Annotated in this window: 44 protein-coding genes, 2 tRNA genes and 2 pseudogenes (1 of these 48 only partly in view); 15 read left to right on the top strand and 33 right to left on the bottom strand. The window is 42.2% G+C overall.

The window, feature by feature from the left end; all coding sequences use genetic code 11:
• Positions 1–242: 242 nt before the first annotated feature.
• Positions 243–485: pseudogene (locus tag PR699_RS16125) on the bottom strand (transposase); the annotation flags it as partial.
• 146 nt (positions 486–631) lie between these two features.
• Positions 632–958 (bottom strand): hypothetical protein, encoded by a 327-nt coding sequence (locus PR699_RS16120; protein WP_014656245.1) that lies wholly within the window; start codon positions 956–958, stop codon positions 632–634.
• A gap of 705 nt (positions 959–1,663) precedes the next feature.
• Between PR699_RS16120 and PR699_RS16115 the strand changes: the two are divergent.
• Positions 1,664–1,912: pseudogene (locus PR699_RS16115) on the top strand (hypothetical protein); the annotation flags it as partial.
• Between the two features lie 58 nt (positions 1,913–1,970).
• Here the strand turns inward: PR699_RS16115 and PR699_RS16110 are convergent.
• Positions 1,971–2,046: transfer RNA gene (locus tag PR699_RS16110), tRNA-Thr, on the bottom strand.
• A 5-nt stretch (positions 2,047–2,051) separates the two neighbouring features.
• Positions 2,052–2,139, bottom strand: a tRNA-Ser gene (locus PR699_RS16105).
• A gap of 215 nt (positions 2,140–2,354) precedes the next feature.
• Between PR699_RS16105 and PR699_RS16100 the strand changes: the two genes are divergently transcribed.
• Genes PR699_RS16100 through rcsB form a run of 3 tightly spaced genes read left to right on the top strand, consistent with a single transcriptional unit; the run spans position 2,355 to position 5,264 of the window.
• A complete protein-coding gene (locus PR699_RS16100; protein ID WP_272577861.1) occupies positions 2,355–2,762 on the top strand; it encodes a hypothetical protein in 408 nt (135 codons plus the stop codon).
• Positions 2,763–2,812: 50 nt separating this feature from the next.
• Positions 2,813–4,612, top strand: a complete 1,800-nt coding sequence (locus PR699_RS16095; protein WP_272577860.1) for an ATP-binding protein — start codon at positions 2,813–2,815, stop codon at positions 4,610–4,612.
• A 1-nt stretch (position 4,613) separates the two neighbouring features.
• Positions 4,614–5,264, top strand: coding sequence for a response regulator transcription factor RcsB (gene rcsB / locus PR699_RS16090; protein WP_004921064.1), 651 nt, complete (start codon positions 4,614–4,616; stop codon positions 5,262–5,264).
• A 78-nt stretch (positions 5,265–5,342) separates the two neighbouring features.
• Here the strand turns inward: rcsB and rcsC are convergent, their stop codons facing one another.
• Positions 5,343–8,180, bottom strand: coding sequence for a two-component system sensor histidine kinase RcsC (rcsC, locus tag PR699_RS16085; protein ID WP_071599654.1), 2,838 nt, complete (start codon positions 8,178–8,180; stop codon positions 5,343–5,345).
• Between the two features lie 135 nt (positions 8,181–8,315).
• Positions 8,316–10,919 carry a DNA topoisomerase (ATP-hydrolyzing) subunit A gene (gene gyrA / locus PR699_RS16080; RefSeq protein WP_014656250.1) on the bottom strand — a complete coding sequence of 868 codons (2,604 nt, stop codon included), beginning with the start codon at positions 10,917–10,919 and terminating at the stop codon, positions 8,316–8,318.
• Between the two features lie 243 nt (positions 10,920–11,162).
• Here gyrA and ubiG point away from each other — a divergent pair, with 243 nt between their 5' ends.
• The 4 genes from ubiG to yfaE all read left to right on the top strand — a co-directional run bounded on the left by ubiG (position 11,163) and on the right by yfaE (position 15,926).
• The gene (gene ubiG, locus PR699_RS16075) at positions 11,163–11,885 is read left to right on the top strand and encodes a bifunctional 2-polyprenyl-6-hydroxyphenol methylase/3-demethylubiquinol 3-O-methyltransferase UbiG (RefSeq protein WP_004921073.1); all 723 of its coding nucleotides are present in this window, start codon (positions 11,163–11,165) and stop codon (positions 11,883–11,885) included.
• A 335-nt stretch (positions 11,886–12,220) separates the two neighbouring features.
• Positions 12,221–14,512, top strand: a complete 2,292-nt coding sequence (gene nrdA, locus PR699_RS16070; protein WP_004921074.1) for a class 1a ribonucleoside-diphosphate reductase subunit alpha — start codon at positions 12,221–12,223, stop codon at positions 14,510–14,512.
• A gap of 11 nt (positions 14,513–14,523) precedes the next feature.
• A complete protein-coding gene (gene nrdB, locus PR699_RS16065) occupies positions 14,524–15,660 on the top strand; it encodes a class Ia ribonucleoside-diphosphate reductase subunit beta (RefSeq protein WP_004921075.1) in 1,137 nt (378 codons plus the stop codon).
• A 2-nt stretch (positions 15,661–15,662) separates the two neighbouring features.
• A complete protein-coding gene (gene yfaE, locus PR699_RS16060; RefSeq protein ID WP_014656251.1) occupies positions 15,663–15,926 on the top strand; it encodes a class I ribonucleotide reductase maintenance protein YfaE in 264 nt (87 codons plus the stop codon).
• A gap of 62 nt (positions 15,927–15,988) precedes the next feature.
• Here yfaE and PR699_RS16055 read toward each other — a convergent pair whose 3' ends face one another.
• On the bottom strand, positions 15,989–17,329 hold the full coding sequence (locus PR699_RS16055; protein ID WP_004921077.1) for an anaerobic C4-dicarboxylate transporter: 1,341 nt from the start codon (positions 17,327–17,329) through the stop codon (positions 15,989–15,991).
• 486 nt (positions 17,330–17,815) lie between these two features.
• Here PR699_RS16055 and tyrP point away from each other — a divergent pair, with 486 nt between their 5' ends.
• Complete coding sequence (gene tyrP / locus PR699_RS16050; protein ID WP_230084765.1) at positions 17,816–18,976, top strand: tyrosine transporter TyrP; 1,161 nt, start codon at positions 17,816–17,818, stop codon at positions 18,974–18,976.
• A 141-nt stretch (positions 18,977–19,117) separates the two neighbouring features.
• On the opposite strand, the gene PR699_RS16045 is transcribed toward tyrP, so the two are convergent.
• Positions 19,118–19,666 carry a YfaZ family outer membrane protein gene (locus PR699_RS16045; RefSeq protein ID WP_004921080.1) on the bottom strand — a complete coding sequence of 183 codons (549 nt, stop codon included), beginning with the start codon at positions 19,664–19,666 and terminating at the stop codon, positions 19,118–19,120.
• 298 nt (positions 19,667–19,964) lie between these two features.
• Between PR699_RS16045 and PR699_RS16040 the strand changes: the two genes are divergently transcribed.
• Positions 19,965–21,404 carry a catalase gene (locus PR699_RS16040; protein WP_004921082.1) on the top strand — a complete coding sequence of 480 codons (1,440 nt, stop codon included), beginning with the start codon at positions 19,965–19,967 and terminating at the stop codon, positions 21,402–21,404.
• Between the two features lie 153 nt (positions 21,405–21,557).
• Here PR699_RS16040 and menE read toward each other — a convergent pair whose 3' ends face one another.
• From menE to PR699_RS16010, 6 genes are all read right to left on the bottom strand, one after another.
• Positions 21,558–22,994: an o-succinylbenzoate--CoA ligase gene (gene menE, locus PR699_RS16035; RefSeq protein WP_014656252.1), complete on the bottom strand. Its 1,437-nt coding sequence runs from the start codon at positions 22,992–22,994 to the stop codon at positions 21,558–21,560.
• Entirely contained in the window at positions 22,982–23,953 is a 972-nt protein-coding gene (gene menC, locus PR699_RS16030; RefSeq protein ID WP_014656253.1) for an o-succinylbenzoate synthase, read from the bottom strand. Before menC ends, menE begins: the two co-directional genes overlap by 13 nt.
• On the bottom strand, positions 23,953–24,810 hold the full coding sequence (gene menB / locus PR699_RS16025; protein ID WP_004921088.1) for a 1,4-dihydroxy-2-naphthoyl-CoA synthase: 858 nt from the start codon (positions 24,808–24,810) through the stop codon (positions 23,953–23,955). The genes menC and menB overlap by 1 nt, the downstream gene beginning before the upstream one ends.
• Positions 24,811–24,822: 12 nt before the next feature.
• Positions 24,823–25,587, bottom strand: coding sequence for a 2-succinyl-6-hydroxy-2,4-cyclohexadiene-1-carboxylate synthase (gene menH / locus PR699_RS16020; RefSeq protein WP_014656254.1), 765 nt, complete (start codon positions 25,585–25,587; stop codon positions 24,823–24,825).
• On the bottom strand, positions 25,587–27,260 hold the full coding sequence (menD, locus tag PR699_RS16015) for a 2-succinyl-5-enolpyruvyl-6-hydroxy-3-cyclohexene-1-carboxylic-acid synthase (protein WP_014656255.1): 1,674 nt from the start codon (positions 27,258–27,260) through the stop codon (positions 25,587–25,589). Before menD ends, menH begins: the two co-directional genes overlap by 1 nt.
• 119 nt (positions 27,261–27,379) lie before the next feature.
• On the bottom strand, positions 27,380–28,711 hold the full coding sequence (locus PR699_RS16010) for an isochorismate synthase (protein ID WP_004921096.1): 1,332 nt from the start codon (positions 28,709–28,711) through the stop codon (positions 27,380–27,382).
• An 803-nt stretch (positions 28,712–29,514) separates the two neighbouring features.
• Here PR699_RS16010 and PR699_RS16005 point away from each other — a divergent pair.
• Entirely contained in the window at positions 29,515–30,717 is a 1,203-nt protein-coding gene (locus PR699_RS16005; protein ID WP_014656256.1) for an alpha-xenorhabdolysin family binary toxin subunit A, read from the top strand.
• Between the two features lie 13 nt (positions 30,718–30,730).
• Positions 30,731–31,738: an alpha-xenorhabdolysin family binary toxin subunit B gene (locus PR699_RS16000; protein ID WP_014656257.1), complete on the top strand. Its 1,008-nt coding sequence runs from the start codon at positions 30,731–30,733 to the stop codon at positions 31,736–31,738.
• Between the two features lie 53 nt (positions 31,739–31,791).
• On the opposite strand, the gene nuoN is transcribed toward PR699_RS16000, so the two are convergent.
• The 14 genes from nuoN to PR699_RS15930 form a co-directional block, all read right to left on the bottom strand.
• Positions 31,792–33,255 carry an NADH-quinone oxidoreductase subunit NuoN gene (nuoN, locus tag PR699_RS15995; protein ID WP_014656258.1) on the bottom strand — a complete coding sequence of 488 codons (1,464 nt, stop codon included), beginning with the start codon at positions 33,253–33,255 and terminating at the stop codon, positions 31,792–31,794.
• Between the two features lie 6 nt (positions 33,256–33,261).
• Complete coding sequence (gene nuoM / locus PR699_RS15990; RefSeq protein ID WP_004921104.1) at positions 33,262–34,782, bottom strand: NADH-quinone oxidoreductase subunit M; 1,521 nt, start codon at positions 34,780–34,782, stop codon at positions 33,262–33,264.
• Positions 34,783–34,801: 19 nt separating this feature from the next.
• Positions 34,802–36,658, bottom strand: coding sequence for an NADH-quinone oxidoreductase subunit L (gene nuoL / locus PR699_RS15985; protein ID WP_014656259.1), 1,857 nt, complete (start codon positions 36,656–36,658; stop codon positions 34,802–34,804).
• The gene (gene nuoK / locus PR699_RS15980; protein WP_004921109.1) at positions 36,655–36,957 is read right to left on the bottom strand and encodes an NADH-quinone oxidoreductase subunit NuoK; all 303 of its coding nucleotides are present in this window, start codon (positions 36,955–36,957) and stop codon (positions 36,655–36,657) included. The genes nuoL and nuoK overlap by 4 nt, the downstream gene beginning before the upstream one ends.
• Complete coding sequence (gene nuoJ / locus PR699_RS15975; protein ID WP_004921110.1) at positions 36,957–37,502, bottom strand: NADH-quinone oxidoreductase subunit J; 546 nt, start codon at positions 37,500–37,502, stop codon at positions 36,957–36,959. The genes nuoK and nuoJ overlap by 1 nt, the downstream gene beginning before the upstream one ends.
• 12 nt (positions 37,503–37,514) lie before the next feature.
• Complete coding sequence (gene nuoI / locus PR699_RS15970; protein WP_004921112.1) at positions 37,515–38,057, bottom strand: NADH-quinone oxidoreductase subunit NuoI; 543 nt, start codon at positions 38,055–38,057, stop codon at positions 37,515–37,517.
• 14 nt (positions 38,058–38,071) lie between these two features.
• Positions 38,072–39,049, bottom strand: coding sequence for an NADH-quinone oxidoreductase subunit NuoH (gene nuoH, locus PR699_RS15965; RefSeq protein ID WP_014656260.1), 978 nt, complete (start codon positions 39,047–39,049; stop codon positions 38,072–38,074).
• Entirely contained in the window at positions 39,049–41,781 is a 2,733-nt protein-coding gene (gene nuoG / locus PR699_RS15960; protein ID WP_071821155.1) for an NADH-quinone oxidoreductase subunit NuoG, read from the bottom strand. Before nuoG ends, nuoH begins: the two co-directional genes overlap by 1 nt.
• Positions 41,782–41,871: 90 nt before the next feature.
• Positions 41,872–43,230 carry an NADH-quinone oxidoreductase subunit NuoF gene (gene nuoF, locus PR699_RS15955; protein ID WP_272577859.1) on the bottom strand — a complete coding sequence of 453 codons (1,359 nt, stop codon included), beginning with the start codon at positions 43,228–43,230 and terminating at the stop codon, positions 41,872–41,874.
• Entirely contained in the window at positions 43,227–43,769 is a 543-nt protein-coding gene (gene nuoE / locus PR699_RS15950; protein WP_004921124.1) for an NADH-quinone oxidoreductase subunit NuoE, read from the bottom strand. The genes nuoF and nuoE overlap by 4 nt, the downstream gene beginning before the upstream one ends.
• A gap of 2 nt (positions 43,770–43,771) precedes the next feature.
• On the bottom strand, positions 43,772–45,571 hold the full coding sequence (nuoC, locus tag PR699_RS15945) for an NADH-quinone oxidoreductase subunit C/D (RefSeq protein ID WP_004921126.1): 1,800 nt from the start codon (positions 45,569–45,571) through the stop codon (positions 43,772–43,774).
• Between the two features lie 73 nt (positions 45,572–45,644).
• On the bottom strand, positions 45,645–46,319 hold the full coding sequence (locus tag PR699_RS15940; RefSeq protein WP_004921127.1) for an NADH-quinone oxidoreductase subunit B family protein: 675 nt from the start codon (positions 46,317–46,319) through the stop codon (positions 45,645–45,647).
• A gap of 18 nt (positions 46,320–46,337) precedes the next feature.
• Positions 46,338–46,781 carry an NADH-quinone oxidoreductase subunit A gene (locus PR699_RS15935; protein WP_014656263.1) on the bottom strand — a complete coding sequence of 148 codons (444 nt, stop codon included), beginning with the start codon at positions 46,779–46,781 and terminating at the stop codon, positions 46,338–46,340.
• A gap of 747 nt (positions 46,782–47,528) precedes the next feature.
• Positions 47,529–48,458 carry a LysR family transcriptional regulator gene (locus tag PR699_RS15930; RefSeq protein WP_014656264.1) on the bottom strand — a complete coding sequence of 310 codons (930 nt, stop codon included), beginning with the start codon at positions 48,456–48,458 and terminating at the stop codon, positions 47,529–47,531.
• 772 nt (positions 48,459–49,230) lie between these two features.
• On the opposite strand from PR699_RS15930, the gene PR699_RS15925 reads away from it, so the two are divergent.
• Positions 49,231–50,445, top strand: coding sequence for a pyridoxal phosphate-dependent aminotransferase (locus PR699_RS15925; RefSeq protein ID WP_014656265.1), 1,215 nt, complete (start codon positions 49,231–49,233; stop codon positions 50,443–50,445).
• Between the two features lie 527 nt (positions 50,446–50,972).
• Here PR699_RS15925 and PR699_RS15920 read toward each other — a convergent pair.
• The gene (locus PR699_RS15920; protein ID WP_004921139.1) at positions 50,973–51,332 is read right to left on the bottom strand and encodes a hypothetical protein; all 360 of its coding nucleotides are present in this window, start codon (positions 51,330–51,332) and stop codon (positions 50,973–50,975) included.
• A gap of 212 nt (positions 51,333–51,544) precedes the next feature.
• On the opposite strand from PR699_RS15920, the gene yfbR reads away from it, so the two are divergent.
• On the top strand, positions 51,545–52,126 hold the full coding sequence (gene yfbR / locus PR699_RS15915; RefSeq protein WP_014656266.1) for a 5'-deoxynucleotidase: 582 nt from the start codon (positions 51,545–51,547) through the stop codon (positions 52,124–52,126).
• 337 nt (positions 52,127–52,463) lie between these two features.
• On the opposite strand, the gene PR699_RS15910 is transcribed toward yfbR, so the two are convergent.
• The 4 genes from PR699_RS15910 to yfbV form a co-directional block, all read right to left on the bottom strand.
• A complete protein-coding gene (locus PR699_RS15910; protein WP_014656267.1) occupies positions 52,464–54,293 on the bottom strand; it encodes an SLC13 family permease in 1,830 nt (609 codons plus the stop codon).
• A gap of 87 nt (positions 54,294–54,380) precedes the next feature.
• Entirely contained in the window at positions 54,381–55,055 is a 675-nt protein-coding gene (locus tag PR699_RS15905) for a sugar phosphatase (protein WP_014656268.1), read from the bottom strand.
• Positions 55,056–55,075: 20 nt separating this feature from the next.
• Positions 55,076–55,570: a YfbU family protein gene (locus tag PR699_RS15900; protein ID WP_014656269.1), complete on the bottom strand. Its 495-nt coding sequence runs from the start codon at positions 55,568–55,570 to the stop codon at positions 55,076–55,078.
• Between the two features lie 127 nt (positions 55,571–55,697).
• Positions 55,698–56,153 (bottom strand): terminus macrodomain insulation protein YfbV, encoded by a 456-nt coding sequence (gene yfbV / locus PR699_RS15895; RefSeq protein ID WP_004921149.1) that lies wholly within the window; start codon positions 56,151–56,153, stop codon positions 55,698–55,700.
• 603 nt (positions 56,154–56,756) lie between these two features.
• Here yfbV and ackA point away from each other — a divergent pair.
• Positions 56,757–57,671, top strand: partial view of an acetate kinase gene (gene ackA / locus PR699_RS15890; RefSeq protein WP_004921151.1) — the 5' portion only. 288 nt of this gene lie beyond the right edge of the window; 915 of the gene's 1,203 nt are visible here — the first part of the coding sequence; its start codon is at positions 56,757–56,759; the stop codon falls past the right edge of the window.

Here is a 57,671-nt window from a genome sequence, read left to right as displayed (position 1 = left end):
TTTTACCATGACAGTGTTTATATTTTATATCCATTATTACAATCGCAAAGGCTGTTTCTATGTGGAGAGAGTTTTTTCTTTTCACCAAAAACGCCATTTTGTGGCTGCCAATTTGGTATTGTAATTTTCTTTACTATCTCACTAAAGCCAAGAATTTCAGATGCGTGTATAACAAACCCTAAATTTAACATTGTACTATTGGTAACTTTTGCATTTTCTTGTGCGGGTATGTCCACGCCACATTAATTGAGACACACTAAATTAAAGTTTTCTAACTGTTTACGATAGGCCTCCGGAGGGAGGTGATTTAAACTTTCGTGCGTTCGGTTTTGGTTATAATCTTGCTGCTAATACCACGCTAATTCTCTAACTTGACTCAATGATTCAAATAAATACGCATTTAAAAATTCACGATGGAACGAGCCATTAAAACGTTCGATAAACCCATTTTATTGCAGTTTGCCCAGTTGAATATGGCACAGTGACGCAGCCATTCAATAATCTAGATACTGTCAAACCTAATAAGATGCGCTTCATTCCTATCCCCACATCAACTTAGAGGAGCCTTTCACCATAGTCTATATGTTATATAGTGCAATGGGGAGCAAATCGTTATTTATTCTTAGTGGAGTTACTCCAGATCTTTATCAAAATAATCATCTAATTTACTCACATGCTCACAGCGACTTTCAAACCCATTAGGGATACCTCCATTTCTCATCCATTCTTCGCATGACGCAGCTACTTTTCCATAGGTATATGCCCCTGTCATTGCTATGTATACAAACCTTTCACATTTTTGTTTATCATTCTGATCGTCACATATCAGCTTTTTCATTTCTTCCATTTCATAAACGCCACCCGCACCTGTACCTTCAGGTGCTAGTACAGTTGCATTTGCAGGAACTGATAGCAATGAACCCAATACAAAAAAACTGCTTAATAAGATTTTATTCACGTTACCCCCTACTTGTTTTAAGCCATGGTAACTAACGTAAAGAACAAAACAAAGCAAAAGACCTCAGTTAAGAGGCGTAATATGTGATCTGGATTGCAAGCCCATCCTTGGGCTATGTGTGGTTAGGCTACGGCTTTGTATTCTTTATCGTGAATAACTAATCCATTCCAATTCTTTTTCATTGGTAACTCACCTGCAAGATAAAGCTCATAAAGACGTTTAGTACCTTTCTTCAATGATACAGGCTGATATTTGATGAATGGCTCATGACCGTGAGGATTAATTTCACTCTGATTTGGTCTCGTGATATAACCAGCTGCGTTCTGCTAGCCACATTTGGACCTGTTGAGTATTTACGCCATTAAGCATTTTACAGAATTGTGTTGGTGTCATGCCTTCTTTGAACAGATTTGACATGCATTCAACTTTGTTGTTCAGTTCTTTATTAGTGTGTTCAAGTACAATAACTTTTTCTGAATACGTGAGTACTCCACACTAAAAAATGGATTAATACTGGACGGATAAGCGGGTCTCGCAAAGACCCAAAAAAGAAAAAGCCACCTTGGCCATTTGCTAGAGCAAACTGTATTAAAGCTTTGAATGACAGCATGCACAATAACACTGAAAGTGTGTAAGAAGAGGAAATAAGATATCAATCTTCCGAAGGGGTAAGATTGGTATGTGAAGTGGCATTGTTAATTTGCTAAAGCCATTGGCGTCGCGTTAAACGATACTGCGTGCAAGGTTCTTCGCAGTTAGATTGGGAACCATCATAGGTATGTGTTTGTGCATAAGGAGGCGAAAAATAGAGCGGATGGAACATTAACGCCAGCAGTGAGAAGGTATGCTCATTTAGCGCCGAATCATCTAACTGAACATGCAATGAAGATAGACGAGCTAATGTCACACGATGACACAAATATGTCCCATCAGTTATTAGAGGTGGTTAAATGACATGAATTACAAGCAAGAAAAAACCCGCTACATCTATGAAATGTAACGGGTTCTTATTTGGTGCCGGCTACCGGAGTCGAACTGGTGACCTACTGATTACAAGTCAGTTGCTCTACCAACTGAGCTAAGCCGGCGAATTTGGCGGAAGGATAGAGATTCGAACTCTAGGATGGTTTCCCATCGGCGGTTTTCAAGACCGCTGCCTTCGACCGCTCGGCCATCCTTCCATGGGGCGCGATTATGGAGGAATCGGCGCAGCTTGTCTACCCCTGAAAGTAAAAAAATTGATTTTTTCGTTCTGTTTGGCTAATCTTCACTCAATTGTTCTCTATTTCATAATAAAAGTGCTAATATCTGTGCAAAATCGGTGTCTCAATTTTTCATAGGCGTATGATTTTTAGTCAATTAATATATTTTTGCCGACAGGACAGTTCACCACAATATGTACAGACAATCTTTGATAAAAACCATTTTACTCTCACGCCTATTTTACGTCTTTATTCTGCTACTTGTCGTGATGCTCTCGCTGTCGCTATATAATTCGTATCACTCGTGGCTACTTAGCCGCCAAGCCTCCTTGAATACCATAGCGAAACAATTGGCCTACCAAATAGAGGATTATCGTTACCAAGCTAACTTGATGTATAAACAGGTTAACGAAAAACCAGCCACTACAAACTTAAATACGACACCGGCCTCCCCTGCCCGTATTACGAAAATTCGTCATGACGTTTATTGGCTAGGCAGTACAAATCAAACCATTGATGCAATTTTATTTGGGAGTGATAGTGAGCGAAATAACTTATTAGCAACAAAATTAGCTAACAAGTTTATTACCGAGTACCGTTAAAAGACCTGATTGTCGGTGTTATTGGCTATAATATATGGCTGCTTACTTGTATGGTTGTCGTGATATTGCTTGTCTTCTTTACAAGCGTCTTTATCCGTAACCGGATCATTTCACCGAACTCAGTCATGCAACACCAATTAGAGCTTCAAGAGACACTGAATAACGATATTATCAATAATATTAGTTATGGCATTCTAGTGTATGATTTTACATCAAATAAAAAATTACTGAGTAATAATGTGGTAAACGCCTTATTGCCTTCGATGGATCTCAACCATATTAAAGAATTGGCGACCCATAACCATGATATGATCCAAATCTCGATTGAGAATAACGTTTATGAAGTTATCCTCGTCAATATCAGTATGCTAGAAGATACTTATCTCTTCATTATTATTGATAAAGATAAAGAGGCATTAACTCAACGCCGACAAGAGATGGCTAATCGCGAATATAAGAAAAATATTCAACTGAGAAAAGTGGTGTTTGAGAACATGCAACATGAAGTTCAACCTTCATTAACCGAGCTGAATAAAGCGGTGGGTGGGCTGATTGAAGCTTCTGAAGATGATAAGCACGAATTTATTGATACGATAGTCGCCCAAACGACCCATATTAATCGTTGGTTTAATAATATTAACTTATTAAACTCCTTAGAATCTTCCTCTGGAAAACTACAAACTGAAAAAATCTCAGTGAGTTTGCTGCTTACTCAATTCTTAAAACAAAACCTTTTCCGCCTTAAAAATAAAGGGTTATCGCTCTACTTCTATAATAATATTAATCCAGATTCTCTATTTTCATTAGAGCCGACCTACTTAAAACATCTATTGCAGTTAATCCTAGAGTATTCCGTTGATACCACTGCATTTGGGAAAATTGCCGTTAGCCTGAATTATCAGGAAGATAAAAAAACCATCATTATTGATATTAAAGATAGCGGTATGGGCCTGACAAACCAGGAGTTAGCCAATATTCAGCATCCATTCTCAGGGCAAGTATTAAACGCATCACGGTTTAACCGCTCAGGGATCACCTTATATTTATGCAAGGCTATCTGTAAAAAGATGAATGGCAGCTTTACCGTTAAAAGCAGCCCTGCAATAGGCTCTCACTATCAATTAACTTTACCTACAAAATCAGCAATCATTGCCGATAGCTATCCTACATTACTCGAAGATATTCATATTCGTTTAGCAATTCACAATATTGATACATCACGAATTGTCAGAAATATCCTATCTAATTATGGTGCAGACTTTTTAGATTTACACGAAAGTTCACCGCATACGGATTGGGATCTATTGATAACAGATAATGATGATAATCAGTTTAAAAACATAATAAAAATTTCTGGAACAACGTCAGGTGTCAACTCAATCACACCACAGCACATAGAAGTTAACTATAACTTTGCAGATGAGCTGATTGATGCTATATCTTTGCTTATTGAAAATGCACAAGCCGATGATGACGAGTTGGCGTCGGTGGTCGGAATTCCACTTTCCCAGCACGATACGACACCAACAACTGATGAATCGATGGAAAGCATACTTCAAACTTATCAAAATATTTTATCAAATAGCGATTATAAGGATTTGTTTATAACAACAGTTCCGATAGATATTAATAAACTGTATACTAGTGAAAGTCTTGAGGATTTGGCCGAATTGAAAAACACAGCACACCGTTTAAAAGGAGTTTTTGCTATGCTAGATTTTAGGTTCCTTCACAAGCTTTGTGAAGATTTGGAACTTTACATAGCAGAAGGAAATAGCTTAAAAATAAGTAATTGCATTAGAGAGCTGGATGTTTCAGTAGAAAAGCTAATGCCAAAAGGTAACCAATAATATGAATAACCTAAATGTCATTGTTGCCGATGATCATCCTATTGTTCTTTTCGGTATCAGAAAGTCACTCGAACAGATTGAATGGGTCAATATCGTTGGTGAATTTGAAGATTCAACGTCTTTAATTAATAACTTAGCGCGTTTAAATGCCGACGTCTTAGTCACTGATTTATCAATGCCTGGTGATAAATACGGCGATGGTATTACGTTAATCAAATATATTAAACGTCACTACCCTGATCTTTCTGTCATTGTTCTCACCATGAACAATAACCCTGCGATTTTAAGTGCAATCCTTGAGCTAGATATTGAAGGTATTGTTTTAAAACAAGGCGCGCCTGCTGATCTACCAAAAGCTTTAGCTGCATTACAAAAAGGGAAAAAATTTACCCCTGAGAGTGTGAGTAAGCTACTTGAGAAAGTGAATGCAAGTGGTTATGGAGATAAGCGCTTATCGCCAAAAGAGAGTGAAGTTTTACGCCTCTTTGCAGAAGGCTTTTTGGTCACAGAAATAGCTAAGAAATTGAATCGTAGTATTAAAACGATTAGTAGCCAAAAGAAATCAGCAATGTTGAAACTCGGTGTCGACAACGATATCGCATTACTTAACTACCTGTCTTCTGTTAGCATCGATAACTCATCTACCGATTAATCGATAAATCACCTTTATGTTATTGCTGAAAAACCCGATACAAACGGGTTTTTCTCTTTAACGCTTTTACCGGGTAGCTTATTTATTACCCACGAATTTCAATAAGGTTTCTTTCAAAGTTGTGATTTTGGTTGGCTTAGATAGACAGCCATTCATACCTGCATCCCGGCAACGTTGCTTCTCCTCCTCCATTGCATTTGCTGTTAATGCAATAATTGGAACTGTTGAACCTAAGTTTCGTAACGCTTTAGACAGCCCATAACCATCCATGTTTGGCATATTCACATCGGTTAAAACGATATCAACCGTATGGTTTTCTAGATATTTCAGTGCATCAATACCATCAACGGCAGTACAAGTGCTAAAACCAATATTGGATATTTGATCGCTTAACATCACCCTATTGATTGGATGATCATCAACAATTAATACTTGGTATGAACTCAGTGAACCATCTATCTCAAGGGAGTTTGCTTTATTGCTCTCTTCTTTTGCAACCTGCTCACCTCGTGATTTCGAAATAAATTTATCGATGATTGATGGTAACTTTTCATTCTGATAAGTGTTATATAACCATTTGTTAGGCGACTCTTCACGCAAATCACCAACATATAGATTACACAGATGAAGTACTTTTTTACTCTTTAACTCATGAGAGTCTTGGTTATCGGTGATCAATAAATCATAACTTTCTGCCTTATCAATTTCTTTATCAACACAGACAACAAAATGGTTATGTCTAAGTAGTCTGGTTAAAAAGCTAGAAAGACATTGGTTCCGGCAAATAATCGCTATCCGATAATGAAAGCGGTATTCCGGAATAGCATGTTCGGTATACTTTTGGCCATAAAGTGGGATACGGATAATAAAGGAGCTACCCAAGCCTATTTGCGAATTAACTTCAATATCTCCATCCATCAAGTTAATCAACTTTTCACAGATTGCTAACCCTAAACCTGTACCTTTATGCCCCAAATTATTTTGGTCATGCACTTGGAAGAAAGGATCAAAAAGTTGTAACACAACCGCTTGCGGCATGCCTATCCCTGAGTCTTTAATTTCAATCTTTAAATAGTTTTCGTCACGCCAAACATAGAAGAAGACAAAACCAGAATCTGTGAATTTAATACTATTATTGATGATATTCGATATCACCTGCTGTAGCCTTACCGCATCACTCAATAGCAAATCAGGCACATTAGGTTCAATAAAGGAATAAAGCGCTATCTGTTTTTTCGCGACTAAAGGCAAGTAGTTAGCTAAGACAAAAGCAAAAACATCACGGCAATTAAATAGTTTATATTCAATGTTTAGTTGATTAGATTCAATTTTTGAAAAATCCAATATATCACTGATAATTTGCAGCAACAGTGAGGATGAATTATCCATCGTGGTTACAAGACGATTCGCTTTATCGGATAACTCAAGCCGCTGTAATAATTCAATATTACCGATAATACCATATAGTGGCGTACGTAATTCATGACTCACCGTTGCCAAGAACATGGATTTAGCATGGTTAGCCTGTTCCGCAGCATCAGCCACATCTTGTAAGGATTTCTCCATCTGAACACGGATACTAATATCAATCAGTACGCATATAGCAACATCTTCGTTTTGATAACGCGAATTGACAAAGCTTATTTGTAGATGTGTACTACTACTAGTCACAACATCAATGTAATTACTCGATTTTTGGCGAATAATTGTCAGTATGCGCTGTTTATCATCTTCACTTAATAAGCGGAAATAATCGTGAGCTAATTCATTACTCAGAATGTTGCCACCATCACTTAACCTTAGAATGATGATGCCGACAGGCGCCGATGCTACAATTTTATGGTTAAACTGTTCATGCTCTTCAAGGCGAATAGCGGTATTCGCTGCTGGCACTAGCATTTTGCGCTCTAACAACCAAATGAGGAAAAAGATCAGGCAGCCAGAGGTGATATTAATAACGATACTATAAAAAATGGACGCTCTATGCTCTGCAAATATCTCGCTGGTGGGAACAGCATACACCACTGTCATTAATGATGGCGATAAGCGCTTTTTAAAAATCAGTTTTGAATAATCGGAGCTAAAGCCAAAAAAACTAGGCTCAGAAATAGAGAGTAAATTGGAATTTTTAGGATTCAAGTCCGTTGGGTAATATAAAACCGGTTGGTTATACGAATTAAGGACGACCACTTCAAAGGATTTATTCGAACGTTGTATAAATTGATTTAAGCTGATTGTTCTCTCTAAACCAATAAACCCATACAGAAGGCTACTCACATAAATAGGTTGGATCAGATACAACTGCCCTGAATCGGTTTGAGCACCATGAACAATCGTATATAAGTTACGCTCTTGCCCTTGTAATCTTAGGCTTTGATAGGAACGTATATTTTCGTAGCCAACCTTTTTTAAGATCTCAATGTCAGATACGGTCGTACGGATTGGAAAATCCATCATGCAGTAACTCTTAGAGCCTATTACAAAGACATGATTTAACCCTTGCGGAGCAGCAATACTGTCTTTCCAAAAATAAATGAGTTGTTCGAATGCGTTTAGGTAATCACTGGTTCTATTTTTAAAATAGGTACAATCCGCCTCGGGTGATAATGGGTACAGGCTATAGGATCCCGTGGCAGGTAATGTGACGTAATTTGGTTCATTTTCCAGTCGCTCTTCATGTTGTTCAGTCATAAACTGGATAGAGCGCAATGTGGTACCGGTTTGCAAAATGAACGCCTGCATATTTTCAAACCCTGAATAAAACTGCTGGCGTATATCTGACTTGCTTTCATTAAATTGGGTATAAAGGAAGAATAAGGTAATAAAAACCCCCATTCCCCATAGCATTAAGCCGAGGATACGGAATAAATCACGGGATAATCGTAATGATGTTCTAAATGACGGTAAATATCTCAAGATCTATCCTACACAGGCTATGTTACTGTGACTGAGTATACTCGATAAAAGTTGTAAAAAGCGATAGTTGTTAAACTGGATGGTTAGATAGCAAAACGGGCGGTAAACCGCCCGTCGAATCAATGACCCATACATTTATTCAGGCGTATTGGTTCCCATGTCTGTGCTAGGTATATCCTCTGCACCTGCTTCATCAGAGTTTTCATCTTCCTCTGTTTCAGCGACACGTTGTAAACCAACAACTTTTTCTTCTTCCGCTGTTCTAATCAGCGTCACACCTTGTGTATTACGGCCAACAACACTAACTTCCGAAACGCGTGTACGCACTAAAGTACCAGCATTCGTGATCATCATAATCTGATCGGTTTCATCCACTTGGATAGCCCCAACCACATTACCATTACGCTCACTGACTTTAATTGAGATCACACCTTGAGTTGCCCGCGATTTCGTTGGGTACTCTTGCTCAGCTGTACGTTTACCATAACCGTTTTCAGTCACAGTTAAGATATGGCCTTCGCCGCGAGGGATAATCAGTGAAACCACTTTGTCTTCATCGGCTAGACGAATACCACGTACCCCAGTTGCAGTACGTCCCATTGGGCGAACCGCATCTTCGGCAAAACGGACAACCTTACCTTGAGCAGAGAACAGCATGACTTCATTTGAACCATTGGTTAAATCAACACCAATCAATTCATCGCCTTCATTGAGGTTAACGGCAATAATACCGGCACTTCTTGGGCGGCTAAAGTCTTGCAATGCCGTTTTCTTCACCGTACCACTCGCCGTTGCCATAAAGACATAGTAGCCTTCTTCGTATTCACGAACTGGCAAGATAGCGGTAATACGCTCATCTTGTTCAAGTGGCAACAAGTTCACAATTGGACGACCCCGTGCTCCACGGCTGGCCTCTGGTAATTGGTAAACTTTCATCCAATATAGGCGACCACGGCTAGAGAAGCATAGGATGGTGTCGTGGGTATTCGCCACCAGCAAACGCTCAATAAAGTCTTCTTCTTTAATGCGTGCTGCCGATTTACCTTTACCGCCACGGCGTTGCGCTTCGTAATCAGACAGTGGTTGATATTTCACATAGCCTTGGTGAGACAGTGTTACCACCACATCTTCTTGGCTAATCAAATCTTCAATGTTGATATCCGCTGTATTTTCGGTGATCTCAGTACGACGAGCATCATTATACAGTTCACGGATAGCTTCTAACTCTTCGCGAATAACTTCCATTAAACGCTCAGGGCTACGTAGAATATACAACAGTTCTTCGATTTGCTTCAGAAGATCACGGTATTCTTCCAGCAGTTTCTCATGCTCAAGCCCGGTCAGTTTTTGCAGACGCAAATCCAAAATCGCTTGGGCTTGTTGCTCAGTCAGATAGTATTGACCGTCGTGTACGCCATATTGTTCTTCAAGCCATTCTGGGCGTGCTGCATCATCACCGGCACGCTCAAGCATCGCAGCCACATTACCAAGATCCCAAGGGCGTGCAATCAACCCTGCCTTCGCTTCTGCTGGCGTCGGTGCACGACGAATTAACTCGATAATAGGATCAATGTTAGCTAATGCAACGGCTAATGCTTCAAGAATATGTGCTCGTTCACGTGCTTTACGCAATTCAAAAATAGTGCGGCGAGTCACCACTTCACGGCGGTGGCGAACGAACGCAGCAATAATATCTTTTAAATTAAGGATTTTCGGTTGGCCTTGATGCAAGGCTACCATATTAATGCCGAACGAGACTTGAAGCTGAGTCAGCGAGTAAAGATTGTTAAGGACAACCTCTCCTACCGCATCACGTTTCACTTCAATCACGATACGCATGCCGTCTTTATCAGACTCATCGCGTAATGCACTAATTCCTTCAACACGTTTTTCTTTAACGAGTTCAGCTATTTTCTCAATAAGACGAGCTTTGTTTACCTGATAAGGAATTTCGCTGACAATAATCGTTTCGCGGCCATTTTTTTCGTCAACTTCGACCTCAGCACGCGCACGAATATAGACCTTACCACGGCCAGTACGGTACGCATCGATAATTCCACGGCGACCATTAATGATAGCGGCAGTCGGGAAATCAGGCCCTGGGATGTGCTCCATCAGACCTTCAATGCTAATATCTTCATCATCTATATAAGCAAGGCAACCGCTGATCACTTCCCCTAGGTTGTGTGGAGGAATGTTCGTTGCCATCCCAACAGCAATACCTGACGAACCATTAACCAATAGGTTAGGGATTTTCGTAGGCATAACTTCAGGGATTTGCTCTGTACCATCATAGTTTGGGACGAAATCAACGGTCTCTTTTTCAAGATCCGCTAACATTTCATGGGCAATTTTCGCCATACGGATTTCCGTATAACGCATTGCAGCTGCGGAATCTCCGTCAACTGAACCAAAGTTCCCCTGACCATCTACCAGCATATAACGCATAGAAAAAGGCTGAGCAAGACGAACGATTGTCTCATAAACAGCGATATCACCATGTGGATGGTATTTACCGATAACGTCCCCGACTATACGGGCAGATTTTTTATAGGGTTTATTCCAATCATTTCCCAATACATTCATCGCAAACAGTACTCTGCGGTGTACTGGCTTCAGTCCATCTCGAACATCTGGAAGCGCGCGCCCGACAATAACGGACATCGCATAATCCAAATACGAACTTTTGAGTTCTTCTTCGATATTGACCGGTGTGATTTCTCTGGCAATGTCGCTCATGGAACCACTGTCCCTCATAACTTCGGATTCAAAGGTTTAGAACTATACCACAATTCGCCAATTTAATAAAAAAAATGAGAAGTGAGTATTTGTCTTTCAAGCTATGTATAATAGCGGAAAAATGTCTTTATGTGTCCGTATACTTTGAGTTTATTGCGTAAGAGCAACAAAAAAACGTTTTATGGCCTCAATAAATTCGCGTATTAACGTTTGGACACCTATCTAGGAACAGGAGCTCCACTCATGAATGATACTTCAACCCCCGCGTATCAGAACGTCGATAAGCATGAAATTGAGAAGTTTGAAGCTATTGCTTCTCGCTGGTGGGATCTCGAAGGTGAATTTGCCCCACTTCATCGCATTAATCCGCTTCGCCTTGGCTATATTATGCAACGGGTTGATGGTTTATTTGGTAAGAAAGTACTTGATGTGGGCTGTGGTGGCGGAATTTTATCTGAAAGTATGGCACGTGAAGGTGCCGATGTGACGGGACTTGATATGGGGGCGGACCCACTGATGGTCGCACGCCTGCACTCATTAGAGTCAGGGATCCCTGTTGAATACGTACAAGAAACAGTAGAGCAGCACGCAGACAAATATCCACAAGCTTATGATGTCGTGACCTGCATGGAGATGTTGGAGCATGTGCCTGATCCACAGTCGGTCGTGCGTGCGTGTGCTAAATTGGTCAAGCCCGGTGGGCATGTTATTTTTTCGACGATCAACCGCAATAAAAAAGCGTGGTTAATGGCGGTCGTTGCAGCGGAATATGTGATGAAAATGGTTCCGAAAGGCACCCACGATGCGAAAAAATTTATTCGCCCTTCTGAACTGATTTCGTGGGCAAACGAGGCTCAGCTAAAAGATAGGCATATCATGGGGTTACATTATAATCCACTCAAAGATAAATTCTATTTAGGCCCGAATGTGGACGTTAATTATATGCTCCATACTGTCAACGAATAAATAGCAAGCGTTACGTTCAAGAAAACAGCAAACGATCGCATTTTGCAAAATTTATTTTCGTCACCCTGTTGCGAGTTTCCACTTATAGAATTCCTTTTCTAGTGCAGCTTACCGACAAGGTGACGTTTTTTATCCCTACAGTTATCCACAGAAGACTCAGATTTGTGCACTTGATAAAACCGCTTATTAACATTATCTTGTTATAGTAAAATCAACAAACCACTACATATAGTATGTAATTTGAATCTAACACTACAAGTCTCATAGAGTTATTCTATGAGCTTTTTTGCGTTAGCAATATGCTATTTTGTAGGTCAACCAAGGTGTACTTGCTCATGAACCAGAGTCTGTTAGTCACAAAACGTGATGGACATAAAGAACGCATTGATCTCGATAAAATCCACAAGGTAATCACTTGGGCTGCTGAAGGCCTGAATAATGTATCTGTTTCTCAGGTGGAGTTACGTTCACAGATTCAGTTTTATGATGGGATCAGAACGTCTGATATTCATGAAACCATGATCAAAGCGGCTGCTGACCTTATTACTGGCGATACGCCTGACTATCAATATCTTGCGGCGCGTCTTGCAATATTCCATCTACGTAAAAAAGCGTATGGTCAATTTGAGCCACCCGCGCTGTACAAGCACGTCACTCGCCTTGTTGAAATGGGCAAATATGATAAGCATTTGCTGGAAGACTACTCACAAGAAGAGTTCGAGCAAATGGATAGTTTCATTGACCATTGGCGTGACATGAATTTCTCCTATGCTGCCGTCAAACAACTTGAAGGTAAGTATTTAGTACAAAACCGTGTTACGGGCGAGATTTATGAGAGTGCACAGTTCCTCTATATTCTCGTTGCTGCATGCTTGTTCTCTCATTATCCAAAAGAGACTCGCTTAGACTACATCCGTCGTTTCTATGATGCGGCTTCCACATTTAAGATTTCGCTACCAACACCAATCATGGCTGGTGTTCGTACACCAACTCGTCAATTCAGCTCTTGCGTATTGATTGAGTGTGGCGATAGCTTAGATTCTATCAACGCAACATCCAGTGCGATTGTTAAGTATGTGTCTCAACGTGCAGGTATCGGTGTAAACGCAGGCCGTATCCGTGCTTTAGGTAGCCCGATTCGTGGCGGTGAAGCATTCCATACTGGTTGTATCCCTTTTTATAAGCACTTCCAAACCGCCGTTAAGTCTTGTTCACAAGGCGGTGTGCGCGGTGGTGCAGCGACACTTTTCTACCCTTTATGGCATTTAGAAGTTGAAAGCCTATTAGTGCTGAAAAATAACCGTGGGGTTGAAGGTAACCGTGTTCGCCATATGGATTATGGTGTCCAAGTCAACAAATTGATGTATGAGCGTTTGATCAAAAACCAAGATATTACGCTGTTCAGCCCTTCTGATGTGCCTGGTTTATATGACGCTTTCTTTGCTGATCAGGATGAATTTGAGCGCCTGTATCTGGCTTATGAACAAGACGACAGCATCCGTAAATCCAGTGTTAAAGCGGTTGACCTCTTTTCATTAATGATGCAAGAGCGTGCATCAACAGGTCGTATCTATATTCAGAACGTTGACCACTGTAATACTCACAGCCCATTTGATCCTTTAGTTGCACCAGTGCGTCAATCAAACCTGTGTTTAGAGATTGCACTGCCGACAAAACCATTGAATAACATCAATGATGAAGAAGGTGAAATTGCGCTTTGTACGCTGTCAGCCTTTAACTTGGGTGCGATTGAAAACCTTGATGAATTAGAAGAGTTGGCCGTGCTTGCTGTACGTGCATTGGATGCCCTTCTCGATTATCAAGACTACCCGATTATTGCTGCGAAGAAAGGGGCAATGGGTCGCCGTACTTTAGGTATTGGCGTCATTAACTATGCTTATTATTTAGCCAAGCATGGTGTTCGCTATTCCGATGGCAGCGCCAACAATTTGACTCACAAAACCTTTGAAGCAATTCAATACTATCTATTGAAAGCCTCTAACGAATTGGCTAAAGAGCAAGGCGCTTGCCCTTGGTTCAATGAAACCACTTATTCAAAAGGTATTCTACCAATTGATACCTATAAGAAAGAGTTGGATAAATTGACTGATGAGCCTCTGCATTATGATTGGGAAACGTTACGTAAAGATATCCAACAATATGGTCTGCGTAACTCAACCTTATCAGCGTTGATGCCATCGGAAACATCATCACAGATCTCTAACGCAACCAATGGTATCGAGCCACCTCGTGGTTATATCAGCATTAAAGCATCTAAAGATGGTATCTTACGCCAAGTTGTACCTGATTATGAGAATCTTAAAGGCGCCTATGAGTTGTTATGGCAAATGCCTTCAAACAGTGGCTATTTGCAATTAGTCGGTATTATGCAGAAGTTTGTTGATCAGTCTATTTCTGCAAACACCAACTATGACCCAACGCGCTTTGCAACAGGCAAAGTACCAATGAATCAATTGCTAAAAGATTTATTGCTCGCCTATAAGTTTGGTGTGAAAACACTTTACTACCACAACACCCGCGATGGTGCGGAAGATGTTCAAGGTGATCTGGAAGAAGTTGTTGAGTCAGCGGATTCAGATTGTGAAGGCGGCGCGTGTAAAATTTAATAGGAATTGTCATGTCACATACTTACACCATTTTCTCACAAAAGAGAAATGACCAATTACTTGAGCCGATGTTTTTCGGTCAACCTGTTAACGTTGCTCGTTACGACCAACAAAAGTATCCGATTTTCGAAAAGTTAATCGAGAAACAGCTTTCATTTTTCTGGCGTCCAGAAGAAGTTGACGTTTCCCGTGACCGCATTGACTATAATGGCTTGCCTGATCATGAGAAACACATATTTATTAGTAACCTGAAATACCAAACACTGCTGGACTCTATTCAGGGCCGCAGCCCGAACGTGGCGTTATTGCCACTGATTTCAATTCCTGAATTAGAAACTTGGGTTGAAACTTGGTCATTTTCAGAGACGATCCATTCACGCTCTTACACTCATATTATCCGTAATATCGTGAATGATCCGGCAATCATCTTTGATGATATCGTTGAAAACGAAGAGATCTTAAAACGCGCTCGTGACATTTCTGCTTACTATGACACGCTGATTGAGATGACCAACTATTACCATATGTTTGGTGAAGGTACTCACACCTGCAATGGTAAACAAATCACAGTATCACTACGTGCACTGAAAAAACAGTTGTACCTGTGCCTAATGAGCGTAAATGCCTTAGAAGCTATCCGTTTCTATGTCAGTTTTGCTTGCTCATTTGCCTTTGCAGAGCGTGAGCTAATGGAAGGGAACGCAAAAATTATTAAACTGATTGCGCGTGATGAAGCCCTTCACTTAACAGGAACCCAGCATATGCTGAACTTGTTACGTTCTGGGCAGGATGATCCTGAAATGGCAGAGATTGCTGCTGAGTGCGAAGACGAGTGCTATAAACTGTTCGTGGATGCGGCTGAACAAGAAAAAGAGTGGGCTGAATATCTGTTCAGTGAAGGTTCTATGATTGGCCTAAATAAAGATATTCTGTGCCAATACGTGGAATATATCACCAATATCCGTATGCAAGCTGTTGGGTTAAAATTACCTTTTGAGGCACGCTCAAACCCAATTCCTTGGATCAATGCATGGTTGGTGTCTGACAACGTTCAAGTTGCGCCGCAAGAAGTCGAAGTTAGCTCTTATCTGGTTGGTCAGATTGACTCTGAAGTCAACACTGATGACCTGAGTGATTTCGAACTCTAATCATGGCTAGCCATAAAGTCACCCTGCGGCTCTCGCAGGGTGTGCAAGTACCTTACCACACCGAGATCCACACAAGCCTGCTTGAAGCACTTGAAGACAGCCGTATTCCTGTTGAATATCAGTGCCGAGAAGGCTATTGTGGCTCATGTCGAGTCATGCTATTAAAAGGGAAAGTGGGCTATAAACAAAAACCGCTTGCCTTTGTACAAGACGGTGAGATTTTACCTTGTTGTTGCCATCCCCTTTCTGACATCGAAATCGGTTAAAACCTCACAGCGATGACGCTCTCTTTACGCCATCGCTGTTAATTAAACACGTCACTTACAGATTATAGATAACCATATAATCCTGCAAATACCCATCCAAACACACAAGAGACACCAACACCAATGAGGCCGGGCAGAATGAAGCTGTGGTTAATCACAAATTTACCTATCCGAGTCGTACCGGAACGGTCAAATTGAATAGCGGCTAAATCACTTGGATAAGTCGGAAGAATATAATAACCATAGCAAGCAGGCGCAGATGCGATGATATAGGCAGGATCAACACCAATGCCGAGCGCTATCGGAACGACCGCAGCTAAAGCGGCTGCTTGTGAGTTCACAAATTTAGAGACCAATAAGAGGATCACGGCATAAGCCCATGGATAGTCTTTGACTAATGCCCCAAGCGTGCCTTTGATTTGATCCATATGCGCGCCAAACATTGTTTCTGCCATCCAAGCGATACCATATACGGCAACAATGGCAATCATTCCTGAACGAAAAACCTCATTTTTCGAAATCTGTGCCGGATTTGTTTTACAAATAATGATGATCAGCGCACCAGCGAGCAGCATAAACATCTGTATCACAAGTACCATTGACAGTGGTTTGCCATTAACCAATGGCCTTAATTCAGAAACCGCCCCCAAAATCGCAACAACCCCAATAGAAGCGAGGAAAATCCACATAGCAACCCAATTGATTTTCGGTAACTTTTTATCGAGTAGTGTCGCGCTGTCGCCATACACATATTCGTAATTTTCATGTACCGAAATAAACTTTTGGAATTCCGGATCTTTATCGAGATCTTTCCCTCTGAACCAACTGAAAATACCGATTGCCAGTATCCCGATTAGGGTCGATGGAATGGTAATCGCCAAGAGATCTAAAAATTCGAGCGATTTACCATTAATGGTGATGCCATTTAACATCGCCACTAAGGACACCACTGCAACAGAGACAGGGCTGGCAATAATCCCCATTTGTGCACCAATACTACTGGCCGCCATCGGCCTTTCAGGACGAATATTATTTTTTATCGCCGCGTCATAGATAATAGGAAGGATGGTATACACCACATGCCCTGTACCACACAAAATGGTTAAAATACAGGTAACAAAAGGTGCCACAATAGAGATGTATTTTGGATTTTTACGTAGTAGTCGTTCTGCAATTTGTAGCATGACATCCAAACCGCCTGATGCCTGTAGAGTCGCTGATGCTGCAACAACAGCGATGATCACAAGCATAACATCAACAGGCGGTTTTCCAGGAGGTAAACCAAAACCAAAAACGAGTATCACTAAGCCAACGCCGCCTAGCAGCCCGAGAGCCATTCCCCCTTTTCTTGCTCCGTAGAACAAGCAGACGAGGATAATGGCAAGTTGTATCAAAAAGTCCATAAGTTCATCCTTTCAATTAATGTTTCCTTACATTATCGGGATGAAAGATTGACACAGATTTGATTTATATTAACTGGTTAAAGAATTTAATCTTATTTTTCAATTCGATTTTCCCACCCCGTCACAAAATTTATCTTAGGTTCCTGAGATACTGTCCTGTTAATCTAAAACATCATATATATCAATCAATTAATTAACATCCGTTAACATTTAAAATCCGATGTATTTACCTTTAATCACCATATCAATAACGATTATTCATTAGCTAGGACGAATAATTCGTTGCTATTTTCACCATTCCTTTATAAGAAATACGCGCGTGTGTAATTTTATGTTTACACTCATTGTAATTTAGATTTGACAGAAAAACTGTGATCGCATAATCTGCTCAGCTAATAAATCCACGACTTTTAATCAGAGGAATTTGTGAAAAATCGCACGCTAGGTAGCGTTTTAATCGTTGCAGGAACAACAATAGGTGCAGGGATGCTGGCTATGCCACTTGCCGCTGCGGGTGTCGGTTTCACAGGTATTGCATGCCTACTTGTCGGCCTATGGATGTTAATGAGTTATACCTCATTACTGCTCGTTGAGGTTTATCAATACAATCCACCAGATATGGGTTTGGGATCAATCGCGAAAAAATACCTTGGGCCTATTGGACAAATCGTCACAGGCTTAAGTATGTTACTTCTGATGTACGCGCTGACTACCGCTTATATTGGTGGCGCAGGTGTCCTGATCTCCAACAGCCTACTCTCGTGGTGGGATATTCATCTGTCGACCAAAACATCAATTATCTTATTTACGCTTATCGGTGGTGCTGTCGTTTGTATCGGTACGCACTCTGTCGATTTTATTAACCGCCTACTATTTACAGCTAAAATTATCTTTTTAGTCATTATGTTGGCTGTTATGTTACCCCACGTTGAAACCGTCAACTTAGGCAGTATGCCTGCTGAAAAAGGGCTACTGCTGGCGGCAGTGCCAGTCATCTTCACCTCATTTGGTTTCCATGGTAGCGTGCCTAGCCTTGTGAATTACATGAATGGCGATGTGCGTAAACTTCGTATCATTTTCATTACAGGGAGTGCGATCCCTTTAGTTGCCTATATCTTGTGGCAGATAGCCACTTTAGGGTCGATCCCTTCTAACACATTTTTAGGGATTTTGGCGCAAAAGTCTGGCCTAGATGGCTTACTCACCGCCATTCGTGATGTCGTTACGGCTCCACGCGTTAATATTGCCGTTAATCTGTTTATGGATTTAGCGCTAGCCACATCGTTTTTAGGGGTTGCTCTTGGTTTATTCGATTACCTTGCTGATTTATTTAAACGGAATGATAGCCTCATTGGGCGTATTCAGACAGGCTTGTTAACTTTTTTACCTCCGTTATTAGCAGCGTTATTTTTTAGTAGTTTCGTACAGGCGTTAACTTATGCAGCGGTTGCATTGTCTGTATTAGCCCTGATCATCCCCGCATTATTGACAATGCAAGTTAGAGCCGTTGAAAAACCTATCGATAAGCAAGCTCATTACCGAGTTAAAGGCGGCTCTACTCTGCTCCGTCTGGTTTTATTATGCGGTTTTGCAGTGATCATTATTCAATTTGCTATCGTTGCAGGCTACCTACCTAATGTAGGCTAAATTTAGCGTCAAAAACAAAGCTCGTACCGTTCACTAAACGGAAAAGCCCCCCAATAGCAACCAACTATTGGGGGGCTTTTGATATCCGATTTTATAGCGTCACTCCAAACTGTACGGGTTCCGCTATATTACAACCAGTAATTAGAAGCTTAGACCTGCTCCCACATACCAACCGTCAGCAATTTTGTTGCTTGGGTTGTCATGCGTACCTTTAATATCGATGACACGGTAGCCTGCATCAACTGAAAGCGGTTTAAACACAGTATAGCGTGCGCCGACTTTTGCTTCGGTATAAGATTGACTTCCCGATGTTAATGATGCCGGAGCACCATAAGCTTCACCATAAATATTCAAAGAAGGCATCACTTGCCATCCAAGACCGGCTCCACCTGCTAGCGCCATACCATCTTTATTGTCTTCAGGTGATAAATATAAGGCTTTACCACCAACATAGGCTGAAAATGGACCTAGAGGCAAACCAAAGGTTGCGCCTAAGCTACCCATTTGACCATCATGATCACTACGCGCCCATGAGCCATCAAATGCAAGGCCTGCGCCTTTAGTACCAATGCCTGCATTGAGTTCAGTATAATGCTTACCCACATTCGCATTAACAGAAACAGCTTGTGCAGCCCCGACGAACATCATTGATGATGCTGCCGCTGCAACGAGAAATAATCCTTTACGCATATCATTGCCCCATTAATAGAAGTTATTTAGTCATACTACAATATATAAATCCAATTCTCAGTAGTTATTACTGTTTTTTACTTTTCAGTCATTAAAACAACACCATTCACAACGACGCTGAGTATTCCTATTGATTTTTAATCAGTTATCACAGTAATTGGTACTATGTATTAGTTATACTTTAACTAATCAACTATAATCCAATGATAATAAGGCATTATGCATGGAAAGCATTGTATTTCGAACGGAATAAATGCATTTTTTAGTTTTATTGTCTATAACTTACTGGAGTATTGTGATGAAAAAGAAAGGTCTCACGACTGCATCTGGCGCACCTGTTGTTGATAATAATAATGTGATGACGGCAGGCCCTCGCGGCCCTATGCTATTACAGGATGTTTGGTTTTTAGAAAAATTAGCCCATTTTGACCGTGAAGTTATTCCTGAGCGCCGTATGCATGCTAAAGGTTCAGGTGCATTCGGTACTTTTACTGTTACACATGATATTACCCGTTATACCCGTGCAAATATCTTTTCTGCTGTCGGTAAACAAACGGATATGTTCGCACGCTTTTCAACGGTTGCCGGTGAACGTGGTGCGGCAGACGCTGAGCGTGACATCCGTGGTTTCGCATTAAAATTTTACACAGAAGAAGGTAACTGGGATCTGGTTGGTAATAACACCCCTGTGTTCTATCTGCGTGACCCGCTGAAATTTCCGGATTTGAACCACGTGGTTAAACGCTGCCCATACAGTAATATGCGTTCAATGGCTTATAAATGGGATTTCTTCTCTCATTTACCAGAATCACTTCATCAATTGACCATTGACGTGAGTGACCGAGGTATACCTCGTAGCTACCGTCATATGCACGGTTTTGGTAGCCATACTTATAGCTTTATCAATGATAAAAATGAACGTTTCTGGGTTAAATTCCACTTCCGTAGTCAGCAAGGCATTGAGAACTTGATGGATGATGAAGCAGAAGCGATCATCGGTAAAGATCGTGAAAGTTCTCAGCGTGACCTGTTTGATGCCATTAATAAAGGTGACTACCCACGCTGGAAGCTACAAATTCAAGTGATGCCAGAAGCCGAAGCGTCAAAAGTGCCTTATAATCCCTTTGATCTGACTAAAGTATGGCCTCACAAAGACTATCCATTAATTGATGTCGGTTACTTTGAATTAAATCGTAACCCTGCTAACTATTTCTCCGATGTTGAGCAAGCTGCCTTTAACCCAGCAAATATTGTTCCAGGTATCGGTTTCTCTCCGGATAAAATGTTGCAAGGTCGTTTGTTCTCGTATGGCGACACTCAGCGTTATCGTTTAGGTGTTAACCACTACCAGATCCCTGTTAACGCACCACGTTGCCCATTCCATAACTATCATCGTGATGGTGCAATGCGTGTTGATGGTAACAGTGGTAATGGTGTGACCTATGAACCAAACAGTGCAGGTATGTTCCAAGAGCAGCCTAATTTCAGTGAACCACCATTGACGCTTGAAGGTGCAGCTGATCATTGGAACCATCGCGAAGATGAAGACTATTTCAGCCAGCCGCGTGCATTATATGAACTGCTTGATGATGCAGAGCATCAACGCATGTTCAAACGTCTTGCAGGAGAGTTGATTGAGGCTTCTGAAGAGACACAAAAACGCCAAATTGACCTGTTCAAAAAAGTTCACCCTGAATATGGTGCGGGCGTAGAAAAAGCGTTAAATGCCCTTAAATAATCACGCTTAGTTAAACGTCAGGCTCTTATCTTGAGCCTGATGTTTATTATGAGCCATGCCGGAAATTAGTGATTAGTTTGCACTATTGACGAAACAAGCCCATCTAACTCTGACGATGCTTTATCACCCCTGTTTTCATCAAAAATAGATAAACTACAGTCCTGAATTCTCTTTTGACTGAATAAGGTCGGGTTGCTGTAACACCCAATTTTTCACTTGCTGGCGCGATACCTTAATACCGCTTCCTTTTAAGCTATTCTCTAATAGAAAAAAATGAGCAGGATATTGAAAAGGCGCTAGTTTGCCTTTTAGCCAACCTTGAATGGTGTCTAATTCACATTTATCGCTGAACTCAATCACGGCAACAGGCCTTTGACCAAACTCCACATCATCAATTGGAATAATAAAGCTTTGACTCACCGCTGGATGGTTATTAATCACCGCTTCAATATCTTCCGGTTGAACACACTCTCCACCACTAATAAATAAGTTATCCAGCCGCCCGATCACATGATACTCATCGTCGATATATGCGCCTCTATCATTGGTTTTGAACCAACCTTCGATAGTTTTTAATGGCATCATTTTTCCATCAAACCAATATCCCATCGCTTGGCTCTGTGAACGAACCTGAATTTCTCCCTCGACTAAGCGCAACTGTTTCCCTTTAAGTGGAAGGCCAACCCCTTTCTTACCATCTGCACGTTTTGCACAGACGGTCGAAGCCATTTCTGTCATACCATAACCACTCCAGCAATCAATGCCTCTATGTGAGGCAAGATCAGTCAATGCAGTCGGGATCGTCGCGCCACCAAGTAAAACCTGTTTTAAAGATAGTGATAATGTTTCCGTTTGATTGAATAACCGCCACAATTGTGTCGGAACCAAAGACGCATGGGTAACCGTTTGTAATGCTTCGATAAGCGGTGTTGAGCGTATTGCTAGTTGCGCTCCGCGCAGCAACCAACGCCATAAAATACCTTGCCCTGAAACATGAAATAACGGTAAAGAAAGCAGCCAGCAATCATGCTGTTGGTAATCCATCGCCTGTAACACACCATTTGCACTATCGAGGTGAGCAAGCACATTATGCACTGCCGCCTTTGGTAACCCCGTAGAGCCAGATGTTAAGATCAAAGTGGCGGGTTGGGTCTTCGCATGAGAAAAGTGAGGCAGATGGTGTTCCCACTCATGCGCCGTTACCGCTCGCTCTGACACGGCTAAAATTGGGTAAGTAAACTTAGCCAGTAAACCATCATCAAAATCGATAGCAAAATCAATATTCAGATGTGGTAACAGTTCTGCCAGTAAAGACTCAGGTAAACGAGGGTTAAGAGGCAAAACTTTCGCCCCACAATACAATGTTGCAAGTTGGCTCAATAACAGTTCTACACTATTTTTACCGCGCAACACTACGGTTTGTCCGTCACGTAAACCCTGTTGAGTAAAGTGATAAGCGAGCCTCATCACTCGTTGATTCAGTTGTTCCCATGTCAATGGCTCAATATCGGTAATTAATGCCACTGCTTCAGGTCGATGACTGGCCCAATGTTGCCAAGGCCAGTCTTGGAAAAATACTAACTCTGCCATTCGATAGTCAATTCATCTAATTGCTTCACTGGAAGTGAACTATTTGGCCACGTGCGTATCAGTTGAGACTGGATCAAATCTAATGTGTCCAACCCTGGTAGCGTATTAGGCGTTAATGCATTAGCAATGCGCGCTAACTGAGTCAAACCAAAACTACTTTCAATCGATGAGCTGATCACCGCTTGCAGACCGTGATGATGAGCCTCTGTGACTAATTGGCGGCAATAAGCAAGGCTACCGGTTAACATCGGCTTGATCACAATCGCCGCAACTCCCGGTTGAGGCTCCACCCTAAAATCAGCCTCACGCACACTTTCATCCCATGCAATGGCAATGCCAGTATCTGCGGCATATTGCAGTGATTCTTCCCGTGTTTTACAAGGCTCTTCAAGGAAGTCAATACGATCGCGATAAGCAGGGTTAACATATTTCGCAAAGCCATCTGCTTTTGCACGCGTCCAGCTACGATTAGCATCAAGACGTAATTTTAGGTCAGGCACCGCTTCCAGTAATAGGTTCGCCACCATGCCATCACGTACCGCCTCATACAAGCCGACTTTGACCTTAGCGATTTTTTCGCCTTCCATTGCACTTAGACGCAAAATCAGGTCATCAGGATCACCACTACACAATGGTGCTTTGCGGTAGTCGGCTTGCTCAGGAAGTTCCCCCGATAATTCGGCCAATGCACAACTACAACCAAAAGCTACCGACGGTAACAGGCTTTCCGCTAGTGGCTTACCACTTACCCACTCGGCAAGCCGATGTTTGGCTTCTTCTGTTGCCTCCGCCAGCGTTTCTTGGCTAAATTCGGGGAGCGGTGATATTTCCCCCCACCCTTCATTATCCCCTTCTTGTAAGCGAACCAACAACCCATCGCGAGTTTTCAGGCGTTGGTAGCGCAGGATAACGCCTGCCTCCATCGGCAGGCTAAACGCGTAAAGTGTTGCCTTACGCATTATGGATTACGCTTATATTTAGAGAAATCTGGCGCACGTTTTTCATTAAACGCATTGCGTCCTTCTTGACCTTCTTCTGTCATATAGAACAGCATAGTTGCATTGCCAGCCAACTCTTGTAGGCCTGCCTGACCGTCACAATCTGCATTGAGTGCCGCTTTCAAACAACGTAGTGCCATTGGGCTATTTTCAAGCATTTCACGACACCAGCGTACGGTCTCTTTTTCAAGAGAGGCATATGGTACAACCGTATTCACTAAGCCCATTTCCAATGCTTCTTGAGCGTTATACTGGCGGCACAGGAACCAAATTTCACGCGCTTTTTTCTGACCAACAATGCGTGCCATATAGGATGCACCCCAGCCACCATCAAAAGAGCCTACTTTAGGACCTGTTTGACCAAAAATCGCGTTATCCGCGGCAATCGTTAGGTCACACATCATATGTAATACGTGCCCACCCCCAATAGCAAAGCCAGCCACCATCGCCACAACAGGTTTTGGACAAGTACGAATTTGGCGTTGGAAATCTAGGACGTTGAGATGGTGAGTACCACTTTCATCACGATACCCGCCGTAATCCCCACGAATTTTTTGGTCTCCCCCTGCACAGAATGCTTTTTCGCCTTCACCCGTCAAGATAATAGTACCGATTTTATCGTCATAACGCGCATCAGCTAACGCTTGGATCATCTCTTTTACGGTCTGTGGTCGAAATGCGTTACGCACCTGTGGACGGTTAATCGTAATCTTTGCAATCCCTTCTGACGACTTGTGATAGAGAATGTCGTCAAACCCTTCTGAGCAATCTTGCCATTCGATTGGGGCATAGAGTTTTTCTTCGCTAGGATAAATCATTATCAAGTTCCTTTAACCACAGTGTGATAAAAAATGATGAAGTGCAGTGGCATAGCCATACGGATTTTCCCGATGAGCATTATGCCCTGCATTATTAATTAGCGTAATCGGCAAAGCATATTGTTGCGAAACGCTTCGAAATTTTTGATCTTGTTCACCACAAAAGTAGCGAAATGGCATCGTAAGCTGATACAGTTTGTCCACCAAAAAAGGCTGTTTAGACAAAGAGGTACTTTCTAACATATCAGCGACAGCTAAGGGGTTATTGTGCTGTCTTAACAAGATTAATTGTTGGCGTTGGCTCGCAGTTAAATGTGCAAATACAGGTTGTTGATACCAATCATTTAACACTTGGCAAATCGGCTCGTGGCGAAAACGTTGCGCCCAATGGTGGTCGTTGGTGTAACGAGACTCCCGCTCCGATGAGCTATTTAGCCCAACATTTCCTCCTTCAATTACCAACCCGCTTAAACCTGCTGGTTGGCGATAACAAGCCGTATGCATAGCAAGGCGTGCACCCAACGAATATCCAATAAGGTAATAATGTTGAATACCATGATGTTGTAAAAGTTGAACCAACTGCTCATCAAAATCAGCAAAACTTTGGCAGCTTATAGACTGAGATAATCCATGACCGGGCAAATCAACACGCAATGACGGGAAGTTAGGGCACAGTTCCACCATCGGCAGCCATTCATCGGCGCTACCGAGCAGCCCGTGTAACCACACTAACCAAGGCCCCGAATGATGTTCATTGTGTCGATAAGCCGCTAACATCAGAAACTGCCTACCTCATCAAGTAACTGTTTTAAAGTTCGCGCACCTTCGTCACTCTCGGTGTTTAATTCAATCAACAATGTCCCTTGTTGGTTATACCAAAATTGTTCAACAGTGTTTTTTAGAGAGAGCCAATCTTTAGGTGCTGCGTACTGCAAGCCAAACATCAGTGCCGCATGCTGAAAGTGAATATTTTGTGGCATACAATAATACTGCTGCCTTGCCGCTTCAGGCGTAGGTAGCATAGAAAATATCTGCCCACCGTTATTATTCACCACAATTAAAATTGTTGGCGCTGAAGGCGCTCGCAATAAAGCGAGGCTATTGAGGTCATACAGTGCCGAAAGGTCACCAACAATCCCCAAGGTCGGCTTGGTGGTTGCCCGCTGGACACCAGACATTGTTGAAATTAGACCATCGATACCACTGGCCCCCCGATTACTATAAACCGGATAACCCACGGGTAATTGCGCCAAAGCATCAATTAGCCGAACAATTAAGCTATTACCCACAAATAACTGCCCTTTTGGCGGCAGTAGCGCTGGTAATTGATGCGCAATCGCGGCTTCAGAAAAGTGATTGCGTAACTTTGTACTCACATGCCGTTGTGTCTGCTCAGCCAACGAGTAAAGATCTTCACACCAAGCCCCTCTTGGTTGAGCGGGATGAGCATCAAGCCACCCTTTAATTGAGCATGTTAATTTACGTCCGTAGTGATGAGCGGGGTCAAGGCGTTCTGGGATCGTATCAATGATCCAGTATTCTTGTGGATGGCACTGCGCTTGCCATTGAAGTAGGCGTTTTCCTGTTAAGCTCGAGCCGAATTGTACCACCAGTTCAGCTTCATTAAGTCGCGCTTTGGCCTGTGGATGAGCTAACCATAAATCTGCACAAGGATAAGGTTGCCCTGTTTGTGACAACACATCGCTAATTAACGGCCAGCCAAGTTCCTTCGCCCAGTTTGCAACACGCTCACCATCTTGACTATTCATACGACCCGCAATAACAACCCCTTTTTTCTGACGCCAAAAATACCAGTCAGAAATATGGGCAACGGTGTTGGTTAAAGGCTCGCTTAACCAAGGTAAATTAGAATGCCACCAATCGCCAAGTTGTTGCTGCCATTCATAATCTCCTTCCGTTTCACCATACAGCGGCTCAGCAAATGGGCAGTTAATATGGAAAGCGCCGTGGTGTAGTTGATTCATCCCATTATCAATGGCACTGACTAACCATTTCGCCGAAATATCACGAGTTGGTCGGGGTAACATCAAACTTTGTGATGGGTGTGACGCAAAGATATATGTTTGGCGAATAGCCTGATTCGCGCCACAATCGATAAGCTCCGGCGGTCTATCTGCCGTCAAAAAAATGACTTTTTCGCCAGTCAGTCCGGCTTCAATTAGGGCAGGATAGAGGTTAGCCACTGCGGTTCCTGAAGTGACGATCACGCCGACAGGCTCAAGGCTTGCTTTTGCTAAACCTAAAGCTAGATGCCCCAAGCCTCTTTCATCAAAATGAGTATGGCAGTGAAGCTTATTGTTATTCGCTGCTGCTAACGTCAAAGGTGTAGAGCGAGAACCAGGCGCAATACAAATATGTTTCATACCGTGGCGGGTGAGTGCTTCGATAATAATCTCAGCCCAACGCATATTAAAAACAGAATTCGACATAATGAGCTCAATAAGTTGTTTATTATCAGTAAGTGTAATGCGCTTGATATAAATTTCTTGATCTTAGAACAATTTTTAGTGAACTAATTGAAACCAAAAGAAAAATAACCATATTATATTTATGGTTTTTCAGGGGGTTCAAGTAGAGATTTAAGCCCCGCAGCTTTATTTTCAATTTCAATCCATTCTTGCTCCGGATCAGAATCACTGACAATCCCAGCCCCCGAGAACAATGACAACCGTTGATGTTCAATTTGAGCACAGCGTAAGGACACGGCGAACTCACTTTTATTTAAGCTAACGAAACCTCCCGTTCCAGCGTACCATCGGCGCGAGAAAGGCTCATGTTCCGTTAAAAACTGACGAGCAACCGTTCTCGGCAACCCACATACCGCAGCAGTAGGTTGTAAACGCTGTAAACATTCACTGTCTGAAGGTGACACTAAAGTTGCGGCAATCGAACGATAGAGGTGTTGGATCTTGCGTAGGCGAATCACTTTCGCGGGGGAAACATCAATACCCGTTACAATACCTTGTAACTGCTGGCAAATATCGTCCACGACCACTAAGTTTTCGTGTTGGTTCTTACTGTCTTCCATCAACCATTTTGCTTTTTCAGCAGCAATCGCGTCATCAGGATGATTCGCGACTGTACCTGCAAGTGCCTCCGAATTGAGTTGTGTACCTTGTCGTAGATACAAACGCTCCGGTGTTGAGGACAGAAAACCTGTTTCTTGGCTTAATGCCATCATAAAATGGTAGCATTGAAAATTAACTCGTTGGCTTGCCGCTAAAAATTCCGCCACAGAAACGGGTTGTGACAACGTCAATTTCGTTTCACGCGCCATTACAACTTTTTCCATCTCCCCTGCTCTCATTTTCGTGATAGCTTTATTTAATAGGTGGCACCACTGCGCCTTTTCAGGGAAATGTTCATGACCGATAATTTGTGTATTTAAAGGTGGCAATGTTGCCGCTGGCTTGAGCTGCTTTAAAAATGCGATTGCGGCTAAACGGTCATCTTCACCTTTGATATTAAGATAGACTGATATTGATGAACGAACGCGAAAAATTTCTAAACGCGGTAAAAAGTAAAACGTTGCCTGTTGTTTATCGGCCAATGAAATTCCTTCACCAACCGCGTTCCAGCCATTTAAGCCCCATAAACGCATATCGGGATACTGGGCATGTAAAGACAAAAATTGTTCGGCCTCAGTGATTGCGTTAAATTCATATACGGTTCCCAGAGCGCTACACTCATCCGTTCCCGTGCGCTGATACCAATAGAACTGCGGATAACAGGATTGAGCCGATAGCCAAGCTAACCCAGGAAATGTAGAGTGACCATCCAATTGCCAATGTAGACGTATGAATTCTTGATTGCCCAATGCCAATGTTGACAGTTGATGAAGAATTTCAGTTATTAAATTATCTATTTTTTTATATACCACTTTAGATCCCTACTGCCACACTCAACAAAGACTATCGATAATTATATAGTGCAATATAATTTATTAATACATTGATTATTTCTGACAATAGGTGTTACGCCTCGTAAAATCAAATATGTATTAGTAATTTTTTATTACATCACCAATAAATCACTACGCATCTTATTGTATAGATTAAAAAATTTAACTTTAATTATTTACTTGACTTATATCAATCTTTATCTTCAAGATCACACAAAAACACCATTTTGTTTTTTTACTTGATGGTTATTTGTTAATCATATTTGTACAAAGTAAAATAATCATCATCGGGTAACAATACGGTAAGTATTCAAATACGTCACATCACACTAAAAAAACATTAATTATAATTACGATATTAAAAAATAAAAAAATGATATGACAAAAACAATGCTCGCAGAGTTAATATTTATTATTCACTCTCTTAACGCGTCAAAGAGTGACATAATATTTTTATCTTAGAACATTTAATATAACTTCCTGCACTTTTATGATTAGACATTTCAACATTTAATCATAATGAATTTATTATCGATTATATTAGGTCGTCAATTTATAATATATATTTTCATATTTTAGTATCTACTTTTAGGCGATCCTTAAAGTAATTTATTCTTAACTATACGGGGTAAATGCGAATCTAATGTTTTATCATGGGTGATAAATTTCTTAGAGGTAATACTATTTTTAGCTCTATCATTTTTATCGCATCACTCATATTTGTGATTTTCTGTTGTCTACCTTTTATTTCAACCACAATACTTAATTGGAAATGAACCATTATGAGTGAAATAACTTATGACAAAATAATTGAAAAAGAGAATATAGGAGCAGCAACTCTTGCATTATTAACCAACCAAGACCCTCACTCTGCTCGCCCCGCCGGCATTTTTACTCACCAAGATTTAGTGAATATTCATCGATATACCCATTTTGCCCTTTCATTACCAACATCAACATTAGAAATCCATTCATGGCTAAAAATTAATGAATCAACTGATTTACCCATAAAAATTAGCGCATTGACTGAGGTTATTCAATTAATTCACACCCATGCCAGCGGTTGGGATGGTGTCGAACAAGAAGTTAAACAACAATCTATTAATTTATCACTGATTAGTCGAAATATTGTTCAGACTGGAAATCAAATCATTGAATACATTAATGATATGCCTATTATACAGCAAATAGCCAATAGCATTGACGACTTGTCAGCCGAGGCGCTAGATGGGCTTACTTACCAAAATGATGACCAGCAAATTGCCACAGAATTATTAAGCATACTGAATCTCATCCAAGATGATATTAAAATGCAAGCCAATAAAACTTCTAGGATTAAAAATACTATTTCTGACTTTCGATCACATATTATTGGAGGTGCTTTATCTAATAATCAACATGTTGATTCTTTATTATTTAAAGTTAAGTCAATTTATTTGCAATTAGATTCTATTGATGATATTAATTCTGAATCACATCTTTTTGAGAAAGTCACTTTACTCAAAAAAGAGGTATTAACACTCGAAAAAGAATATGACCATTTTGTTAAGTTAAGCTTTACAGGCCTTGCTGGTGGTTTAATTGGATTACTGATTACAGGAGGGATATTCGGCAGCAAAGCTGAAAAAGTCCGCCATCGAAAAAACGCATTACTTAAAGAAATTGTTGAAATCAATAACAAACTCAATAAAGATCGCTTTATTAAAAAAGTTATTTTTGATATTCAAGTACATTTACAGAAGATTGAAGGCTATTTTAAAGATGCAAGATTAGCAGTTGACCATTTAGACTATATGTGGCTTGTTATTTTGACCGAAATTAAGCAGTCAATAGAAACTTTTGCGCGTATTGATAATGCTGCCAACCTTTTAAAGTTTATTGCTCGTTTCAAAAAAATTATCACCGCATGGGCGTCTGTGCAAACTTACTCAGAACAACTCATTGAACTATTTGATATTAAAATGACACATTACTCTCATGCTTAATAAAGGTAATACTATGCACCAAACCGTAAATTTCCCAGTTTTACCTGCTATTGAGTTTTATCAGGTAAGAATGCTCATTAATAAAATTAATAATTTTAATCATAACATTCTAAGTTACGATCCGAGCATTTTTAATCGAATAAAACGGATTGCTACTCAGGCAGAAAGTCTCAATGAGCAAATCAGAAACTCATTGCCAATAATGAAATTAAAAACTCGTTATATCATTGATAGTACGATTAGTGAGCGATTTTCAAGTCAGGATGTTGATGACTTAAAGGGAGGTCAACAGGATTTAGAGTTAACAGAATTTATCGATGACTTTACTGAGCTTAAAAATGAGCTAGAGAAGCTAACGGCACCTTTACGTACCACAAGCGATTATCTATTGGCATTACAATTAGAAGAAGCAAACCACCTTAAAAGTGAGAGCTATCGTAACCTACAAAATCGCCTTTTATTACTGGCTAACAATAATCAAAAGACATTGGATGAGTTTAACCAAGAGTTAATTGCTATTGTTAAAGCTGAAGAAGTTATCTTAAATTACAAGCTAGCGGATTTATTTGATCATGTTTTTCCTGATATATCGCTCATTGAATCATTAAATATCCCTCCTTCTAAAAAAGATCTGCTAAAAATTGCGATTGCCTGTGCCAAGCGCTTACTCACTATCCTTGACAATGGCTTAGATTTTATAAAATTGGTCAATGTTCGACTCTATTTGGTCGATCAAATCGCTGTTTTAAATGAGAAAGACCAGCAGTTTAAAAAGCGCATCGATAAGCTGACACACCTACTTATGCTCACTAAAGATATTTCAAAAATAGATGAGCAACGACAAGATGTGGCTGCCCATTTTCAGCAGTTACAATCTTATTTAACGCAATGGATTGACTATATGCAGACATGTTTAGACGAGCAGACGTTTAATATCCATAATGCCATCAAATCTTGTGAAGCCTTTATGGACTTTATTAATGAAGCCGAATATCAATATCAGCGCCAATTAGCTGATTAAAAAAAACGGCTACTGAAAAGTAGCCGTTTATTTTACTGTGATGGCGGTGAAGATTAAAGCGGGCTCACAGCCAATACCATATAGGAGAGATTGATAAGCGGTTGCGGCCATACCCCTAGCAGGATCACGATAATTGCACAGATAGCAGCAACAACTGTCCCGAAAGTGGCTTTTTCTGGCCCAGTATAACGATCTGCATGTTCTGCATCACGGCTATACAAGCTTGCCATAAAGCGTAGATAGTAGAATAGACCAATCGCACTACCTAAGACCACGGCACCAGTTAACCACCATAGCTCTGCCTTCACTGCGGAAATAATCACATAGAATTTACCAATAAACCCTAATGTAATTGGTATACCAGCCAGAGAAAGCATCATCACGGTAAGCACTGTCGCAAGTATAGGCTTATGCCAGAACAGCCCGCGAAATGCACTCAAGTCATCTTGGTCATCGCCACGATATGGGCTAGAAATAATGCTGATCACACCAAAGGCGCCCAAACTTGCAAACAAATAGCCGACTAAATAGATAGCGACAGTGACTTGGGAATCTGTTGGGGCGGCGCGTAATGCAACTAAGGCAACCAGCAGGTATCCCATATGAGAAATGGACGAATAACCAAGTAGGCGTTTGGCACTTTTCTGAGTGATAGCCATCAGGTTACCAAACAGAATCGAAGCAATAGCGATGACGCTAACAACAATCGCCAATGTATTACTTTGAGCAGCAGGCGCTTCCATAAAGATACGCATTAATACTGCAAAGATACCAATTTTACTTCCCGTTGCTAAGAACGCGGATACCGGAGCTGGAGCACCTTGGTAAACGTCTGGAGTCCATAATTGGAATGGGAACAGTGATAATTTAAAACCGAAGCCTACAATCAACATCCCCAAGCCAATCAACACCAATGGCGCATGGATTTGGCTATCAGAAAGACTCTGACCCACAGCCGCAAAGCTTAAGCTGCCTGATTCTGCATACAGTAAGGCGATACCAAAGAGCAAGAAAGAAGAGGCAGCGGCAGATAACAGCATGTATTTGATACCTGCTTCCAGCGAACGTTTACGTTCAAAGGTGTAAGCCACAAGACCGAACAAGGGTAAAGAGATCAATTCAATACCAATGAACATGGATGCCATGTGGTTAGCCATTGAAAGTAAGACGCCCCCTGTTACCGCAATCGCCAGTAACAGATGGAATTCTTCTTTATTATCATTAAAGCCTTCCAACCAATGGAAAGCAAAAATGCTGGTTGCCATACCCGCAATCAGGACCAATGCGCTGTAGAACATCGCATAGCCGTCAACACGAATAAGCGGAGTGACTTCTATTGGCAGACCCTCTGCAATAAAGAACAGAGATAGCAGCGCAACGGCGAAGCCGAATACTGTCAGTGTGGCACTTGTTAGGTGATCGCGTCGCCACGCAATGGACAGCATCACAACCACCGCCGTCAATCCGACGATCAATAGCGGGAGTATTGCGATCAATTGTTGAAGTGTTATTGTCATGGCGAATTACGGCCTTAATGTTGTAAGTGAAGCAGTGTACAAGTTATGTAATGTTTCCATCGCACCCTCTGAAGTATCCAGAATTGGTTGTGGATAGAAGCCAATAATAACCAGTAAAACAGCCAGAGCCAGCAGCACACCAAATTCACGTGCTGTTAACCCTTTCATTTCGCTCTCGGATTTTGGTGTACCGTAGTAGGTTTGTTGCATCATCCACAATGAGTAGACAGATGCGAACACCACACCAAAGACCATGATGCAAGTCACCAGCGTAAATTGGCTGAATGTACCAAACAGGATCATGAATTCACCGATAAAGTTACCTGTGCCCGGCATACCTAAAGTTGCAGCGGCAAAGAACAGTGATAAACCCGGTAACCATTTAATACGTTTCCATAATCCACCCATCATGCGCATATCACGGGTTTGTGTACGCTCATACAACTGCCCGCTGATGATAATTAATGCTGCACCTGACAAGCCATTTGTGATCATTTGGATCACTGCACCTTGGTATGCAAGAACAGAGCTAGCGTAAATTGCCACCGTCACAAATCCCATGTGAGACAAGCTACTGTATGCAGCAAGACGCTTAATGTCTGTTTGTTTAAATGCAAGCCATGCACCGTAGAAAATGCTGATCACACCAAGTGTCATCGCAATAGGTGTAAACTCGATCGATGCTTCAGGGAACAGAGGTAGTGTAAAACGCAACAGGCCGTAAGCCGCTGTTTTCAACATGATACCTGAGATATCCACAGAGCCTGCTGTTGGCGATTGCTCTTGGGTATCCGCCATCCAACCGTGGAATGGCACTAATGGCATCTTAACCGCAAAGGCAATAAAGAAGCCTAACATTAGCATAAAGCCAACGGTGCTAGACATCTGAGTACCAAGCAACTCATTGTAGTTAAATGTCCACACAGAGGTGTCGCCGAAGTGGACTAATGCTAATCCAACAATCGACACCAACATAATCAAGCCACTCGCTTGTGTGTAGATAAAGAACTTAGTGGCAGCGTTAATATGCTGTCTGTTTTCTGCTCCTTTGTGCCCCCAGTTAGCAATCAGGAAGTACATTGGGATTAACATCATTTCCCAGAAGAAGAAGAACAAGAACAGGTCAACCGCCGTAAAAATCCCCATCACACCTGCAATAATCCACAGCAGGTTAAAGTGATAAGCACCTTGGTTGGCTTGGTTTTCACTCCACGAACTGAGGACTGAGAAAGCCCCCATGATCGCGGTTAGTACCACCATTAACAGTGATAAGCCATCAATCGCCAGATGGAAATTAATACCCAGCATTGGGATCCACGGCATTGAGTATTCCACTTGCCATTGTGGAACACCTTGTGGATTTACCAGAGAGTAATCTCCCTGTAGCCATAACAAGATTGATAATATTAATGTTATTCCCATTGAAGCCAGCGCAACCCAACGTGGTGCGCGGTGGCTAAACCGGTCAGCCTGCCAGCTTAGCAGGCCACCGATGAAGGGAATGAGTATTAGCCAGGGTAATAGCATGGCGCAATGTGTCCCTTAATTAAACCAAAAGCAGCAGAGCAAGAATCAGCACTGCACCCAGCCCCAATGAGGCAACATACCAACGGACCTGACCGTTCTCACTAATTGCCAACCCTTTGTTTGCCCAACGAGACAAGCAGGCAGGTAGGTTCATCAATGAGTTCACAGGATCGCTTTCCAGTAGCCATGCAACACCCTTGAAAGGTTTTACAAAGACAACGTCATACAGCCAGTCGAATCCCCACGCATGATACCACCATGTTGAGAAGAACCGGCCTGGTGCACTTTTCGCGATAACTGTGGCGATAGAGCGTCTGTACAGATAAATGAATGCCACAATCAACAGTCCGATAACAGCAAGGCTACCTGAAAGCATCTCCAACTGTAGCTTACCAGCTTCATGCTCCAGTGGATTAACAGGGAATACGCCTTCTAACGGCTGGTGAATCTGCGCACCAATAAATGTCGCTAAAATTGCCAAAATGCCCAATGGTATGGAGTGAGTAAATCCTTTGACCTTGTGCGCTTTAATTTTCGCTTCGCCATGGAAGGCGATGAAAATCATACGGAAAGTATACATTGCTGTCAGTAGTGCACCGATGAGGCCAGCCCATAAGAGAACCGTTTGGCCATCCACTTCTGCACCCCACAAAATAGCGTCTTTACTGTAGAAACCGGCCGTGAATAGAGGTAGTGCAGCCAGTGCACTTCCGCCGATTAACATCACCGTATAGACGTATGGAATTTGCTTACGCAATCCACCCATTTTGAAAATATTTTGTTCGTGATGACAAGCAATGATCACCGAACCTGCTGACAAGAACAACAGTGCTTTAAAGAAGGCGTGCGTCATCAGGTGGAAAATAGCTGCATCCCACGCCTGAACACCTAGAGCCAAGAACATATAACCAATTTGGCTCATGGTTGAGTAGGCCAATACACGTTTGATATCGGTTTGAACCAATGCTGCACAGCCTGCTAACAACAGGGTGACACCGCCCACAATGCCGACCAGATGTAAGATTTCTGGTGCCATCAAGAACAATGCATGGGTACGAGCAACAAGATAAACACCCGCGGTTACCATGGTTGCTGCGTGGATCAGAGCAGAGACCGGAGTTGGACCCGCCATCGCATCGGCTAGCCATGTCTGGAGTGGCAATTGAGCAGATTTACCTACCGCACCACCTAAGATCATTAAGGTTGCCCATGTGATTGCGCTGCCACCTTCTGCCATTTTTTGTGGTGCCATTACAGCCATTTCGCTGAAGTTCAAAGTACCGAGTTCATTCCACAGAATAAACATACCGATAGCTAAGAACACGTCACCAACACGCGTAATGAAGAAGGCTTTCATTGCCGCTTTGCCGTTATCTGGATTGGTGTAGTAGAAACCGATCAACAGGTAACTGCACAGCCCTACCCCTTCCCAACCGAGATACATCAGCATCATGTTATCGGCGAGTACTAAAACCACCATGCTCGCGATGAACAAGTTAGTGTAAGTAAAGAAGCGTGAATACCCTTCCTCACCACGCATATACCAAGAAGCATAAACGTGGATCAGGAAGCCAACGCCCGTTACAACACCTAACATCGTCAGTGAGAGGCCATCAAGGCGAATCGTAAACGGGATATTGAAATCTCCCACTGACATCCAAGTCCAAAGCAGATCGGTGTACGGAGGATATGCACCATTTGCAAGTACAGGTTGTTCTAAAAACTCAATACCCGCATACAATGCAACAACCGCTGCAAGGCCGACGACTCCAGCCCCAATAATAGCTGAAACATTTTCTGACCAACGACCGCGGGAAAATGCTAATAGCACTGACCCCAGAAGCGGAAACAGAATTGTTAAATAGAGTAAATTCATCCGCGCATCTCACTGACTTTATCAATATTCAGGTTCTGACGATGACGATGGAGTTGCAGTAACAACGCCAATCCAATACTCGCCTCCGCTGCAGCCAGTGCAATTGCCAGAATGTACATTATCTGGCCGTCTGGTTGCCCCCAAAAACTCCCAGCGACCACAAAAGCGAGCGCTGTTGAGTTAATCATGATTTCCAGTCCGATCAGCATGAAAAGCAAGTTGCGGCGGATAACAAGGCAGCTTAGCCCCATCACAAACAAAATAGCCGCTAAAATCAGACCATGTTGAAGAGGTATCATTATTGTTCCTCCGCTTTCGCTTTCGCATTGCTAACAAGATCAGCACTGTTTTCAGTACGGTCACGACCTACGTGGAACGCAACTACTAAGCCTGCTAGCAGTAACAATGATGCCAATTCAACCGCTAGGACATAAGGTCCAAACAAGCTAATTGCCACCTCTTTCGCACTAATCACCGTGCCAGTAATACCGTCTTGGTATGACAGGCTGGTAATGCCGTAAACCAGAAGTGCCAGCAATACTGCAGATAACAGTGCCGGCCCAATCCAGTTTTTCGGTGCCAGCCATTCACGCTCTTGCTCTTGAACAGAGCGCCCAAGGTTGAGCATCATCACCACGAAAACGAACAGTACCATGATGGCACCCGCGTATACGATGATCTCCAAAGCCCCCGCAAAGTATGCGCCGAGCGAGAAGAACACCATAGACAGTGCCAGCAGAGAAACAACCAGATACAACAACGCATGTACCGGGTTAGTATTGGTTATCACCCTCAAAGTCGCTAAAACAGCAACCAGACCGGCGATATAAAATGTAAATTCCATGAATATCGCTCCTTATGGCAACAGGTCTTTGACGTTAATTGGTTTGGCTTCGTTATCCGCTTCACCTTTGTCTTTACCTGCAATCGCCATACCCGATTTACGGTAAAAGTTATAATCAGGATATTTACCCGGACCTGAAATTAATAAGTGATCTTTTTCATAAACAAGATCTTGACGACGCCATTCACCCATTTCAAAGTCAGGTGTTAATTGGATTGCCGTTGTTGGGCAAGCCTCTTCACACAACCCACAGAAAATGCAGCGTGAGAAGTTAATGCGGAAAAATTCAGGATACCAACGCCCATCCTCATGCTCCGCTTTTTGCAGTGAGATACAGCCCACTGGGCAAGCAACCGCACATAAGTTACAGGCAACACAACGCTCTTCACCGTCTGGGTCACGGGTTAATACGATACGACCACGGTAACGGGGCGGCAGGTAAACTGGCTCTTCGGGATACATTTGCGTTTCACGTTTTTGGAACGCATGCAAACCGACCAACCAAATACTGCGTACTTGAGTGCCGAAACCGACCAATAAATCTTTCAATGTCATGGTTCAATCACCCCTTACTGAGCGTTGTATAAAATAACTGCTGCGGTACCCAGCAGGTTAAGCAGAGTCAGCGGCAGGCAGATTTTCCAACCGAAAGACATCACTTGGTCATAACGTGGGCGGGGTAAAGATGCACGGATCAGGATAAACATCATCATGAAGAAGGCAGTCTTAATCGCAAACCACAGGAATGACGGCAAGAAAGGTCCATGCCAGCCACCAAAGAACAGCGTTACAATCAAGGCAGAGACTGTAACAATACCGATATACTCACCAACGAAGAACAGGCCGAATTTCATACCTGAATATTCAACGTGGTAACCATCCGCAATCTCTTGTTCAGCTTCTGGTTGGTCAAACGGGTGACGGTGACATACCGCAACACCTGCAATCGCAAACGTCACAAAGCCAAAGAATTGAGGAATGATGTTCCACATACCTTTCTGAGCGTCCACAATATCAATCAAATTGAAAGAGCCTGCTTGAGCCACAACCCCCATCAATGAAAGACCTAAGAACACTTCGTAGCTCACCGTTTGTGCGGAGGCACGCATCGCACCTAGCAGTGAGTATTTGTTGTTACTTGACCAACCAGCAAACAGCACGGCATAAACCGCAAGACCTGCCATCATCAGGAAAAATAAGATCCCGATATTCAGGTCAGCGACATACCATGTTGGGCTGACAGGTACGATAGCAAAAGCGAGGAACAGCGAACAAAACGCAATCACAGGTGCTAACGTAAAGATTTTTTTGTCTGCAAACTGTGGGATCCAGTCTTCTTTGAACAACATTTTGAACATGTCGGCCATTAACTGCCCCATGCCGAATGGTCCAACGCGGTTAGGGCCATAACGATTTTGGAATAAACCGAGAATACGGCGTTCACCCAAACTCATGTATGCCCCACAGATCACAACAACCAATAGGATGACAATCGATTTAAGGACGGAAACTAAAATTTCCATCACTTCTGGGGATATCCAATCCATCATGCCCCCCTCCGCAGATTATTGACTGATACACCCGCCATGGCTGGTGCAATACCTGGCATACCCAATGGCAGACCGATTTGACCACTCGACAGATTTTTACTCACGCGCACCGTCAGATTAAAGGTTTGTCCTTCATAACTGAACTCCGCTTGAGTACCTGCTGCAAGGCCAATCGCCGCGGCATCTTTTTCATTCAACATGATATAAGGTTCCGGCATGCGCTGCTGGATCACCTCAGAGCGTTGTGACATCTCATCACTGCCGAACAAGTGATAGTAAGGCGCAACCACCCACTGAGCTTCAGTCGCCTGATAAGCCGCTGGGATCTCCGTGAAATAACCCAGTTTACCTTCTGTTGAATTAAACAAACGAACGCCCGGATCACCAAAACGCAGATGGCCACCCACTTCACTTTGGAATTTGTTCCAAGCTTGTGGTGAGTTCCAACCTGGTGCCCATGCAAATGGAATTTGCTGACGTGGTGCCGTTGGGCTGTTGTTCCCTTCCATAGAGAACGCAAACGCCGTGTCTTTATCTTGCGGTTGGCGCTGTTCATGAACCGATTGATTCGCTAGCATCGCCGTACGCCCACTATAACGGTGTGGCTCACGAGCAAGTTTCTGACCACGAATACGGAAAGATGCTTTTGGTGCCGCATCGACAATACCTTCAAACTGAGGTAACGCAGCCACACAATCCGCAATAACATGATCAAGCTGAGACCAATCTGCATCACGTGCTTGCGCTTCTGTTTGCAGTGAATGCAACCAGCGCCAGCTTTCGTTCATGACGATAGATTTATCGTAGAAAGATGGGTCAAAGACTTGGAAGAAGCGTTGAGCGCGACCTTCTTGGTTGATCAAGGTTCCATCTGCTTCCGCAAAACTTGCCGCAGGTAATACCAAGGTGGCTTTATCCATAATGGCAGTATGTTGATGATCCGCCACAATGAGGTGCTTCAGTTTCGCCAATGCACTATCGACAGCGTTAACACTGCTATGACGGTAAAGGTCATTTTCCATCACAATAGCGACATCGACTTCATTTGCATTAATGCGCTCAAATGCACTATCCAACGGCTGTGCTTTCATCATTGCGAGACCAAAACTATTCGCGTGGGAAGCAAGGTAAGATAGCCCCACTTGAGCACCTTTTGCTTTGAGTGCAAACGCAACGTTAGCAGCCGCTTGGATCATCGCATCGCTTGCTGAGTGGCTACCACTGATAATCAATGGTTTTTTCGCACTGGCCAGCGCTTGAGCAATGGTTTCAACTTTAGCTCGTAAATCAGCAGGTAAATCTGTTACAGCCGGTGCATCACCATTAATCATGTTCGCAATAGCGAAACCAAAACGCGCTTGGTCTGCAACAGGAGCACGGTAGTTAAATGCCGCGATATCATCTAAACGCGTATCGTCAACGTTAGTGATAAACAGAGGGTATTTCGCGTGTTGGCCGATATTCATGATCGCCGCTATTTGCCAGTCTGCCACTTTTTGGGCCGCTGCCATTTCACGAGCTTTACCTTTAACGGCTTGGCGAACCGAGAGTGCCATACGAGCACCCGTCTGAGTTAAATCTTCACCCAGAACCAGTACTGCATCGTAATCTTCCACTTCGCGTAAGCTTGGTGTATAGATCCCCCCGTTTTGCAGAATGTTGTGCATCAATTCAAGGCGACGCTGTTCATCTGCCGAAACACCTGAGTAGAAGTTTTCCGCGCCAACTAATGCACGGAGTGCATAGTTACTTTCGACACTGGCACGTGGAGAGCCGATACCAATCACTTTTTTCGCTTGATTGATGATCTGTGCACCACTTTGCATCGCTTCAATGGCTGAAATCACTTGTTTCACGCCATCTTTATTTAGCAGTGGCTGGCGAGGTCTATCTTTACGGTTAACATAACCATAGCCAAAGCGCCCACGGTCACACAGGAAATAGTGGTTTACTGAGCCGTTGTAGCGGTTTTCAATACGGCGTAATTCACCATAACGTTCACCTGGGCTAGTGTTACAACCGATGCTGCACTGTTGGCAGATCCCCGGTGCAAACTGCATATCCCATTTACGGTTATAGCGTTCTGAATGTGTTTTATCGGTAAATACCCCCGTTGGACACACTTCAACTAAGTTACCGGAGAATTCACTCTCCAGAGTGCCATCTTCAGTACGACCGAAGTAGACATAGTTGTGTGCGCCATACACGCCTAAATCCGTACCATCTGCGTAATCTTTGTAATAACGCACACAACGATAGCAGGCAATACAGCGGTTCATTTCATGGTTAATGAAAGGCCCCAGATCCTGATTGATGTGAGTACGCTTGGTAAAACGGTATTTACGCATATTATGACCGGTCATTACCGTCATATCTTGTAAATGACAGTTGCCCCCTTCCTCACAGACTGGACAGTCGTGTGGGTGGTTGGTCATTAGCCATTCCACAACACTTTCACGGAATTGTTTGGCCTCTTCATCATCGATAGAGATGTAAGTCCCTTCCGTTGCCGGTGTCATACAAGACATCACGAGACGACCACGAGTGTCATCCGCGTTTTGATATTGCTTAACCGCACACTGGCGGCAAGCGCCAACGCTTCCCAGCGCCGGATGCCAGCAAAAATAAGGAATATCTAGCCCCAGAGAAAGGCAGGCTTGTAACAGGTTTTCAGACCCGTTTACATCATATTCTTTGCCGTCTACATATATTGTAGCCATAGTCAGCATGCTTCCCAAAGGCCCGCTCAACAGCAGGCGTTAATCAAAAATACGTTCTTCGTGAAAATCGATTTTTGCGGTTGCTCATTCGCAAAAATATTACCAACGCTGTTTTAATAGGTTGGGCTGGATACCGGCTATCTGAGCAATATTGCGCAGATCTTTTTGCGAGATACCCGCTTCGAATTCTTCACGGAAATATTTGATGGCGCTCTGTAATGGCTCTACCGCACCCGGTGCGTGAGCGCAGAAAGTTTTACCCGGACCTAAGAAACGGCAAAGTTGCTCTAATGTTTCAATATCGCCCGGCTGCCCTTCCCCTTTTTCTAACGCCTGCAAAATTTTCACGCTCCATGGCAAACCATCACGGCAAGGCGTACACCAGCCACAGGATTCACGAGCAAATAAAGTTTCAAGGTTACGAACCAGAGACACCATGTTGATTTCGTTATCCACGGCCATCGCTAACGCAGTACCTAAACGGCTCCCTGCTTTACCGATAGATTCAAAATCCATTGGTAAATCAAGATGATCGCCAGTTAAAAAGTCAGTACCCGCGCCGCCGGGTTGCCATGCTTTTAATGTCAGTCCATCACGCATCCCACCTGCATAATCTTCCAACACTTCGCGTGCTGTTGTGCCAAATGGCAATTCCCATAAGCCTGGATTTTTCACTCTGCCTGAAAAACCCATCAGCTTGGTGCCCGCATCTTTACTCTTGCCAGCACTGAGGTTGATATACCATTGCTCACCATGCTCTAAGATGGCAGGAACGTTACAGATAGTTTCAACGTTGTTTACGCAAGTAGGTTTACCCCATGCACCTGACGTTGCAGGGAATGGTGGTTTTGAACGTGGGTTCGCGCGACGCCCTTCAAGGGAGTTAATTAATGCCGTTTCTTCACCACAGATATAACGACCAGCACCGGTATGCACGAACAGTTCAAAGTCAAAGCCTGAACCTAAAATATTTTTACCGAGTAACCCAGCCGCTTTCGCTTCTTCGATGGCGCGACGTAGGTGTTTGGCCGCCTCAACATATTCACCGCGTAGGAAGATATAACCACGATAAGCTTTTAGCGCATAAGCCCCGATGATCATGCCTTCAACTAAAAGGTGAGGCAGTTGCTCCATCAAAAGACGGTCTTTATAGGTGCCTGGCTCCATTTCATCCGCATTACATAAAAAGTAACGCAGTTTCATGTTTTCGTCTTTTGGCATCAGGCTCCATTTCAGACCAGTGGAGAAACCTGCACCGCCGCGGCCTTTTAGCCCAGCGTCTTTGACAAGGCTAACCACCTCGTCGGGTGCCATGCCTTTAAGTGCACGTTCAACACCTTTATATCCATTCTTACTACGATACTCATCCAGCCAAACAGGTTGTTTGTCATCACGCAAACGCCATGTCAACGGATGTGTTTCCGCAGTACGGATCACTTGTTTAAAGGAGTTTGTCATGGATACTGCTCCAGTAACTTTTTAATATCTTCAGGCTGTACGTAGCTGTGAGTGTCCTCATCAATCATCATAGTAGGACCCTTATCACAGTTACCCAAACAACAGGTTGGTAGCAGCGTAAAGCGGCCATCTGCCGTTGTTTGCCCTGGACGAATATTTAACTGATTGATAATTTCAGCTTCTAATCCTTGGTATCCCGTAATATGGCAAACCACACTATCGCAATAACGAATAATGTGGCGTCCTACAGGTTGACGGAAGATTTGGCTATAGAATGTCGCCACACCTTCGACATCACTCGCGGGGATACCTAGTACTTCGGCAATCGCGTAAATAGCACCGTCTTCAACCCAGCCACGGTTTTTTTGCACAATTTTTAGTGCTTCAATTGAGGCAGCACGCGGGTCTTCATAGTGGTGTTTTTCACCTTCGATTTCAGCACGCTCGGCTTCCGTTAAAACGAAACCGTGCTGTGTTTCTTGCGGTTCAAAAACATTTACGCCATCAAGACTGGTCTGCTTATTATGTTCATTATGCATGGTTAGCGATCCACATCCGACATTACAAAATCGATACTACCCAGATAGACAATCAAGTCGGAAACCAGACTACCTTTGATCACCGCTGGAATTTGCTGCAAATGCGCATAGCTCGGTGTACGAATACGAGTACGGTAGCTCATTGTGCTGCCATCACTCGTTAGGTAGTAACTGTTAATCCCTTTAGTTGCTTCGATCATCTGGAATGATTCATTCGCAGGCATAACTGGACCCCAAGACACTTGTAAGAAGTGGTTGATCAGGGTTTCAATATGCTGCAACGTCCGCTCTTTCGGTGGCGGCGTCGTCAATGGGTGATCGGCTTTGAAAGGCCCTTCTGGCATATTCTTCAAACATTGTTCAAGAATACGCATACTTTGGCGGATCTCTTCCACTTTGATCATCACACGGTCATAACAGTCACCGTTGTGAGCAATAGGAATATCAAACTCAAAGTTTTCGTAGCCTGAATACGGACGCCATTTACGCACGTCAAAATCAAGACCTGTCGCACGTAAACCAGCACCAGTAACCCCCCAAGCCAAGGCTTCTTCTTTTGTATAAGCAGCAACCCCGATTGAACGGCCTTTCAAAATGGTGTTTTTCAGTGCTGTCGTGACATAAGAGTCGAGGCGTTTTGGCAGCCAATCTAATAATTCACGTAGTAATTTATCCCAACCGCGTGGTAGGTCATGCGCAACACCACCGATACGGAACCAAGCTGGGTGCATACGGAAACCGGTAATGGCTTCAACGACGTTGTAAACTTTTTGGCGGTCTGTAAACGCAAAAAACACAGGGGTCATTGCGCCGGAGTCTTGAATATAGGTACTGATATAGAGTAAATGGCTGTTAATGCGGAACAGCTCAGATAGCATCACTCGGATCGTTTTCACGCGATCAGGAACTTCAATGCCCGCCAGCTTTTCAACGGCTAACACATAAGGCATTTCATTCACACAACCGCCAAGGTATTCAATACGGTCAGTATAAGGAATGTAGCTATGCCAAGACTGACGCTCACCCATTTTTTCAGCACCACGATGGTGGTAACCGATATCTGGTACGCAGTTTACGATTTCTTCACCATCTAGCTGCAACACAATACGGAAGGCACCGTGTGAAGAGGGATGGTTAGGTCCTAAGTTAAGGAACATGAAGTCTTCGTTTTCATTACCACGCGCCATGCCCCACTCTTCTGGTTTGAAAGTTAGTGCTTCCATTTCCAGATCTTGTTTTTGCTTAGTTAGCTCAAATGGGTCAAATTCTGTAGCGCGCGCTGGGTAGTCTTTACGTAATGGGTGACCTTCCCAGCTTGGTGACATTAGCAGGCGGCGTAAGTTTGGGTGACCTTGGAAGGTAATACCAAACATATCCCACACTTCTCGCTCGTACCAGTTAGCATTTGGGAACAGTGATACGATAGAAGGTACATTCAGGTCTTTCTCATTTAATGCGACCTTCAACATGATATCGCGGTTGCGATCAATCGAGATGAGGTGATAGAAAACACTAAAGTCTGCCTCTGGCAAACCTTGTCTATGTATTCTCTGACGCTCATCCACCCCATGCAAGTCAAATAACATGACATAAGGTTTTGGCAATTTTTTCAAAAAGTCTACGACTTCCAGTAACTGCTCACGTCTTACCCAAATAACTGGCATTCCAGTACGGGTAGCTTGAACAGAAAAGGCATCCGGGCCAAATTGGTTGCGCAGTTCCAGAAGCACAGGATCATTTAAATGTTCCTGTGTCTGCCATCCTGGCAGGGTACTCTCTTGCGCTATCTGATCTGTCATCATTCTTCACCATAACGCTTGATCAGGTTTATCATTTCGCAACACATTGCTCTGTTACGCTGTATGGCTTTAAGCCTTAAATTTCGTCTGGGGTTCGCAAGTTAGTCACTGCGATACGTTCACCGTGCTTTCTTTCTCTTTCTGATTGCATATTGGCACGATAAACCCCCTGATCACCAACAACCCACGATAGCGGACGACGCTCTTTACCGATGGATTCCTGTAACAGAAGCAGTGCTTGCATATAAGCTTCAGGACGTGGTGGGCAACCGGGAATATAAACATCCACAGGAATAAATTTATCTACACCTTGGACGACAGAATAAATGTCATACATACCGCCAGAGTTAGCACATGAACCCATGGAGATGACCCATTTTGGTTCAAGCATCTGGTCATAGAGACGTTGAATGACGGGAGCCATTTTCGTAAAGCAGGTTCCTGCAACGACCATAAAGTCGGCTTGACGAGGTGAAGCACGGAGAACCTCTGCCCCAAAGCGGGCTACGTCATGAACTGCTGTGAACGACGTCACCATTTCAACATAGCAACATGAGAGACCAAAGTTATATGGCCAAAGAGAATTTTTGCGCCCCCAGTTAACGACATCGTGTAAGGCATGAGAAAGTTTTCCCATGTAAACACTGTTTTTAACTTGCTGCTCAAGTGGATCGGTAACGATTTCTTGAGTTTGCAGGGGATAACGGTCGTTCTCACCGTTCGGATCTATGCGGGTGAGCGTATAATCCATTGTATAATGCCTCGCTTGTTACTGCGGATGACGATTGCTGATTTTAATAACTTCACTAGGACCTTTAACTGCGCGACGTGAACGGACAGGAGTCCAATCCAATGCACCAACGCGAACCAGATAAAACAGTCCAGCCAACAATACCAAAATGAAAATTGCTGCTTCGATAAAGCCTAACCAACCGACTTCACGGACGGCTACAGCCCATGCAAACAGGAACATGGCTTCCACATCGAAGACAACGAAGAACATGGCAACCAAGTAGAATTTCGCCGACATCCGAAGACGGGCACTCCCTACTGAATCAATACCTGATTCATAAGGTACGTGTTTTGTTCTGGCTTTGGCACGGCTGCCGAGGAAATGACCAGCGACCAACATAAACGAACAAAGGGCGATGGCGCCGACAAAGAATATCGCAAAGGCCCAGTTATGGGCTAACGCTAGGATAGATTCAGACATACTCGTTGCTTACTCATTACACATGGTGCGTGAATCTGCTCTTAACGGCAGTATTACACCATAATTGCCCAGTTAACCGAGAAGAAAGACCAAAAATCATCACCAAACATAAAAAAGCAGTCTGAAGACCGTGTTTGGTTTGTCCTCTCTCCGACTATTTATTTTGCTCAACTTAAGCAAAATAACCCGTACTTGCTACAATTCGTTGACCTACCAAAAACAAGATTGCAACAAAAAGTACTCAAAATCAGCTAAAACGTGTCAGTGTGTAAATACACACAATAAACGCAATGACTAGTCTAACTGATTATTCGCTTTTACTACACTATTATCTCAGGAAAAACCTGTCTTACCAGATGAAAACTTGCTCTTTTTATTTGATCTAGCGCACAGTTTTATTGAAAATTTGCTCATACTGTTTACAGAATATTCAAATTTAGTCTAAGTCACATTAACTGTTTTTTATTCACTAAATCAAGTAACTGTCTGACTAAGCAGTCCTATTTTATCAATTCAGCAAAATATGATTGTTAACAAGATAACAATTTTGTAACTAAAAAATGAAATTCATGTTCTGCCATCTACATCACAATTATTTCACGTAATATTATTTTAAACCATACTTATTAAGTGGTTACTTTGTCCTTTTTTGCCCCGTTTTGCTCAAAAAAAAACCGCGAAGTTATCGCGGTTTTTTCCATTGAGTTTGTACTAATCAATTAATAATCATCAAATAATTATTGGTGCTTAAAATGACCCTTCACTTTCGTTAACAATGACATCGTCACTGGTAGGTGCAACAGCATAAGGGATCTTTTTGTTTTCAATTGCACTAAATACTGTTAACACTGAATCCTTTTGTTCATCAGCATTTTTATACAGCCAATATTGGATATCAGGCAAACGAGGCAGACCATCCGTTTCATTTAAAATGCGCAGATCCGCATTTTGCATTTCCATCGGTCGCGCTGTCACGCCGACTTCTGCATTTACAGCCGCTCTGACAGCAGGAAGTGATGCTGCTTCATACGCAATATGCCATGCAAGCCCCGCATTATCTAAAGCATCAGTACTCAGTTTGCGGTATGGGTTTGTTTCATCCATAACTACTAATGGAATCGGCTCATTAGCGCGCAACTGGAAATCAGGGGCACTGTGCCATAACACGGGTACTGTTCTTAATGCTGTTTTTGGATGATGGCTAATACGCGCCGTCGTCAAAGCTAAATCAATCTCATGATTATCTAGCATCGACTCAATAAATTGTGCGCGTTTGATCCTGACTTCAACAGCAAGACGCGGGAAAATAGACGCAATACGGTTGAGTAAAAATGGGAGTAAGATATCAACCGTATCATCGGATGCACCTATTCTCAATTCACCTTCAGCGTCGTTATAAGTCAATGATGCTGTTGCGTCATCATTTGCACGCAAAATTTGTCTTGCGTAGCCGAGTAATTGTAAACCATGTGCGGTGAGTAATTTATTCCTCCCGTGGCGAGCAAATAACTCACGACCGACTAATTGTTCTAAGCGTTGCATTTGCTGACTGACAGCAGACTGGGTTCGACATACTGCAGCAGCAGCGGCAGCAAATGTATTTAGATCGGCAACTGCGACAAATGTCCTCAGTAGGTCCAGATCAAGGTTCATTATTGGACGATTGGAATTTATCATCTTTAATTCTCTTATATAATTTTATGTTACCTGGTGTTCCTGCTCTCCTCCTTGAGATCAGCTTGTTTAATTACTGAAATAACTTGCTTGATGTTTATCTAATCCTTAGACTCACATTTATTACACTTTATCCGAGTGGGACAATCTTAAAATGAACGTTCCACCGAACGACAAAGAAGCATGTTAACCAATCGATTTAATTTAAATCGTAAAAACAACCTTCTTATTTGCCGTCCTCTAAATACTAACATATTTAATGTAATTGCAATTATTTTAATGTAAATGCCTTTAAACATGTACTCACGCCCTAACTCAAACGTTTATTTTTCAGTTAGTTATAGTTTTATCATTCATTTTTATTCATTATTTTCTCACTAGAACAATCAATATTACTAACAAAAAGAGCTAATTTCTGTTGAAATTCCACGGAAATTTATGAATTTTTATTTCTATACATCCAATTTCGTCATCAATCTTACAATTTGATACAATCTTTTTGTTTCTAGCCATTATTTGCCCATAATTTCTATTTTTTCCTCCAAAACAGCCAGAATTGACAACAGATAACTTCAAATTAATTAATATTATTGGCATCTACATTCAACTTAAGTTGCATGTTTAGTTATCAACAGTCACATCACAGCATAAACCAACCTTTTTCACCAAAAATTATCTCCTATCTTCAAAAGCTTCCGTGGTAAGAGTAGAGTAGTAACAGATAAGCCGGAATCCCCCTACTTAAGTCTTCCCAAATAGGGTAATGAGAGAACGAATGAATAACATTAAAAAATCTAACAAGCTTGATAATGTCTGTTACGACATTCGCGGGCCTGTATTAAAAGAAGCAAAGCGCTTAGAAGAAGAAGGTAACAAAGTCCTCAAGCTAAATATCGGTAATCCGGCACCGTTTGGCTTCGAAGCCCCAGATGAAATTCTGGTCGATGTATTGCGTAATCTACCGAGCTCGCAAGGTTATTGTGATTCAAAAGGATTATATTCCGCACGTAAAGCCATTGTTCAGCACTATCAGGCTCGCAATATTCGTGAAATGACGGTTGAAGACGTTTATATTGGTAATGGTGTTTCTGAACTGATTGTGCAAGCAATGCAAGCGCTGCTCAATAATGGTGATGAGATGCTAGTACCTGCCCCTGATTACCCGTTGTGGACTGCGGCAGTTTCTTTATCCGGTGGTAATGCAGTTCATTATATGTGTGATGAACAGCAAGGTTGGATGCCTGATATTGATGATATTCGTAAAAAAGTTACGCCTCGCACTCGCGGAATTGTCATCATTAACCCAAATAACCCAACCGGCGCGGTTTACAGTAAAGAGTTATTGTTAGAAATCGTTGAGCTTGCACGCCAACACAACCTTATTATTTTTGCCGATGAGATTTACGATAAAATCCTGTATGACGGTGCCGTGCATCACTCAATTGCGGCATTAGCGCCAGATTTACTGACCGTCACTTTTAACGGATTGTCAAAAACCTATCGTGTGGCAGGTTTCCGCCAAGGTTGGATGGTATTAAACGGGCCGAAACAACAAGCTAAGAGCTATATTGAAGGTCTCGAAATGTTAGCATCAATGCGCCTGTGTGCTAACGTTCCTATGCAGCATGCTATCCAAACAGCGCTCGGCGGCTATCAAAGCATCAGCGAATTTATTCAACCCGGTGGTAGGTTATATGAGCAACGTGAACGTGCTTGGCAACTAATTAACCAAATCCCTGGGGTTTCTTGTGTAAAACCACAAGGCGCGCTGTATATGTTCCCTAAAATCGATATTAAGCGTTTCAATATCCATGATGACCAGAAAATGATCCTTGATTTATTACTACAAGAAAAAGTGCTTCTTGTACAAGGTACTGCATTTAACTGGCCAGAGCCGGATCACTTCCGCATCGTGACCCTGCCTTATGCAGATGATCTTGAAATGGCAATTAATAAATTTGGTCGTTTTATCGAAAATTATCGCCAATAATGCTTCATTAATCGTTAAGACAGAAACACTCCCTCAAAAAAGGGAGTGTTTTTTATGAATCGTCTGTTACGGCTTAACATTTATTACTTTTCCAATTTAAGCTAGAAAATAAAAAAGCCCTGCTGTCTTATTGAGACAATAGAGCTAAGCATTCAGCAAACACAATAGACGGCCTATCACCTCTTTATTGAACAACGTTTTGTTAATACTCTTAAAAAGATGATTCAGACTTATTTATTATCGTTTATCAATAATCATATAATAGAAATAAAATAAACTGCTGCTAAAAAGAATAGCAATAATATAATTGGAAAGTATTTCATATTATCCCCTACCATTATTTATTAAGAATGTTATTCCTGATTATAGATTTTTATCACCGCAGATCAAACAATAATTAAAAACAAATAAAACAACAATAAAAGAACATCATAAACAGACGTTCTATAAAAGTATATTGGCCTAATAAAATTAAAGCTACTATCTTATTATGATAGCATTATCTCTTCTCTTTTAAATTAGCTTTACTAGGCTCTTAGTAGTTTAGTTTTGCAACCACTTGAGTGAGAAAATGCAATATACATGGTTCTTGCATCACCATTAACACCAACAATAACTGTTGGGTCATCATCTTCAGTAATAGAACAGTAAAAATTATTTTTTGTAATAAATCTTTCTCCTCGCTCTGTTATTATTTCTAGTCGCCAATAATCTTCATAGCCAGAATACTCAAATGAACCTGCTTTTTTTATAATCTTCCCATGCTCAATATTATAAAGTGTCATATCTGTTGGCTTACCATGAGCGGCCGTATGATGTAATCTGACATATTTTAATTTTTCATGCCAAAAATTTTCAAATGTAATAAACCCCAAATTCCAAGGCATAAACCCTCCATATAGTTTCTCATGCTATCAATAGAAATAAATTTAATTAATGCTGTTTTACAGCAGATATAAAATAAATGAATGATTAGCGATATAAAACCACTTAAATTATTAATTTACTTCTATTTTAATTTCCTTAACCTTTGACAAACCAATATCTATTTTAAATAGACTATAATATAATCGTTTCTTTGCCCATTTAATGAGGTTTTATGAGCTACTTTTTTGCCCACCTTGCACGAATGAAACTCATCTATCGCTGGCCGCTAATGCGTAATGTCCGTACTGAGAATGTCTCAGAGCATAGCTTACAAGTTGCCATGGTCGCTCACGCGCTGGCGATTATCAAAAACCGCAAATTCGGTGGTCACGTTAACGCTGAACGCATTGCTTTATTAGCAATGTACCATGATGCCAGTGAAGTGATTACGGGTGACCTTCCCACCCCGATTAAGTATCACAATTCACAGATTGCGCATGAATATAAAAAGATAGAACAATTTGCCCAGCAAAAATTGCTAGATATGCTTCCAGAAGAGCTACAAGAGGATTTCAAGCCACTTCTCATTGAAGAGTTGCAATCGGATGAAGAGCACAGCATTGTTAAACAGGCTGACTCGCTGTGCGCTTATTTAAAATGTTTAGAAGAGTTATCTGCCGGAAATAGTGAATTTAAATTAGCCAAAAAACGCCTTGAAAAAATCCTTGCTGAGCGACAAAGCCCCGAGATGGATTATTTTATCGAGATTTTTGTACCTGGTTTTAAACTATCTCTTGATGAAATTAGCCATTAATCTTCAAAACTGGAATGGTACTTTTCATTCCAGTTTAATCAATAACACTCACTCTCATTCTTTTAATACTGTCGGGAAATCGATATTCAGTCGTCTTGAATCACCATTAATACCTAATATAACTTTTCCATGATCACTCTCTATGAGAACAATAGAAATTGTTTTTTGTTTGCTATTTTTTTGCCACTTTTAATCATGTATTTTACAGGCCAATTATCATAAGCGTTAATCTGAATTCGGCTTAAGCCGATCTCAAGTTATTTAAGCTATTAACGGTTACGTTTTTTAATGAATACAAAAAGAAGTAGAAGCCCTCTGATAAAGGGCTTCATTCTCATTAGAAAGGAAAAAGAATAGGTACTAATAATACGCTTATAATCATCACGATGATGGTAAATGGCACACCAATTTTGACAAAATCACCAAACTTATAGCCCCCAGGGCCTAGCACTAATGTGTTCACTGGTGACGAGACTGGCGTCATAAATGCCGCAGAAGCTGCAATCCCAACAATCATCGCAAACGGTAATGGTGAAACCTCCATCTGACGTGCCGCAGCAATCGCGATAGGCGCCATTAAAACGGCCGTAGCGGTATTAGAAATAAATAAACCTATTGTGGCACAAAGTATAAATAGACATAGCAGCATGACATGTGGCCCCAAATTACCCGCAACCTCCATGAGGGCATCAACCGCCAATGAGATCCCGCCCGTTTTTTGAAGCGCCAATGCAAACGGCATCATCCCAACAATTAAAATGATACTGGGCCAGTGAATAGACTTATAGGCGCTCTCCATATCAATGCAACGGAATTTCCCCATTAATAAACACGCAATCAACGCTGCAACAAAGTTAGGAATTTCATTTGTTACCATCATAGCGACCATCAATGCCAGACAAAACAGCGCATGAGGAGCTTGTGAGGCGGCTGGAGCGACTGCCTCTACTTCAGCAGCAAGGTTTAACACAATAAAATTGCGCGGTTTCGTCGACAAAATGCGGATCAGTTTCCAATCCCCAATGACCAAGAGAATATCACCGAGCCTCAATGGTTCATCAACTAATTTACCATCCATGGCCTTACCATCTCTGCGGATCCCCACAACATTTAGGCCATAACGAGTACGAAACTTAATATCGCGAAGACTTTTACCCAATAATTCAGAATCTGGGTTCATAGACACTTCCGCCATACCAACATCTCGAGATTGATCAGAAAAATAGTCACCGCGTAAAATCATCGGTTCCAGTTTCTGTTCAAAACAGAATTGGCGTAACTCATCATCACTGACAGAAATATCTACCAGCAATACATCTTGCTCTCTAAGTTCCGTTCCCCCTGTTGCACTGACCATAACACGGCGAAATTTCCGCCAGCGCTCAATGCCTACCACGTTAGCTTCATAGCGAGAGCGTAAATGCAATTCATCAAGGGAATGACCAATTAATGGCGAGCCTTTACGGATGGCAAGACGGCGCGCTCTACCGGTTAATTTATAGTCACGAATGAGGTCACGAAAAGTACGTTGATAACGTTCGGGGAGCTTATCGGGTTCACTACTTCCTAACCAGCGGCGGGCAACCCACATATAGGCGATACCCGCCAATAAAATCACAATACCAATTGGTGTAATGGAGAAGAATTGAAACCCTTTGATGCCTTCCCTGACCAATTCACTATTGACTACCATGTTCGGTGGTGTCGCAACTAATGTCATCATGCCACTAATTAAGCCCGCAAAGCCTAATGGCATCATCATGCGACCTGGAGAGATTTTCATGCGGGCGGCAACACTCAGTACAACAGGGATGAAAATAGCAACCACCCCTGTAGAACTCATAAAAGCGCCTAGCCCAGCAACCGTTAGCATTAAAAATACTAACATCTTGCTTTCACTACTACCTGCAACACGAACCAGCCAATCGCCCATTTGATAGGCGATCCCTGTTCGAACCAAGCCATCACCAATCACAAATAACGCCGCTATCAATAATACGTTAGGATCGGCGAAACCCGCAGTGGCTTGCTCTAAAGTTAAAGTATCACTTAGAACAAATGCAACGATAACCAATAACGCGACCACATCCATCCGAATTTTGTTTGTGGTAAACAGTACGATAGCTATCAGTAGCAGGGTTAACACCCACAGCAATTCTCCGTTCAAAGCATCCCCTTTCGACGAAAAAAACAGTGCTAATCAATTCCTTTAGTTAACCATGTTTAGCGGAGAATTTCTTTGATTAATTCGGTATTAAACATTTTTTGATACAGATAGTGTGAAAACACCATTTTTGTCTGGGCCAGATACCGAAATTTGCGTTAATGAACTGATTATTGCATGAATTTGTTCTCTTCTTGGCATACTCTCTGGGGCATGAACAGCGACCACTTGGCAGCCTGCATCAAGGGCTGAGTGAATGCCTGCTTGTGCATCTTCAAATGCAATACACGCTTGTGGATCTAAATTTAGGCATTTTGCCCCTAATAGGAAAGGTTCAGGATCAGGCTTACCTTTTGTCACTTTTTCAAATGTGACCCAATGTTTGGGTTCAGGTAATCCTGCTGCTTGTTGACGACCATGCGCTATCGGTACGGTTCCTGAGGTTACAATAGCCCAAGGCACCCCTAGCTCCTCTAAACGGGTGAGCAGTGCTACGGCGCCTGATAACGCAATAACACCTTCAGTGTCGGAAGCTTCCATTTCTTCTAACCAGCGAAAACGAGCATTAATTTCGTCTTCACTGGCATCAGGCATAAAGTGGCGTAAACTGGTTAGCGCAGGTTTCCCATGGATAAAACGAATGATTTCTTCTGGCGCTACCCCTATCTCTTTACCAAATAAGCACCAGCAGCGCTCAACAACAGCTAATGAATCGACAAGTGTACCATCAAGATCAAATAGTAAACCTTTTGCTTTTAACTCCACTTTTACCCCTTACAAACGCATTATGCGTTAATAATTTGACTAATCTCTACCGCAGATAGGTGGTATTGGCGAGGACATGCACGCCAGATCCCCAGCATCCGCACATATTTATCCCACATTGGTGTTTGTGAGTTGAAACCATGAGTTCCGCTATCGAAATGCGTATAACGACCTTCCGTATTAACCATAAAGCGAACATAACTCAAATAACGCGCCTCTGTTGCTGCATCAAAACCTAAAAATTGTACTCGACGCGCGTCAATGCCTTGTGGGTCACTCATATTGCCATATGAGACCTGTAAAGCATGATACATTTCCATAATATCAATGACGGTACGGCAAGTGCTTTCACTTAATTCACCAAAATCTCTATCAAGCTCACGCATTTGCAAACCAAAACCCCGCTCTACAATCGTTTGTAGACGGCGATAACGATCCGCATTTTCAGGATCGAGCATAGTCATCATTTTATATTGGTTAGATAAAATTAGGCGTTGTGCGTTGGTCATTTCCATCATGCTTCTCCTCGGAAAATTTTTAGCTCATCTTCGCATTCAAATTTCATGATGGACAGTGAAAACATCACTTTTATTGATCTAGACAGGCTTTTTGCGTTACTTGTTGTTAAATCGGACTTTTAATTTAAATATCGTCCATAAATGACTTATCTAATTGCTTAAATGCTCGTTGTAACAATTGTGCTAATGCCAAGTAATCAGGCTGCCCTTCTACAGGTGCCATCGCAATCCCTGCTTGTACAAATTTTTCTCGAATTTCGTAGAACCAACTCAACAAACTGGCGGGAAGTGGAGTCGATGCTCTTTTACCAAGCCACCACAAACCCTGCATCGGTAAACTGCAAGCAAATAGTGCTGTTGCAACCGCAGGACCGAGGTCTCCCCCTAGTGCGATTTGCCAAGTCAGTGTAAAGATAGCAATAGGCGGCATATAGCGAATACCAAACCGAGTCGCCTTGATCATGCGCAATTCAGGGAAGATTGGGGTTAACTTTTTCTCCATAGGAAACGTTTTTAGGTACAGGTTCCCCAACCTAAATCGTTTAAAAAAACCCGATGGTGAGTTTTGTAATGTACTCATACATTCCTTCCTATGACTCGCAAACCTATATAAAGAAATAACACATTTAATACTTACCTTACGCCATTTTAACAGCAATGCCTATGAATAAGCACAAATAGATAATTTTCAATTATTGCCGCACTAATCTGATCATTTTTGGCGAAATCAGCTATCCTGATTGATAGGTAAATTTGCATAAAATGCGTATTTTTTACGGTGCTTATGATTTTAATCAATCAAACCGGCCATTTCTAAAAAAAACATACAAAATATAAAATAATTTTAGTAGAATTGGCCGCATTTAGCATCGCTGTAGAAGTCTGTTAATTTATGCTTGGTTTCAATTGTTCTACAGCTTTGATATATATTGGGGTTTTTGCGTGTTATTTCAACGCCAGTCATTAAGTTCACTCATCATGCGCTTAATGCAATTAAAAACACGGCTTTTTTAACCCTTTATTAGGCACCGATACATGTAGTTTTGACATTATCATTGATATCAATCATGAAATATCAGGTGTCAAATGCGCTAGTCTCTAGCGATACCATACTTTTTACAAAGTCTTTTTATGCTTTTGCAACTTAAAGGCTTCACAACAACAATTAACGATAGGTATTTCCATGTCAAGTAAGCTGGTACTGGTACTAAACTGCGGTAGCTCCTCACTGAAATTCGCCATCATCGATCCAACCAATGGCGATGAATATTTATCTGGATTAGCTGAATGCTTTAATCTGCCTGAAGCTCGTATTAAGTGGAAAATGGACGGCGCTAAGCATGAAGCTGAATTAGGTGCAGGCGCGGCACACAGTGAAGCACTGAATTTCATTGTTAACACTATTCTTGCAGCAAAACCTGAGTTGTCTGCTCAAATTTCTTCTATTGGTCACCGTATTGTTCATGGTGGCGAGAAATTCACCTCATCTGTTTTGATCAATGACGACGTCGTTGAAGGCATTAAAGCAGCAGTGCCATTTGCACCTTTGCATAATCCAGCTCACTTGATTGGTATCGAGGAAGCGAGAAAGGCATTCCCTCATTTAGTACACAAAAACGTAGCGGTTTTCGACACTGCGTTCCATCAAACTATGCCTGAAGAAGCTTACCTATATGCACTACCATATGAATTATATGAAGAGCATGGTATCCGTCGTTATGGCGCTCACGGAACTAGCCACTACTATGTCTCCCGTGAAGCGGCGAAAAAATTGAATAAACCGGTTGAAGAGCTTAACGTTATTACCTGCCATTTAGGTAATGGTGGCTCGGTGACGGCGGTTGTTAACGGTCAATGTGTTGACACCTCTATGGGTCTGACACCATTAGAAGGATTAGTCATGGGAACGCGTAGTGGTGATATCGACCCTGCGATCATTTTCCATCTACATGACTCACTCGGCATGAGCGTTGAGCAGATCAACAAGTTGCTAACAAAAGAGTCTGGCCTTCTCGGCTTAACCGGTGTGACTAGTGACTGCCGTTATGTTGAAGATAACTATGCAACCAAAGCCGACGCTAAACGCGCTATGGACGTT

This window comes from Providencia sp. PROV268, assembly GCF_028477805.1.
In the GTDB taxonomy this organism is placed as follows: Bacteria; Pseudomonadota; Gammaproteobacteria; order Enterobacterales; family Enterobacteriaceae; genus Providencia; species Providencia stuartii.
This window is presented reverse-complemented; position numbering and strand designations above follow the sequence as displayed.

What these genes read in the sequence shown, in the direction of transcription:
- PR699_RS15930 (WP_014656264.1), bottom strand. Translation starts at nt 48,458, where the DNA reads ATGATAAATTCCAATCGTCCAATAATGAACCTTGATCTGGACCTACTG.
- PR699_RS16100 (WP_272577861.1), top strand. Translation starts at nt 2,355, where the DNA reads ATGTACAGACAATCTTTGATAAAAACCATTTTACTCTCACGCCTATTT.
- nuoM (WP_004921104.1), bottom strand. Translation starts at nt 34,782, where the DNA reads ATGCTATTACCCTGGCTAATACTCATTCCCTTCATCGGTGGCCTGCTA.
- PR699_RS15920 (WP_004921139.1), bottom strand. Translation starts at nt 51,332, where the DNA reads ATGCCTTGGAATTTGGGGTTTATTACATTTGAAAATTTTTGGCATGAA.
- PR699_RS16000 (WP_014656257.1), top strand. Translation starts at nt 30,731, where the DNA reads ATGCACCAAACCGTAAATTTCCCAGTTTTACCTGCTATTGAGTTTTAT.
- nuoH (WP_014656260.1), bottom strand. Translation starts at nt 39,049, where the DNA reads ATGGATTGGATATCCCCAGAAGTGATGGAAATTTTAGTTTCCGTCCTT.
- PR699_RS15900 (WP_014656269.1), bottom strand. Translation starts at nt 55,570, where the DNA reads ATGGAAATGACCAACGCACAACGCCTAATTTTATCTAACCAATATAAA.
- PR699_RS15925 (WP_014656265.1), top strand. Translation starts at nt 49,231, where the DNA reads ATGAATAACATTAAAAAATCTAACAAGCTTGATAATGTCTGTTACGAC.
- yfbR (WP_014656266.1), top strand. Translation starts at nt 51,545, where the DNA reads ATGAGCTACTTTTTTGCCCACCTTGCACGAATGAAACTCATCTATCGC.
- PR699_RS16095 (WP_272577860.1), top strand. Translation starts at nt 2,813, where the DNA reads ATGGTTGTCGTGATATTGCTTGTCTTCTTTACAAGCGTCTTTATCCGT.
- nrdB (WP_004921075.1), top strand. Translation starts at nt 14,524, where the DNA reads ATGTCACATACTTACACCATTTTCTCACAAAAGAGAAATGACCAATTA.
- rcsB (WP_004921064.1), top strand. Translation starts at nt 4,614, where the DNA reads ATGAATAACCTAAATGTCATTGTTGCCGATGATCATCCTATTGTTCTT.
- gyrA (WP_014656250.1), bottom strand. Translation starts at nt 10,919, where the DNA reads ATGAGCGACATTGCCAGAGAAATCACACCGGTCAATATCGAAGAAGAA.
- menH (WP_014656254.1), bottom strand. Translation starts at nt 25,587, where the DNA reads ATGTTAGCGGCTTATCGACACAATGAACATCATTCGGGGCCTTGGTTA.
- tyrP (WP_230084765.1), top strand. Translation starts at nt 17,816, where the DNA reads ATGCTGGCTATGCCACTTGCCGCTGCGGGTGTCGGTTTCACAGGTATT.
- nrdA (WP_004921074.1), top strand. Translation starts at nt 12,221, where the DNA reads ATGAACCAGAGTCTGTTAGTCACAAAACGTGATGGACATAAAGAACGC.
- PR699_RS16005 (WP_014656256.1), top strand. Translation starts at nt 29,515, where the DNA reads ATGAGTGAAATAACTTATGACAAAATAATTGAAAAAGAGAATATAGGA.
- PR699_RS15940 (WP_004921127.1), bottom strand. Translation starts at nt 46,319, where the DNA reads ATGGATTATACGCTCACCCGCATAGATCCGAACGGTGAGAACGACCGT.
- yfbV (WP_004921149.1), bottom strand. Translation starts at nt 56,153, where the DNA reads ATGAGTACATTACAAAACTCACCATCGGGTTTTTTTAAACGATTTAGG.
- menE (WP_014656252.1), bottom strand. Translation starts at nt 22,994, where the DNA reads ATGGCAGAGTTAGTATTTTTCCAAGACTGGCCTTGGCAACATTGGGCC.
- nuoL (WP_014656259.1), bottom strand. Translation starts at nt 36,658, where the DNA reads ATGAATTTACTCTATTTAACAATTCTGTTTCCGCTTCTGGGGTCAGTG.
- nuoE (WP_004921124.1), bottom strand. Translation starts at nt 43,769, where the DNA reads ATGCATAATGAACATAATAAGCAGACCAGTCTTGATGGCGTAAATGTT.
- menD (WP_014656255.1), bottom strand. Translation starts at nt 27,260, where the DNA reads ATGTCGAATTCTGTTTTTAATATGCGTTGGGCTGAGATTATTATCGAA.
- PR699_RS16045 (WP_004921080.1), bottom strand. Translation starts at nt 19,666, where the DNA reads ATGCGTAAAGGATTATTTCTCGTTGCAGCGGCAGCATCATCAATGATG.
- nuoJ (WP_004921110.1), bottom strand. Translation starts at nt 37,502, where the DNA reads ATGGAATTTACATTTTATATCGCCGGTCTGGTTGCTGTTTTAGCGACT.
- nuoC (WP_004921126.1), bottom strand. Translation starts at nt 45,571, where the DNA reads ATGATGACAGATCAGATAGCGCAAGAGAGTACCCTGCCAGGATGGCAG.
- menC (WP_014656253.1), bottom strand. Translation starts at nt 23,953, where the DNA reads ATGCGTAAGGCAACACTTTACGCGTTTAGCCTGCCGATGGAGGCAGGC.
- ubiG (WP_004921073.1), top strand. Translation starts at nt 11,163, where the DNA reads ATGAATGATACTTCAACCCCCGCGTATCAGAACGTCGATAAGCATGAA.
- nuoF (WP_272577859.1), bottom strand. Translation starts at nt 43,230, where the DNA reads ATGACAAACTCCTTTAAACAAGTGATCCGTACTGCGGAAACACATCCG.
- menB (WP_004921088.1), bottom strand. Translation starts at nt 24,810, where the DNA reads ATGATTTATCCTAGCGAAGAAAAACTCTATGCCCCAATCGAATGGCAA.
- nuoG (WP_071821155.1), bottom strand. Translation starts at nt 41,781, where the DNA reads ATGCTGACTATGGCTACAATATATGTAGACGGCAAAGAATATGATGTA.
- nuoI (WP_004921112.1), bottom strand. Translation starts at nt 38,057, where the DNA reads ATGACATTGAAAGATTTATTGGTCGGTTTCGGCACTCAAGTACGCAGT.
- PR699_RS15935 (WP_014656263.1), bottom strand. Translation starts at nt 46,781, where the DNA reads ATGTCTGAATCTATCCTAGCGTTAGCCCATAACTGGGCCTTTGCGATA.
- PR699_RS16040 (WP_004921082.1), top strand. Translation starts at nt 19,965, where the DNA reads ATGAAAAAGAAAGGTCTCACGACTGCATCTGGCGCACCTGTTGTTGAT.
- nuoK (WP_004921109.1), bottom strand. Translation starts at nt 36,957, where the DNA reads ATGATACCTCTTCAACATGGTCTGATTTTAGCGGCTATTTTGTTTGTG.
- nuoN (WP_014656258.1), bottom strand. Translation starts at nt 33,255, where the DNA reads ATGACAATAACACTTCAACAATTGATCGCAATACTCCCGCTATTGATC.
- yfaE (WP_014656251.1), top strand. Translation starts at nt 15,663, where the DNA reads ATGGCTAGCCATAAAGTCACCCTGCGGCTCTCGCAGGGTGTGCAAGTA.
- PR699_RS16055 (WP_004921077.1), bottom strand. Translation starts at nt 17,329, where the DNA reads ATGGACTTTTTGATACAACTTGCCATTATCCTCGTCTGCTTGTTCTAC.